This window comes from Veillonella parvula DSM 2008, assembly GCF_000024945.1.
Taxonomy (GTDB): Bacteria; Bacillota; Negativicutes; order Veillonellales; family Veillonellaceae; genus Veillonella; species Veillonella parvula.
In genome coordinates this window covers 1,447,572-1,505,242 of sequence record NC_013520.1, presented here as the reverse complement: position 1 = coordinate 1,505,242, position 57,671 = coordinate 1,447,572, and the positions used below count along the sequence as shown (strand labels likewise).

Sequence of the window (57,671 nt, the reverse complement as noted above, 5' to 3'; positions counted from 1 at the left end):
CTATATTTAGTACAACGAATTCCTCGTGATTGAAATTCATTTATCAGTAAGTCTATTGATTTATCAATGATTTCTTCATTAGTTATATATACCATCTTTTTGTAATAGACAGTACCATCAAACTCTATCCAACGACTTGTCTTGCCATTTAGTTTGCAAATTTGCATTCTGCCGGCCCAGCTGCCCATGCTACGGAATTGTTTTCCTTTAGAAAAACGTACCTCACGAATATCGCTTAATTTAAATGTTCTTCTTACTAAGCCAATGCCTATAGAGACTTGATCATTCTTAAAGTAAAGAAGTTTATAACGCTCTTCAGGAGGCATAGATCTAATTATAGATAAGTTATAAGTAGCAAAAGCTACAGCAATAGCTACTAATGTAAACATTAGGATTATTATATATTTTCCCATACTTTTAAGTCCTCTTTTTTTTATTATAATAAATATAAATAATATATGAAACAGCTATATTAACTCTAGTAATAGGAGAGAAACGAATGGAAATACATGCACGAACTACTAAATGGAGTAAGGGTGTAAAGGAAATGGATGTATTATCCCTACAAGAGAAGGAGATTGTATGTAATAAGGTAGCTAAACAATTATTTATTATTTGTACAACGATTGGTACATTAATTTTAATTGCTATTACCTTTGGTATGTTAGAATCGCCAGAGATTTTAGAGTATATGACTCATACCGCAGATTCAGTTAATCGAGGTTCTCGTAGTGCACATCTACAATCACCACATGCTAGTAGTGGTCTAACTAGTGTGTTTAGTATCTTACCTCTTTTGGCTGTTATGTTGATTCCCACCATTGCCGTGTTTTTCGGGATTAAAAAGTCTTTACTCAAGAGGGAAACAAGAAAATTATTAGAGAAGAAATTAGGCTCTACGCCTATTACTAATGATGTGCTGACATCAGTGTATTGGGCTTTATCTAATCAAGAATATATAAGTAATGATGCTTTCACCAAAGATATCATCGATTATATACCGGATAATAAAGATAATTGGAATCCGTATGGCATTGCTGTTAATACTCGTAAGGTATGTATCGTCTATGAAGCTTTCATTACAGGTACTGAACAGCTACGAAGTAATGAGCATATTGTTGATATAACTGATTTAGATGAAGAGAATCGCATTGATGGTGTATTTCAAACTGATATTAAAGTCGAGTTAAGCGCAGAGAATAGAAGATATTTTACTAGTGTAGAACTATTAAGAAAAATTCATAACCAACTTGCCAATAAAATAGTAGAAGGACAAGATTGTTTTGAAGGATTAGAATATGTAGAAACAGTAGATAGAATGCCAGTATATCGAGTTATAATTGGTGACTGATAGATTTATATTATTTCATGAATGAAACTTCATATTGGTTATATCTTACGTATGTATAATATTTTCAAAATTGCATGGTTATTTGTAATAAAAATGGAGAAGAATTTATGCTTTCAACGCTTATATGTATATTAATTGTATTCTTGTTTTACTTCTTTATTAAGCAATACAATTTACTGCAAAAGTTGACCGTAGAGATTAAAGCTGCACGTGCCAATGTTATTGTTGCTTACGAGAAAAAGGTGGCTATTGTAAATCAGTTTACAGGCCTTGTAAACGAGTATGGTGATTATGAGAAGCTAATCCAGTTGAATGTGTCTGATAACTTTATTGATATGGCTCGAGAAACATCTAAAGCGGTACAAAATATTACGGCATTAGCTAATCAGCTTCCCGATTTGAAAGCGAATACTCAATATGGTAAATTCTTAGAAGCTATTAGTGAAAATGAAGTATTTATCTCTAATAAGCGTGAAACGTATAACTTTCAAGTGAAAGAATATAATAGTGCGATTGCCCAAATTCCGATGGTATTTGTGGCATCTTTATTGGGCTTTAAACAAGCTCCATTCTTTGATTCAAATAATGAAGAGGCTTTGGCTGAATTTAGTGGTGCTGACCCTGAAGCGATTAAAGATCTTGCTATAAAAGGTACAGATAAATTGAAGGATACAACAAATAAAATTAGAGAATCCTTTGAAAAACGAGAATAAGAAGTGCAAGCCAATGTACAAAATAATCTAGAAATCCTCCATTCGAATGAGTGGAGGTTTTTTACATAGAGATAGATAACTACATGAGTTGAGTTGCTGATAAGATTTCGATATAGAGTTTTATATTTAATAATATCGAAATAACATAATAAATGTGATTTGGGTAACACATTTTGTTTTGAGAATGATGTACAATAAGGATAGCTATATGAAAATCTGAACATCCTAGCCGGAACACTAGGACATATAGGGGAGCGTTAAATTACATAGTGAATTTAACTAAGTGAAAATTATTTATATATGTATCTATAACTCATCCGTTTGAGGATGTAGCTATTTAGAGGGGATAATATGACAAATAAAATACAGGAGCTCACGGTCAACGAAACTTGGCGCGATGAGCAAGACGCATGGAACCATCGTTCCGAGTACTTTGTAGAAATGCACAATCGCGAGGATCGCAAGGCACAGGTCACTGATTTTTTAGCCTTCTTAAAGGATGAAAATTTATTACCTTCATCGAATGGTCGTACACTTGATGTAGGCTGTGGTGTTTGTGACTACGCACTTGGGTTAGCTCGGGAAGGCTATAAGGCGACTGGTATCGATTTATCTGATGGTATGATTCGTGGTGCTAAACAATTAGCAGAGTCAGAAGGTTTAGATCTTAGCTTATATATCGGACCTTGGTCTGATGAAACTCGTCGAGAACTAGGTTGGGATAAAAGCTTTGACTTGGCATACAGTATCTTCTGCCCAATTATGTTTGATGTAGAAAATATTCGCGCTATGCATGATGCAAGTAATGATAAATGCTTGTGGATTGCTTTCAGTGAACGGAGTGACGAAATGGTAGATATGCTATCTGAACATTTCTTTGGTCGTGATTCTTTTCCGTGGGATGGTAAGATGAAAGAGTGTTTAGATGCAATCTATGAGATGGGGTATAATGTGAAAGTAACTTATAAAACCGTTCCTGAAACAGAGGTTATGTCTCTTGAAAAGGCAGTTAATTATTTTACCATGCGACTTCATAATAATGGATGGGGAGACATGGAAGACATGAAAGAAGAGATTAGAAATCTCATTGAGCCACTAGCTATTGATGGAGAAATCCATAATAAGACTGTTGATAAGGTGGCTTGGGTTTCATGGTCTGTGAAATAGGAGAGAAACATGACAGTTGATGAGAAACGTAAGTTAGAACTAAAAACTATGTACCAGATTATTGGCATCTATTGTCATAATAAGCACCACACTCCTAAAGGACAACTCTGTGAGGAGTGTCAAAAAGTTTGGCAATATGCTGAACATCGTATAGATGTATGTCCTCATATGGAAAGCAAGACCTTCTGCAGCGTATGTAAAACGCATTGCTATGCGCCTACGTATCGTGAAAAAATACGTGAAATCATGCGCTATGGTGGACCTAGAATGTTATTTATATCACCAATTCAAGTTATTCGCCATATGTATTTAGAGTGGAAGGATAGAAAAAGGAGTCGTACTTCTTATGAAAACTGATATGATTGTAAAGACAGGAATGTTTGTAGCATTGACGGTTTTACTATCTTATATATTTGCTATTCATACTACATTTATACATATTACCTTTGGATTTTTATCAACCGCTATATTTGGTATTCTTTATGGGCCTATGGCAGCAGGTATAATGGCTGCTATTGCCTGTTTTATAGGTATGTCTTTATTTGGACAAGGAGTATTCTTTCCCGGCTTTATCATATCTGAATTTCTTGTAGGCTATGTGTATGGGTATTTTTTACACGGACGTAATGTTACATTTAAACAATTACTTTTACCGGAGACGATTGTTACTGTATGTATACATCTGATATTAAATACAATATGGCTCACAATATTTTATAACAAAGCAGTATCTGCTATATTTATTGGACGTCTTATTAAAAATATCATTTGTTTCCCTTTAGAAATTGCATTGATTTTAATTGTGTATAAAGCAGTCAGTAAGTTTATGGTACAAAAAAAGCCATAATCTTACAGTATACTAAAATGCACCCCTAACATTAGATTATATGTTAGGGGTGCATTATTATTTGTAAATATAGCGTTTTACGCGAGTGCTTTGTCCAATACAGTTTTGATTAAAGATTTTGTTTGGGCATAGCTTTCACCAGGTTGCGCCTCGTATTGTTTGTCGAGGTCGAACCATAAGTTCGGATAGTATTCATATGGGTGAGTTTTGAAGAGCTCATGAGCATCTTGATCTTCAACCCAGTTGATATGAATATCTGCGTATGCAGGATTTTCTGCAACGAGTTCATCGATAGCACGGAATGCATTAGCGCAATAAGGGCAACCGTTTAAATGGAAACCTAATATTTCTTTCATGATATTCAGTCCTTTCAAAATAGAATCTACATATATTTCTATAATTTGAGATTTTATACATATTCATGTACCACAACATATGGTACACTACTGAGTATAACATATCTATATAAGATATTCAATTTTTTAGATATATCAGATGTGAATATTGAGAATTCGATATGCATGCATTATATAAATAAGGAGATACCTATGATTTCAGGCGCACAGTATCTGGTAAAAGCCCTTCAAGAGGAGCAGGTAGAGTTTTTGTTTAACTATCCTGGGGCGGCTACTATTGATATCATGGATGAATTATATAAGCAAGATAAGGTAAAAGTGATTTTGCCGCGTCATGAGCAAGCATTGGCCCATGCGGCAGATGGATATGCTCGTAGTACCGGTAAAGTAGGGGTTTGTATGGTAACCTCTGGACCTGGTGCTACAAATCTTGTGACTGGTATTGCTACGGCTTATTCTGATAGTGTACCTCTCGTTTGTATTACAGGCCAAGTTGACTTGGGGCTCATGGGTAATGATGCATTCCAAGAAGTAGATACTGTTGGCATTGTACGCAATGTTTGTAAATATGCCGTTACTGTTCGCGACCGTAAAGATTTAGGGCGTATTTTGAAAGAGGCCTTTTACATTGCTCGCACAGGTCGTCCAGGACCTGTTGTAGTAGATATTCCTAAGAATATCCAAAAGGCTATGGGCTCTGATGAGTATCCTACAGAGGTTAATATTCGCGGTTACAAACCAAATACTACTGTTCACGTAGGTCAAGTTAAAAAGGCCTGCTCTATTATTAGTAAAGCTAAAAGGCCTCTATTCCTATTAGGTGGTGGGGTAAGTATTAGTGGTGCTAACGACCTTATGGTGGAGTTGGTTGAAAAAACAGGGATTCCTGTTGTTACAACATTGATGGGGAAAGGTGCTATTGATAGCCGTCATCCATTGTATCTTGGTAATGTAGGGATTCACGGTGGCTATGCGCCTAATGTAGCCATAACTGATTGTGACGTGATGATTTCTATTGGTACGCGCTTTAATGATCGTATTACTGGTAAACTAAGTACCTTTGCACAAAATTGTAAGATTATCCATATTGATGTAGATGCGGCGTCTATTTCTAAAAATATTAAGGTTGATATTCCAATCGTAGCAGATGCTAAATTGGCTATCGAAAAAATCTTAGAATATATTGAACCTCACGACCTTGGCGAATGGCCAAAACAATTACAGCAACTTAAGGCAGAGCGCCCTGTCACTCAAGCTGACGAAGAGGGTCTAACACCTCAAACTGTTATCGAGTACATCAATCATCACTATGAACGTCCTATCGTTACAACCGATGTGGGTCAAAATCAATTGTGGACTACTCAGTTCCTTGATGTGAAAGGTCAATATCAAATGTTGACGTCTGGTGGCTTAGGGACTATGGGTTATGGTTTTCCTGCTGCATTAGGTGCGCAAATGGGAAATCCAGATAAGCGTGTATTTGCCATCTGTGGTGATGGTGGCGTGCAAATGAATATCCAAGAGTTTGCCACTGCTATGCACTACCGCTTGCCTGTAACGCTTATTGTATTAAACAATGGATTCCTTGGTAATGTACGTCAATGGCAACAATTATTCTACGATAAACGTTACGCTTGTACGAACTTGATGATGGATGAAAGTGCCATTGTTACGCGAGACATAATCGACAATGATGAGTTTGAGTATGTACCGGATTTTGTGAAATTGGCAGAAGCTTATGGCGCTAAAGCCATGCGCATTACTAAAGTAGAAGACATAGAAAAAGGGTTCCAATTGGCTGATACTTTCAAAAATGGACCAACCTTACTTGAGTTCATTATTCCTACAGAACTCAATGTATTGCCAATGGTACCAGCAGGCAAATCCTTAAATGATATGTTGTTAAAGGATAAAAAATAGGAGGGGCTATGGAAGTACAAATGAAAAAACGCTGTATTTCAGCGTATGTAGAAAACCAAATCGGTGTACTAGCTAAGATTTCAGGCCTCTTCGCAGGCAAAAATTATAATCTTGATACATTGACTGTAGGGGAAACTGAAGATTCTACCATGTCTCGTATGACGATTGATCTTACTTGTGACGATTTGACATATGAACAAATCATTAAACAGCTTAATCGCAGTGTAGAGGTGATTAAGGTTATCGACTTTACGGACATGCCGATTACGAAAAAAGAATTACTATTTATCAAGGTCAATAGCTGTAAAGAAGCGGATAAACAAGAAATCTTCCGCATTGCCCAAACCTTTGATCTATTAGTTGTGGATTATAATCGTAAATCTGTACTAGTACAATGTGTAAAGACCGTATCTAAAAATAATGACATGATTGCCTTATTTAAAGATATGTTCGTCAATCGTATTGAAGTTGTACGAGGTGGTAGCGTAGCTATCGAAGCATTATCTACACCTGATAGATAAGGTGTGTACTCTAGCACTTTAAAAGCGATTTAGGTCTATTCAAATATATAATACATGTATTTGAATAGACCTATTTTTTGTGGCTTAAAGCGTGTACAACTTAATATGATATAATATGTATATCGAGCATTATTGATATAGAGACGTTAGTTGTATGCCAAAGTCTTTTTATATAGGAGGTACTATGAGCTTATTAGATGATATTTTAGCCCATAATCGAGAATATGTAGAAGATCAAAATACAGGTTATGTAGATACAGATACAAAGTGTAGTAAAATGCCTAGTCGTGAAATGGCAATTGTTACATGTATGGATACACGTCTTGTTAACTTCTTAGAAGATTCCATGGATATTGGGCGCGGTGAAGCGAAAATCGTAAAGACTGCAGGTAACTGTATTACAGGTCCCTTTGATGGCGTTGTACGTAGTTTACTTGTTTGTATTTATGAGCTAGGAGTTAACGAAATCTTTATCATTGGTCATCACGAATGTGGTATGGCAAAAACTACGGCAAAAGATCTAACAGAAAAAATGCTGGCTCGTGGTATTGCACCAGAAGCGATTCATATGGTCCGTAAAGAAATGGAACGCTGGGCTGATGGCTTTACACATCCTGCTGAAAATGTAGAGGATACAGTAGACGAATTACGTATGAATCCTTTGATTCCTAAAGATGTGCCTATTCACGGTCTTATCTTCCATCCTAGAACGGGTGAAATCGAAGTCATTGTTAATGGCTATACACAAATGAAACAATATTACGAAAAGAATTAGAATTATATGAACAAAAAAAGATTAATTATATCCGTGCTAGCCATTATTGCCTTGGTCTGTGTTACTATAGGTGGATATGTCCATAAGGATGCCATACAGAGTCGTATAGCTAGAACAGCGGCTGTGGTGAGTGGCCAAGAGATAAAGCCACTCCTCGATTCTGAAAGTCGTTATATTCGGCAAATTGTAGCTCAAGATAACAGCACGAGTCGTACTATTATGTGGCAATCAGATAGCAGTGAAGCTGATGCGGTAATAGAGTATCGTCTTGTTGGATCCGATACGACTCAAACGATAAGAGCTACAGACAAAGCTTTTACCGATGATGGTAGTACTACCTATATCCATGAGGGGACATTAACTGGTTTGGCGCCTAATACTAAATACGAATATCGAGTTGGTTATGGTAGTGATCGCCGTAGTGCTTGGTACTCCCTGGAAACGGCTGGCGCCAGTGTGTATGATGTTCTTATCTATCCAGACTCTCAGTCGGGGGATTATTCTCAGTGGGAACGAATTGTAAAAGATTCAGCAAAACGTAATCCGAATACAGCCTTGTATATTAGCATGGGCGATCTTGTAGATAATGGGGAGCAGGCATATCAATGGCGCACTTGGTTAAATTCGATTAAACCATTAAGTGCTAATGTACCGTTATCAACGACTTTAGGCAACCATGAGATGTATACATTAGATTGGAAAATGCGCGAGCCTTATGCGTATTTGAATTACTTCGGAGTACCACCTAATGGGAATGAAACCTTTAATCGACGTTATTATTCCTATGATTTTGGCGATGTACATTACGTTGTATTAGATACGATGTTATATGAAAGTAATCATGAGGACAATCATGATACACATCATCCTGATTTATACGATGTACAAGTTCAATGGCTACGCCAAGATTTAGTTGCAAATACTAAAAAGTGGACAGTAGTTCTCATGCATCGAGATCCATTCCGATATGCCTTTGATCGACCAGGTGCAAGTCGCGATGTAGGTTTTGATGATGAGGGCGTATTATTTATGCCTATCTTTGATGAGTTTAATGTAGACTTAGTTTTATCTGCTCATTTACATACATACCGCAACCGTGGCCATGTACGAAACTTTGATCGAGACCCATCTGGTCCACTATATATCCTTACAGGGATAGCTGGTGATGCACGACGTCCTAAGTGGAAGCAACATCCTCTAGATGTATATGTAGCGCCTCAGCCTGAAACGAATAATTATATGTCTATGACAGTGACACCGAATAAGCTGATTGTAAAATCATTTTTACCTGATGGTACTCAGCTCGACGAATCCGTCATTGAAAAATAAGAGAAAGACACCTTCTTTGGAAGGTGTCTTTTTTTGTCTATTTTTCTCTAATCAAAGGTAGCAAGAATCTATGAGTAAAATTGATTTACAATATAACAAATAAAAATACAGTGAATTTGTATAAATACTTGCTAATTATGGTAGGTAGTATTATAATACGTGTATAGATTATAAAAATACACAAAATATGTATAAAATATACATACAGTGTATAAAGGAGATAGAGTAATGAATGCATTACAAGATTTAATAAAAACTTATGCCTCCCAATATAAAGAACAAGTTGTGGAATGGCGCCGACATATTCATAGCCATCCAGAGTTATCTGGTGAAGAGAAACATACATCTTTATTTATTCAAAAGGTGCTTGGTGAACTAGGAATTCCCTTTGTAAACGATATTTCTGATTATGCTGTTATCGGTAAGATAGAAGGTGCTCATACAGGCCCTGTTATTGCATTGCGTGCCGATATGGATGCGTTACCCATACATGAAATAACAGGCGTGCCCTTTGCTTCACAAAATGAAGGTGTTATGCATGCCTGTGGTCATGATAGCCACATGGCAATTTTACTTGGTGCAGCGGCGATTCTACAATCTATTAAAAATCAATTACATGGGACCGTGAAACTCGTATTCCAACCTTCCGAAGAAGAAGCTTTATTCCCAGGGGCTCAAGGTATTGTCGATAGTGGCATCCTCGACGATGTGGATGAGATATATGGACTTCATGTGTGGCCTCAATTGCCAGTGGGAACTGTAGGTCTTAAAAAAGGTAATCTCATGGCTGCATCCGATCACTTCCTCGTACACATTAAAGGGAAAGCTACTCATGGTGCAGAACCTCATAATGGGGTAGACGCAATTGTAGCAGCCGCAAACTGGATTGTAAATGTGGAATCCATGGTGGCTCGCGAAACGAATCCCATGGAAAATCTCGTGTGCACAATTGGAGTGATTAATGGTGGTGATCGATACAATGTGGGCTGTGGTGATGTGTATCTTGAAGGTACTTGTCGTACCTATGAACCAGAGAAACGTGATTATATTGAGCGACGTTTGGGTGAAAGCTTACAGGCTCTCGATGTGATGTTTAAAACGGAAAGCACTTTGGATTATAAGCGTGGCCATGGTGCTACCATCAACAATCCAGAGGCCATCGATTATGCCACATCTATTGTAGAGAAATATCTTGGTAAAGAAGCTGTGGTCTATCCTGAATTTCCGTCTATGGCAGCAGAGGACTTCTCCGCATATCTTCATAAAATAAAAGGTGCTTTTCTTTGGTTAGGTACTGGGTTTGAAGGCAATCCGGCCTTACATAATGAGGCTTTCACCATCGATGAAAGTATCCTTGAACCAGGTATCACAATGATGGCTGCTATTGCCGCCGAATTTTTACAAGAAAAGTAGTTAAATAAGTAGTTTGAAATAAGAGGTTATCATGAAAAGTTTACAACATACATCATTTAAAACAATGCTTCAATACACACCGGACGAAATTAAATACTTCTTGGACTTAGCAGCAAAATTAAAAGCCGATAAAAAAGCGGGCAAAGAAATCAAAACATTAGTAGGTAAAAACTTTGCATTAATTTTTGAAAAAGACTCAACACGGACACGTTGCGCTTTTGAAGTAGGGGCTGCGGACCAAGGTGCTTTTACAACATATCTTGGCCCTACAGGTTCTCAAATGAATAAGAAAGAATCCTTAAAGGATACGGCTCGTGTCCTTGGTTCCATGTATGATGCTATCGAGTTTAGAGGCTTCGACCAAGAGGACGTAGATACATTGGCGGAATACTCTGGTGTGCCAGTTTGGAATGGGCTTACTGATATGGATCATCCTACACAAACATTAGCAAATTTCTTAACCATACAAGAAAATATCGATAAACCGTTGAATAAAATTTCCTTTGCTTATGTTGGACACGGTCAATCAAATATGTGCAATGCCTTGATGAGTGGTGCCGTTAAAATGGGGATGGATTTCAGACTGATTGGTCCTAAACAATACTGGCCAGCTGGTCCATTTTACGAAGAGTGCTTAAAAGTGGCTAAAGAAACGGGTGCTACTATTACTTGTACAGATGATGTAGCTGAAGGCATTAAAGGCTTAGATGTTATTTACACTGGTGTGTGGGTAACGATGGGTGATACTTACGATATGTGGGAGGAACGTATCAATACCTTTAAACCATTCCAAGTAAATGGAGAAATGATGGCATTAACTGGCAATCCGAACACGAAGTTCTGCCACTGTTTGCCAGCGTTCCACAACACAGAAACACAAGTAGGTAAAGATATTTATGAACGGTTTGGCATGAATGGCATTGAGGTGACCGAAGAGGTATTCGAAGGTCCAAACTCTTTAGCGTTCCAAGAAGCAGAAAATCGTCTCCACACGATTAAGGCAGTTATGGTTGCTACCTTTGGAGATTATCCATTGAAATAAATTCATCCTCCTAAATGGTGATGAATTGTATAGTTTGTTTCCTATTTATATTGGATAAAGGGCTATATAAATAGGTGTGAGTCACCAATAGGTGAGAAGTGAGGTTTATTATGACACCCCATAGAGTATTTATTGTTGGTCATGAAGGCACAACTGGTCTTAGAATTCATGAACGATTATCCGATCGAAAAGATATAGAACTTTTAGCGACTGCTGATGAGGATCGCAAAAATGTAGAGGCCATTAAAGTGGTTGCAAAAAAAGCGGATCTTGTATTTCTATGTTTACCTGATGTGGCATCTAAGGAAATTATGGCCGCTATTGGTGATTTTCCATGTAAGGTTATTGATACTTCTACAGCGTTTAGAACTACAGCTGGTTGGGCATATGGGTTCCCAGAACTTGGTGAAAGCTACAAAACAGCTATTGCAACTAAAAAACATATTGCAAATCCTGGCTGTCATGCGAGCGGTATGATTGCTTGTATAGCGCCTCTTGTAAAAGCAGGGCTCGTGCCAGTGGATTATCCTTTCACCATTACATCCTTAACAGGCTATAGCGGTGGTGGTAAAAAGATGATTGGCCAATATGAAAGCAATCCAAAAGACTATTTCCTTTATGCTCCTCGTCAATATGGGCTTGGTCAAGAACATAAACATTTACCTGAAGTACAACATGTATGTGGCATTATTGAAGCGCCAATTTTTATGCCAATCGTTGATGACTACTACTCTGGGATGGAGGTTACCGTAGGTATTCATAGTCGTTTATGTCATAAACCTGTTTGTATTGATAAGGTACAACAAACGTTAGAATACTTTTACAAAGATAGTACAATCGTTACAGTTGCACCATTTACTGAAAATAGCAATAGCGGTATGTTAAACGCTAATCAATTGAGCAATACGGACAGTATGAAAATCTATGTCACTGGTAACGATGAACGCATCATGGTTCACGCCATTTTCGATAATTTAGGTAAAGGTGCATCGGGTGCCGCCGTTCAATGTATGAATATTGCATTGGGTTTACCAGAGGATACTGGTTTAGTATTAGGTTAGAGAGGAATCTATGAAGAATGTAACAAATGCAATGCGGGCGCATATCTTAACGGCGGCCGTTCCATATATAAAACAATACACAGATCAGTACGTTGTCGTTAAATACGGCGGCAATGCCATGGTGGATGAAGAGTTAAAGAAATCTGTCATGAAGGATTTACTATTACTTCAATTAGTGGGGGTAAAAGTTGTGCTCGTTCATGGTGGTGGTCCAGCTATTAATAGCACCTTAGAGGCGATGCAAATTGAATCACATTTTGCTAATGGATTACGTGTTACCGATGAAGCAACGATGGATGTTGTACAAATGGTGCTAGCCGGCAAGGTGAATAAAGGGCTCGTGGCGGATCTAACGGATATTGGTGGCAAAGCTGTTGGCCTTTGTGGCGTAGATGGCAACATGATTCAAGTTCATAAACAAAACGAAGAACTTGGTTATGTAGGTTATATTGATACCATTGATACGAGTATTATCCATGACGTAATTAGCCGTGGCTATATTCCGGTTATTTCTTCTATCGGCATGGGAGCCGATGGCAAGACATATAATATTAATGCGGATACCGTAGCCGCGAAAATTGCAGGTGCCCTCAAGGCGGAAACCATGGTGGCTATGACCAATATTGATGGTGTACTGCGAGAGGTGCATGATCCAGATTCTTTAATTTCTAAAATTACGATGGCCGAGGCCGCTCAGTTAAAAGCGGATGGTGTCATTGTAGGCGGTATGATTCCAAAGGTAGATTGCTGCTTAGAGGCCATAGAAGCTGGGGCACAAAAGGTATTTATCATCAATGGTGAAATTCCACATGCCATTCTTATCGAGTTATTAACCGATGAAGGCCTTGGCACAATGTTTGTTGCTTAATATAGTAAACATAATACTGGTAATCATTTATTGGGTATCTTTTACATAGATAGACGACGGCATGACCGTACATTTGGAGGATATAATGAGTAATGCAATCGATTTTGAACAACAAGATAAAGAATATATAGTCAATACGTATGGTCGGTTCAACGTATGCTTTGAAAAAGGAAAAGGTTCTCTCTTGTGGGACGTAGATGGTAAAGAGTACATTGACCTTGGTTCTGGTATTGGCGTAACCGCTTTTGGCGTTGATGATGATGAGTGGACTGATGCTGTTACTAAGCAGTCTCATGCGTTGAATCATATTTCTAATTTATACTATTCCTTGCCACAAATTGAGCTAGCGAAACAGCTCTGTGTGAAAACGGGGATGAAAAAGGTGTTTTTCTCTAACTCTGGTGCGGAGTCTAACGAATGTGCGATTAAGGCAGCGCGTAAATATAGCCATGATAAATACGGCGAAGGTCGTCATGTAGTTGTTACCTTGGTCAATAGTTTCCACGGTCGTACTATTACCACCTTGTCTGCGACAGGACAAGATGTATTCCATCAACATTTCTTCCCATTTACGGAAGGCTTTATTCATACCCCAGCCAATGATATTGATGCGGCTTTGAAAGTCCTTGCTAATCCAGCTGTTTGTGCCATCATGATGGAACCTATCCAAGGTGAAGGTGGTGTTATGCCATTAGATAAGGAGTTTGTCCAAGCGGTAACAAAATATGCTCATGAACATGATCAACTGGTACTTATCGATGAGGTACAAACTGGTAATGGTCGGACTGGTAGTCTATATGCATACCAACAATTTGGCATCGAACCAGATGTGGTATCTACTGCAAAAGGCTTGGCGGGAGGTCTACCAATGGGGGCTACTTTGTTCAATGAAAAGATGCAGTACGTTTTAAATGCTGGTGCCCACGCTACTACCTTTGGGGGAAATCCAATCTGCGCGGCTGCAGGGAATACTATTATTAGCCGGTTAACTCCTGAATTTCTCGATTCTGTAAAAGTAAAAGGGGAATACGTAAAATCTACCTTAACTGGTAAACCAGGTGTCATTGGTGTTAGTGGTATGGGGCTCATGCTCGGTATTGAGACTACAGTAGATGCAAAAGTTGTCATTGCAAAATGTTTAGAAAAGGGCGTAGTATGCTTATCTGCTAAAAATAAGGTACGACTTTTACCAGCCCTTAATATTCCACAAGAACAATTAGAAAAGGCGATACGTATTTTGGCTGAAGTGATTGAAGAATTAGCTGCAAAATAAGAATTCGTCTAGCTTTCATAAATATTGTTTACTATAGTTATGTAACATTGAACTATGGAAATAAACCGATGATTATATAGACTTTAGTCCGTATTCGTGTTACCCTAGAAGAAACAGTCTATATTGGAGGAGTAAATATGAATACAGAATCCTTACGTAATGAAGTATTGGTTCCGGCGGTAGCAAAAACGTTGGACATTGCTGCAAAAGCAAAACCTACAAAAGAAGAAATTATCACAACGGCGAAAATCACTGCTGCTGTGACAGTTGCAACGGCTATTGTATCCTTAGCGGTACAAGCAGTATTGCGCAACCGATAAGAAACTAAGAAAACGACATGGCGTTGCCTGTCGTTTTCTTTTACATTTATCCTGTTATTCCCCTAAATAAGGGGCTTTTCTTGGTGCAAGTAGGTTGTGTATTTATAAATTCGTAGACTGTATAATCGTTATATATTAGCGATGCATATTGATATGCAATTGATATACTGATATTAGAGGAGGCGATACGATGCATAGTCGCGATTTAATAGAGCAATATAAAGGCTACGTTCAAGATTGGCGTAGATATTTTCATAAACATCCAGAGCTCAGCAATGAAGAGTTTGAAACGACAAAGACACTCGCTAAAGAATTAGGATCGATGGGCGTAGAGGTTCATGTAGATACAGAGCGTGGTATCGGCTTGATCGGTATCATCCATGGTGCTAAGCATGGAAAGGCTATCGCGTTGCGCGCCGACATCGATGCACTGCCTGTTCATGAACATAATACAGTGGACTATAAATCTGATGTAGAAGGTAAAATGCATGCTTGCGGTCATGATGGACATATGGCTATTTTATTAGGTGCGGCTAAGATGCTAATGTCTATGAAAGACCGTATTGAAGGCGATGTGTATTTAGCATTCCAACCTGCGGAAGAAACTGGCGCAGGGGCTCCGGATTTCATCAAGTTTGGTGACTGGTATGATAAGGTGGACGCTATCTTTGGTGGTCATGTGTGGATTGATTTGCCTGCCGGTCTCGTATCTGTTGAGGAAGGCCCTCGTATGGCTGCGAGTAGCCAGATTACTATTAACGTAAAAGGAAAACAAGGTCATGGTGCACAGCCACACCAAGCGGTCGATGCTATCGTGGTGGCTAGTGCCATCGTTATGAATTTGCAAACCGTAGTGTCTCGTAATGTTAGCGCGTTAGACTCTCTTGTACTAACTATTGGGAATATTCATTCTGGCTCTGAATGGAATGTTATCCCTGGTGAAGCTAAAATGGGGGGGACCATTCGATTCTTTGATCCGGGCCAAGAAGAGTATTATGTTGAATCCATACGCCGCGTAGTAGAACATACGGCTGAAGCCTATGGCGCGACTGCTACATTAGAATATGTAAAAAAAGTACCACCTACTATCAATGATCCTGAATCCAGTGAACTAGCAGAACGTGTTGTTATGGATACATTAGGTAAAGACAAGCTTTCTAAGATGCGTAAAGTAATGCCTGGAGAAGATTTTGCATGGTATTTACAAGATAAACCAGGATGCTTTGCTTTTATTGGTATTCAAAACCCTGAAGTAGAAGCTACCTTCGACCACCATAATAATAGATTTAATATGGATGACTCCGTACTATCTGCGGCATCAGCGGTGTATGCGGAATATGCCATTGCTTGGTTACAAGAAAATAAATAAATTTTAATCTGATAAACCCCTTTACATTTTTCGTAAAGGGGTTTATTATATTCCAATATTAAATCATATGTAATTAAAATGGTTTCCTGTTAAAGTATAAGTTTTAGTGCTTTGCGGATAAAAAGGGCCTTTCTTCGCCGGACGGTTCTAGAAGCCAGAAAGGATGTAATGAACAATCAAGTTTCTATTTCAACAGCAAATATTCGTGGTGCTTTTGGGGCATTTTTTATCCCCGGCATGTACACAGCTTTATGGGCTGGTTTTGTGCCATATTTAAAAGCAAAGCTTAGTATTGGTGAAGATGTATTAGGTTCCATGATTTTGTTGCTCGGTGTAGGTTCTTGTTTATCCATGGCTATAGCAGGTAAGCTTGTAGAAAGCTTTGGGTGTAAGAGAGTCGTTTTGTTAGCTAGCTTTATTGGTATGGTATCTCTTGCCATCGTTACTATGTGTCCTACTATTGCTACAACAACAGTAGCCCTGTTCTTTTTTGGTATTGGTGTAGGCCTTAGTGGTGCTTCTGCTAATTTACAAGCTATCCTAACAGAAAAGGTGAGCAAAAAACATTTAATGGGCGCCTATCACGGTGGCTGGAGCTTAGGTGGTTTTGCTGGTGCCGGTGTTTTGCTCGTGCTTTTAAAAATCTTATCGCTGCCTGTTAATCAAAGTATTTGGGGACTTCTCATCGTACTATTTATTGCGATGGTTGTAGTTAGCCAATTTATGTTGACCTTTGGTAGTGATCCAAATGCAAAGGTTACTAAAAAATCTAAAAGCCCATTGTCCTTTCATCCAATCGCTCTTATTTTTGGTTTATTGTCCTTTGTTTCTTACTTGGTAGAAGGTGCTGTAGGGGATTGGAGTGCATTATATTTATTTGAAGATAAAGGGATTGTTATCGAAGAGGCTGTCATGGGTGTAATGCTCTTTAATGGTACTATGTGTATAGGCCGTTTGCTTGGTAATAGATTAGGTAAACACTTAACATCAAAGCAAGTTGTTGTTGGTGGCTACTTATTTGGCTCTATTGCGATGGGGCTTATCGTGTTCTTGCCAGGTCATGCATCCATGTATACTTACTTATTATTGGGTATTTCATTAGCTATGATAGTACCAAACCTATTCTCTGCAATGGGGGAACAAAATGTCATTCCTATGACACAAGCGGTCGCAACATCCACAATGCTCGGTTATATGGGTATTTTGATGGGACCTGCCTTAATTGGTTTCATTGCGCACGGTACAAGTCTTACAGTAGCATTTATCGTATTGACTACATTGCTTGTTGTAAGTGCAGGTATTGGTAAATACGCATACCATTTAATGAGTAAAGACTGTGGACTTAGTGAAGAACAAATTTAATAGCCTATAATTAAGGAGCTACGATTCTCGTATCGTAGCTCCTTTTTCATATTTTTATATTTTATGTATTTCACGCATTAAAAAGCCACAGGTCTAGAACCTGTGGCTTTTAGAACTATCATTATATATTGATTAGATTAGCGATCGCCATTGAAGATGGAGTTTTTAACAAGTACATAGTCTACTTTGCGAATGGCTTGTAGAGTCGTACCGCCAGCGTAAGAAATAGCGGATTGTAAATCTTGTTCCATTTCAGTTAATGTATCGAAGATAGAACCTTTGGAATCGATGAAAATCTTTTTGCCTTCTACGTTTTTGCGTTCCCCTTTTTGGAACTCAGAAGCAGAACCAAAGTATTCTTTTACAGCTTTACCGTCAACGATTTTTTCTTCCCCTGGAGATTCTTCATGACCAGCAAATAGGGAGCCAATCATAACCATGGTAGCACCAAAGCGAATGGATTTTGCGATGTCGCCATGGTCACGAATACCGCCGTCAGCGATGATAGGTTTAGTAGCTGCTTTTGCGCACCAGCGAACAGCAGCTAATTGCCAGCCACCAGTACCGAAGCCAGTTTTTAACTTAGTGATACATACCTTACCAGGACCGATGCCTACTTTAGTCGCATCAGCACCAGCGTTTTCTAGTTCACGAACTGCTTCTGGAGTACCAACATTACCAGCGATAATGAAAGTCTCAGGCAAGTTCTTTTTAATGTATTGAATCATTTCGATGACTGCATTGGAATGACCATGTGCAATATCAATAGTGATATATTCTGGGGTTAAGTTTTCTTTCTTGAATTCATCAACTAAAGCAAATTCTTCAGCTTTTACGCCGATAGAAATAGAAGAATATAAGTTAAGGTCGTGCATACGTTTTACAAAGTCCATACGACGTTCTGGTTGGAAACGATGCATGATATAGAAATACCCTTCACGAGCTAATTTTTCAGCCAACTCTTCGTCGATAATAGTTTGCATATTAGCAGGTACTACTGGCAAGCGGAATGTGCGTTTACCTAATTTTATATGTGTATCACATTCGCTACGACTGGAGACAATACATTTGTTAGGAATCAATTGCACGTCTTCATAATCAAAGATGTTAGTTGTATTAATCATAGTTTCTATATCTCCTTCGAGTATTACATATTGAACCTGTACCATTATACAAGAGACTCATAAAATTTTCAATACGTTCCGAATATTTTGTTTGGTGTAAGGGATAAACTGTAGTACAATACAAGTAGATTGTATAAATAATATATTCATTTATAGATATATGGTAAAAGGAGGTTGATTAATGTGGAACAGTCTAAAACCCGTATGCTTGCTGAAGCTGGCGTAGCAATTGCCATTGCTCAAGTGTTGTCATTTATTACGATTTTTCATATGCCACAGGGGGGCTCTATTAAGGCGGCAGCTTTGGTACCACTCATGATTTACGCATATCGTTGGGGCGGAACACGAGGTATCTTCGTAGGTGTTGTATATGGTATATTACACTTTATTTTAGGCTTTAAATCATCTGTTCATTATTTAAGTATTGTATTAGACTACTTGGTTGCTTACGGTGCTATTGGCGTTTGTGGTTACTTTAAAGACTCTCTTTCTGGCCTTATCACTGGATCCATCGTAGGTATTGTATTGCGTTGGGGGGCATCTGTTACGAGCGGTGCTGTAGTCTTTGCTAGCTATGCTCCGCAAGGGCAGGATCCTTGGGTTTATTCCATGATTTATAATGCATCCTATATGGTGCCAGATGGCCTTTTAAATATTGCAGTTTTACTATTCATCTACCAAGGTGTTAAACGAGGTTTACAACGTCGTGGATAAATTAGGTTTAATTATTTTGGCTGGAGGACTCAGCACTAGAATGGGGCAACCTAAAGCTTTGTTGCCTTGGATTAATGGTGAAAGTCTTATATCTCATGCCCTTCGTAAGGGATTAGATGCAGATGTTCAAGATATTCTTATTTCCATCGGTGATGACGAGCAATTAGGACTTGCTATACAGACTCATATTATAGATACATTATCGAACGATGAGAAAAATAAGGTTTCTATTGTTCGGGATTCTGTTGGGCGATGCGGACCTTTAGGGGGGCTGTATAGTACTCTAGCTGTTGGTACTAGCTCTGCTTATGCAGTAATGGCAGTAGATATGCCATTCATGGAAATGGATTTGTATTATGATTGGCTCTATCAAGTAGAGCATAATGATTGGAATGCCATCGTCCCATATAGTGAAAGTGGTAAATCTGAGCCAATGGCCGGTATTTATAGACCACATATTGCATCCTTAATTCAATCTATTCTTGTTAGTGAAAATGTATCGTTGCATCATGCCCTCGATGTTATTGGTCATGTAGAATCTATTGATGCTACTGATTTTAGTTGGGAGCTAAGCAATATTAATCGATTTGAAGACTATCAATGGGCGCGAGCTTTAGCGGAAAATGAATTCCGCCGTGTACCTTTAATTAGTGTGGTCGCATCGAAACGTAAAACAGGTAAGACTACTGTTGTAACGCGCCTTGTGTCTGAGTTACAAAAAATCGGTTTATCCGTTGGTGTTGTCAAAAGCGATAAGCATGGCTTTCAGATGGATCATGAAGGAACAGATACAGATCTTGCTTATAAAGCTGGGGCTGATGCGGTTGCTATTGCAGGGCCTACTGAAACAGCGATTCGCATACGTACAAAAGAACAATCAAATCTGTATGAAATATCACAGTTTATGCCCGTAGATATAGTTATACTAGAATCACGGTCTCAAGGGATTGCCCCTATTATAGAGGTTACCCAAGAGGGACATACGGAAGAGCTTATCTCGGATTCCATGGACCGAGTGGCGACGATAGAAATTGGTAAGTTAGATCAAGACGTACCTGAATTGGTACGTCACATACAGGAAATGATGAGGAGTTTAAATGGCCGTCGTTACTGTTGAGAAGGCGCTCCAATTGTGGGATGAAGCCTTACAAACGCAAGTTCATAAAGTTGAAACAATAGATGTTAAGGCTGCGAAGGGGTACGTGTTAGCAGAGGACATTATTGCACCCACAGACGTACCTGCATTCCCAAAATCTGCTATGGATGGTTATGCCATCGCCTACGAAGAAGGTCGTAATGAATATATCGTTGACGGTATCATTGGTGCTGGTGTTGTATGGGAACATCCCGTAGACGTTGGTCATGCGGTGCGTATTATGACTGGTGCACCGGTACCAGATACATGTGATACTGTCATCATGCAAGAACAAGTGGTTGGCACTGGTGAACCACAAACTACAATTACGATTCAAGGCAAATATCATTGTGGTGATCATATTATTCCACAAGGTGAGGAGTGTGTTGCCGGCACCATCGTGATCCCACGTGGTACAGAGGTAACATCTACAGTACAAACCATTTTGACGGGGCTAGGTATGACGGAAATATCTGTTAATGCCATGCCTCGTGTATTAGTTCTTACCTCTGGCCATGAGGTTATTGAACCTGGTGAAAGTTTAACACCTGGTAAAATCTACAACTCTAATCGAGCTATGATCTGTGGGCTCTTGGAGGATTTAGGTTTTCATAAGATAACACATTATCATGTAAGTGATGCTCCGGAGGAGTTAGACTCTGAAATCAACCATGTGTTGAAGCTTAGTGAAGAAGCAGATGTTATTATCAGTTCTGGTGGTGTGTCGGTAGGCCTTTTCGATACGATGCCTCTTATTTATGAAAAACTAGGAGCAAAATCTATCTATGCCCGTATTCAAATGCGACCTGGTGCAGCATCTTATGGTGCGGTTACCCCAAAAGGTCAGATTATCTTTGGTTTGTCCGGTAATCCAGGGGCTGCCTTTAATGGGTGGCATTTAATCGTAGCACCTACCTTGAAGCGTTATAAAGGGTTGGCTAATTGGACGACTCCAGTGGTGGCTTGTGTAATGGATACAGAAATCTTCAAACGTAATGCCTTTGATCGTTATGTACAAGGAAAAGTCATATTTTGCGGTGGAGCGCCACGTTTTGTGGCTAATCGTCACTTTAATAGTAGTAGTATGTTAGGGCTATATACTGTGAATGCGTTGGCATGTATTCCACGAGGGATTCATGAAGTACATCCTGGTGATACATTTAATGTGTATCTATTAGGCTTGCTGCCTGCAGTTTAGACCGTATTGATTTTTAGATTCTTACTTTAAGGCTTTAGATTTTTTAGCGTTTTAGAGTTATAGATACAAATATATCTAGTTAAATAACTATAATATTTATAGTTAATCATAATATAAAAAGACGAGGTCTCTTAGGAGTCCTCGTCTTTGCGTTTATTCAAAACATTTCGTTTATCCAAAAATATTTTAAATTTTGTCACCAAAGATACTGAAATTTAATCTCAATTAAATTATAATAAAATTAAGGGAAGGATATTTTTTAGTTATATCAATTGGTTTTGATAAAACTGTTTAAATCTACTTTTTATTTACTTTTACTATTATATAGCTATTAAGGAGTGATTTCTATGAGTAAGACTTTCACAAAAAATATTCCAGTAAACGAAATTTTACATCTAGGTGAGCACCTAGAGTATAAAGAGGGACAAGTGATTAGTATTACAATTGCTCAAAATGAGCGACTCAGCATTACACTATTTGCGCTGCCTAAGGGGGAAGAAATCTCTACGCATGTAACAGTAGGCGATGCGATTGTGCAAATCCTCGATGGTGAGGCGCACATCGTTGTTGGTGATGTGGAACATACTGTGAAAGCTGGTGAAACCTTGATCATGCCGTCTGAAGTGCCTCATAGTTTGGATGCACGAGAAAGCTTCAAGATGCTGTTGACCGTAGTTAAATAAATATATCATAATAAATGCATCCCTTAGATCAATAAGGGGTGCATTTTATATGTATTCTTTACAAGCCAGAGCTACACCCAAAGAGCATCACGATGAAATTGTGAAATCTTTGGTATCTAATATTAATGAATTAGAACAAAGTGGATTATTTGAAAGTATTCAAGTATATAAACGGAATTTAGTACAAGTGTATAATTCCAAACAATGTACCGAACCAGTTGGCACTATTGTAGAGAACGTGTTATTTGGTACTTGGACACAGGATGAAACTGATTTGTTAAATGTAGGTAAAGCACAAGAACTGGTGTTAAGAGCGAAATTACCTTAGGGAGCAAAAGTGTAATGGACTATTTTGACTATTCATATAAACATAAATATATAGAGTTTAGCAGTAACATATATAGGGTTAGTACATATCATTACAACTGGCATGCAGAAACAGAAGTTTTTATCTTATTAAAAGGTAACGTTGAGATGAGTTGTAATGGTGCGGTTTTTACATTAGAACCTCTTGATGTTGTGATTATCTCTCCTCAAGTGGGGCACGCAACATTAGCTCTTGAAGAGGATACTATTGCTTTTGTTATTCATGTAGGTAATGAATTTTACCAACAGTATGACCCGGATTTTGGCATGTACCAGTTTGTTTTGCGTTCAGATGATAGTACGCGTCATAACGAATTCTTTACAACCTTACGCCATCATGCTGCTATGACGATGTTGTTGATGACTAAAGGTGAAAGCCCAGTACATCGAATGTGGATAGAACATCATTACTTAGCTTTAGCCGGTGATATATTTAGAGAGTTTGATCCGATTAAAAAGGTTCACGAAAATGCTAGACCTGGCAATATAAAACCAGCATCTTTTGATAAAATGATTGCCTATATTGATGAGCATTATGAGCAGAAAATAGAGTTAGAAGATATTGCTAAAATTGGAGGCTATAATATTGCCTATACATCGCAGTTTTTTAAACGGCAAATGGGGATTTCATTTGTTGAGTATGTATTGAGGTTAAGAATCCGTGACGCTACTGTTCGCTTAGCTAGTACGGATGAGGCTGTCGCAAGAATTGCAAGCGATTGTGGATTTGCAGATGTGAAAGCCTTTAATGTGGCTTTTAAAAAACACTTTAATATGACCCCCACAGAATATCGTAAGCAAGTCAAAAGCATTGGGCGTAAAACCATCTTACAAGATTGGAAAGAAATTATTTCTGTAGATAATCAAGATGTTCTTGATGTATTGCATTCATTCTTGTCGTATGAAGATGATTCTCGAGCTAAGAGTGAATTGGAATTTATGAGCAAAAAATTGGAATCTTTGAAAGAAAAGTTAGCTGATGTAGTAAAGGATTTATAAAGGTATTTTGTTATATCTCTATGGCAACTAGATTCTTATAGTAACTAATTCTTATAGTAGCTATATTCTTGTGATAAGAGTTTGGTAAGCAAATTATTTTGATGAATTTATGACACATATAGAAAGATTAGAATTGGGTAAATTTCTATATCAAGAAACCCTATAAAGTTATTGAAAAAGCACTACTGTTGATAAGTAGTGCTTTTTTATATGTGTTTTCTGGGTGAATTTATATATTAATACATTCAAAAAATACAGTAAATCAAGAGAAATCTATACTTTTCCGTTGATTTTACTATAAAAACTACCTTTTAATTTGGATAGTTATATTCACTAAACTGAGTAGAATATATCTCATCAGGAGTAAAAAAATTAGTAAGTTATAATTTTGGAGGATATATGAATCAAGTAAAATTTATGGAAAACGTAGGTAAAGTTGCAACTGTTACTGCTGTAGCTATGTATGTATCTTATTTCCCACAAATCATGCATAACCTTGCACACCCAGGTACTGGTGATTGGATTCAACCACTTGTAGCTGCAATCAACTGTACATTATGGGTAGCGTATGGTTTGTTTAAAGAACATAGAGATATTCCAGTAGCATTAGCCAATGCACCAGGTATCTTCTTTGGTTTAGCAGCGGCTATTACAGCGGTTATGTAATTTTAAGAATAGATATATAATGCTATAGAAGCATAAAACTATAATTTATTAATATATAAAATAAGATTACTGTTGACCGTTATTAATTATATATATCATAATGAATGCATCCCTTTGATTAATAAGGGGTGCATTTTTTATGTAAATAATTGAGAGGTATTTGTTTGATTTTATGAGGGGTGTTACGTTGTTATGGATTACTTTCACTATACCTATAAACACAATCATATAGATTTCAATAGTGATATATATAAGGTTAGTACATATCATTACAACTGGCACAGTGGCGTTGAAGTCTTGATCTTGTTAAAGGGCAGAATCGACATGAGTTGTAATAGTGAGGTTTTTACAATGGAATCTCTTGATACCATTATTATTTCCCCTCAAGTAGGTCATGCTACGTTGGCCTTAGAGGAGGATACAACAGCTCTTGTTATTCATGTAAGTAAGGAGTTTTTCCAATACTTTGATCCTAACTTCGGCATGTACCAATTTGTATTGCGCTCAGATAAAACTAATAGGGATAATGAATTCTTTACGTCCTTACGTTATCTTGCGGCACAAATGATGTTGTTAATGGTGAATAGTGAAAGCCCTGATCGTCAATTATGGTTGGAGAGTCACTTTTTAGCCATGACGAGTGATATATATCGTGAAATTGATGCGGTTAAGACTATCCCTATACATACAAAGCCTGCTGATATGACTGTAGCTACCTTTGATAAAATGATTGCCTATATTGATGAAAACTATAAGCAGAAGATAGAGTTAGAAGATATTGCTAAAATAGGCGGTTATAATGTGAACTATACATCTCAATTTTTTAAACGCCAATTAGGGGTTTCCTTTTTAGAGTATTTGTTGCGGTTGAGATTACGAGAGGCTACAGTTCGTTTAGCTAACTCTGAAGATGGAGTAGCACATATTGCGAGTAGTTGTGGCTTTGCAGATATTAAAGCCTTTAATGTGGCCTTCAAGAAACATTTCCATACAACACCATCTGAATATAGAAAGCAAGCAAAAGAGATGGGGCGTAAGACAAAATTACATGATTGGAAGGAAATTATTTCTACTCAGGAAGAAGATATTATAGACATTTTACAAACTTACTTACCATATCAAGATGTCTCTATCGATAAGAATAGATTAGATGAGGCTAATCAAAAGTTACAGGATGTTAGAGACCAACTTGAGATGGTTGTAAAAAGATTACAATCATAATTTTCATTCTTATAATAACTTGTAATTAGCTATAATTTCATGATTTTGAAAATTAAATTAGGTGGATATACAATCATTAGGTATAGGTGATTTTGTATATTTGTTAATCCTATTAAAATATATGGTGAAAGAGCACTACGTTCTGATGATAGTGCCCTTTTTTTTATAATCATATAGGTGAAATTGTATATTTTTAATGGGTTAAAAGAAAATAATTAAGGAAATTTTGTATGTGTTTGACAGACTTTCACCAATAAAAATCAACTTGTAAATTGGATAGTTATATACTGAAAAAAGAGTAGAATAGAATCATCGAAAGGAGCTAAGGTTCCGAAACAGAAATAATCACGTCTTAAATATTGAAGTCTTTTTGGAGGTTTGCGATGAGTACGAAGGAACAACAAGTACAAGAAATGACAAATAAGATAGCTAATTTCATTTCTTATATGGCAAAGGTATTGCCTGATGATGTACAAGAAAAAATTCATGAATTGGCACAGGATGAAAAAAATCCTATGGCCAAATCTATTTATGAAACAATGCAACATAATATGGATTTAGCAGCTCAGCTTAATCGTCCTTCTTGTCAAGATACTGGTGTATTACAATTTTGGGTAAAGGTTGGATCTAATTATCCCTTACTAGGAGAATTAGAAGATATTCTAAGAGAAGCAACTTATAAGGCTACACAAGAGGCTCCATTACGATTGAACTGTGTAGAAACTTTTGATGAGTTTAATACTGGTAAAAATATTGGCCTCACTGCACCTTATATTCACTGGGATATCATTCCTGGTTGCGATGATGTAGAAATCTTCCCTTATATGGCTGGTGGCGGGTGTTCCTTGCCAGGGTCAGGTAAAACATTGATGCCAGGCGAAGGCTATGAAGGTGTTGCTAAGTTTGTTCTTGATTTGATGACAAGCTATGGATTGAATGCGTGTCCTCCACTATTGGTAGGTGTAGGGATTGCTACAACTATTGATACCGCTGCTGGATTATCTAAAAAAGCATTAATGCGCCCTGTATCTTCAAAAGCACCTAATGAAAAAGCGGCTTATATGGAACAATTGTTAGAAGATGGAATTAATAAGATTGGTATTGGACCTCAAGGTATGGGTGGGGATAAAACTGTTTTAGGTGTGAACATTGAACATGGTACACGTCATCCATCTGTTATTTCTTGTGCTGTTAGTGTAGGTTGTTGGAATCATCGTCGCGGCGATCTCGTATTTGACAAGGATGGTAATTGCACAGTTAAATCTCATAAAGGAGTGACATTATAATGGCTAAGAAAATATTAACTACACCTATTCAACAATCTGATTTAGCAGGCATTAAGCCAGGCGATGTGATTTATTTGACTGGGCATATTACAACCTGTCGTGATATAGGGCATCGTCGTGTGGTAGAAGAAGGTAAAACGTTACCGGTTGATGTTAAAGATGGGGCTATACTTCATGCAGGTCCAATTATTCGTACTATAAGCGATAATGAATTTGAAGTTGTATCTGTAGGACCTACTACATCTATGAGGATGGAAAAATACGAATATGAATTTGTTAAAAAGACAGGTGTACGTCTCATTGTAGGTAAAGGTGGCATGGGTCCTGAAACAGCACGTGCCTGCAAAGACTTTGGTGCACTACACTGTGTGTTCCCTGCAGGTAATGCGGTTCTTGCTGCTACAGAAGTCGAAAAAGTAGAATCTGCTAATTGGCGTGAATTAGGTATGTGTGAGACTTTGTGGACTTTTAAGGTTAAAGAATTTGGTCCGCTTATCGTATCCATTGATGCAGACGGTAATAACTACTTTGAAAATAAAAAAGTAGAATACAATGCGAAGAAAGAAGAAGTGTTAGAAGAGATTTATAAACACGTAGGTTTCATCAAATAATAAGATAAGAATAGCGATTTCTTTATATTATGAATAACTTTATAACTTGTAAATATATCTATATGAGAAATAATTATTAATAATATTGTTTTGTGATTTACAGCGTATCTTCATATAGATATACTATAAGAGTATGACTACCATGAAAGGAATTCTCATGGATTATAGTATTGCTATTACACTGGGATTTCTTGTATTTGCAATCGTAATGTTTGCATTGGAGAAAATTCCATTGTCTATTACGGCTATGATTGTGGCCGTTGGATTACATCTTTCTGGTGTATTAACTGCAACGGAAGCTTTTAAAGGTTTCGTTGACTCTAATGTTATTTTGTTTATCGCTATGTTTATTATCGGCGCTGCTTTCTTTGAAACAGGTGTAGCTGTTGATGTTGGTAACGTTGTTAATAAATTTGCTAAAAATGAAACTATCCTTATTATTGCTATTATGATGCTTACAGGTATTATGTCCGGCTTCTTATCTAATACAGGTACTGCAGCGGTTATGATTCCTGTTGTTATTGGTATTTGTAAAAAGGGTGGTTTTAACCAAACTAAATTCTTAATGCCAATCGTATTTGCCGCTGCTATGGGGGGAAATATTTCTATGATTGGCTCTCCTGGTAATATGATTGCAAATTCTAATTTGCAAGAAGCTGGCCTTGGATCCTTTAGTTTCTTTGCTTATGGTGAAGTAGGTTTACCTATGCTTATCGTAGGTACTTTATTCTATGCATTCATTGGTAAAAGATTCTTACCTGAGGTTCCAACACGTGAACCTGATCCAAATTATCAAAAAAATGCTGATTTCAGTCATGTTCCAGTTTGGAAAAAATGGGTAGCTGGTTTGGTATTGGTGTTGACTATCGCTGCTATGATTTTTGAAAAACAAATTGGTGTATCCTTAGCGGTTAGTGCCTGGGTAGGTGCACTTGTTATCGTAGCGACAGGAGTTATTACCGAAAACGAAGCAGTTAAGTCTATCGATATGAAGACAATTCTACTATTTGTAGGTTCCTTAGCTCTTGGTACAGCAATGGTAAAATCTGGGGCAGGTGCATATATTGCAAATCTTATTGTTGATGCTTTGGGGGATACACCTAATCCATTGGCATTATTAGCGGTACTTTTCTTCCTATCAGTATTTATGACAAACTTTATGTCCAATACAGCAGATGTTGCATTGCTAGCTCCAATCGGATTGTCTTTAGCATCTCAATTAGGTTTTGATCCTAAGGCGATTCTTGTTGCAATCGTAATTTCTAGCTCTCTTGCGTATGGTACACCTATAGGGATGCCTGCGAATACTATGGTATATAATGTAGCTGGTTATAGTTTTAAGGACTATGTGAAAGCCGGCGTACCGTTAATTGTAGTATCTGCAATTGTATCTTTAGTATTGTTACCGATTTTGTTCCCGTTTAACCCGTAATTATATAAAGGTTAGTCATACAAAACCGTCACCATAGGTGGCGGTTTTATTTTTGTACTATTGGGAGAGAATATTTTAGTAATAAGTTAATATAATGTATAGATAGGTAAGAATTGATTAGACATAAGGGCTACTTTCATATATAATAGATTACTGTAGTTGTACAAATATACATCTACAGTAGACATTGAATGTGGTTTCATAGTTGTTATATAGTTTTGAGCTGGCCATGGTGCCGAGGAGGCTTTATGTTAAGCGATATTGAGATTGCCCAACAGAATACAATGGAGAAGATTCAGGTTATTGCCGATAAATGTGGTTTAACACCTGATGATATTGAACAATATGGTCATTATAAAGCGAAAATTTCCTTTGATGCCATTCGCCGTTTAGAATCTAAGCCAGATGGTAAATTGGTGTTAGTCACAGCAATCACGCCAACACCAGCCGGGGAAGGTAAGTCTACAACGAGCATTGGTCTCGTACAGGGGCTACAAAAAATCGGTAAAAATGCAATTGCTACATTACGTGAGCCATCCTTAGGACCTGTTTTTGGGATTAAAGGTGGTGCAGCAGGTGGTGGTTATGCTCAAGTTGTACCTATGGATGACATCAACCTTCACTTTACAGGTGATATGCATGCTATTACAGCGGCTAACAATTTATTATCCGCTATGATCGATAACCATATCCATCAAGGTAATGAATTGCAAATCGATTTGCGTCAACTATCTTGGACACGTGTTCTAGATATGAATGATCGTGCTCTTCGCAATGTGACAGTTGCACTTGGTGGCAAAGTATGTGGATTCCCTCGGGAAGATCATTTTATGATTACCGTTGCTTCTGAAATCATGGCTATTCTTTGCTTAGCTAAGGATTTAGAAGATTTGAAAGAACGGTTTGGTCGCATCGTTATCGGTTGTAACTTAGCAGGTGATCCTGTTTATGTTCATCAACTTGGTTGCCAAGGGGCAATGGCGCTTCTCATGAAAGATGCTATCAAGCCAAATCTCGTACAAACATTGGAACATACACCAGCCATTGTTCACGGTGGTCCCTTTGCAAATATCGCTCATGGTTGTAACTCCATTGTAGCTACAAAACTAGGACTTAAGCTTGGTGATATCGTAGTTACGGAAGCGGGCTTTGGCGCTGACTTGGGTGCTGAAAAGTTCCTTGATATTAAATGCCGATACGGCGATATTTTCCCTGATGCAATCGTTATCGTAGCTACATTACGAGCTCTTAAAATGCATGGTGGTGTACCAAAACAAGAGTTGAATACAGAAAATGTTGAAGCTGTAACTAAAGGTTTCAGCAACTTACAAAAAGCAATTGAAAACATGCGTTATTTCAATGTGCCTGTATTAGTGGCAATCAATAAATTTGCTAGCGATACAGATGCAGAAATTGCTGAGTTGACTCGCCTATGTGATGAGTTTGGCGTGCCTGTAGAGCTTAATGAATGTTGGGAAAAGGGTGGCGAAGGCGGCACTGATATGGCAAAAAAAGTCGTAGAGTTACTTGAAGGTCCTAAGCCAACACCTAAATTCGTATATGATTTGGAAGATAGTTTAGAGGATAAAGTTAATAAAATCGTTAAAACTATTTATGGTGGCGATGGAGTTATCTTTACGGACAAAGCCAAAAAGCAAATTAAACAATTAGCAGATTGGGGACTGGATCGTTTGCCTGTATGTATGGCGAAAACGCAATATTCCTTATCTGATAATCCAGCATTATTAGGGGCTCCAACAGGATTCACTATTACTGTATCCGATATTCGTGTTGCCAATGGGGCAGGCTTTATTGTATGTCGTACAGGTGATGTAATGGTAATGCCAGGCCTTCCTAAACGTCCTGCTGCTCTTAATATGGATATTGAAGCAGACGGCACAATTAAAGGCTTATTTTAATAGATATTGTTTATAGTAGAACGTTTCTTAACTGGAGATTTATAGTGTCTGCTATAATTAGTTATATTTTTTATTGTGTTCAATATTTGTAGATTTTTATAGTAATTACAAAGCGATAACAAGACATATCTTGTTATCGCTTTTACATGAGGTCTTGTTATGAAATTGGTGGAACAACGAGTGATAGATTTTGTGGCTGCTACTGCATCTAAAGAGCCAACGCCAGGTGGTGGTGCTATTGCGGCATTGACTGCTGCGACGGGAGCGGCTTTAGCAGAAATGGTAGCAAACCTTACATTTGGTAAAAAAGGTTATGAAGCGGTTCAGAACGAAATGGAGGAGCTTCAAGCTAAAGCAGAAGCGATTCGCGAGCGCATGCTCGAATTATCTCAAGCTGATGCAGATGTATTTAATATCTTTATGAACGTCTTAGGATTGCCAAAGAATACAGATGAAGAAAAGGCTGCGCGTACAGCTGCTATTCAACAAGCTTACAAAGATGCTGCTATGGTACCTTTTGAAATTGGAGAATTAGCGAATCAAATATTTGATTTAGCAGAACTAGCCTCTCGTAAGGGGAATCAAAACCTTATTACAGATGGTATTATTGCGGCTATTAATGCGCGTGCTGCGGTGAAATCGGCCTTTTTGAATGTGCGTATTAATTTATCTGGCATTAAAGATGAAAGTTTTGTAGCAGAACTAATATCTAAGATGCATGTCATTGAAAAAGATCTTGATGTTAAAGAGTCGGCTATCATAGGGTTATATAAATGATAAAACATTATAATATAAATCGAATAATATAACCGAGCGAATCATAAAAGTTCGGGAAATAATAAAAAGAGAACCTATTAATATAATATATATAATAGGTTCTCTTTTTTCTATTGTTATAATCCGAACGATAGTGTAAAATAAACGGGTGATATTTCGAGATTTTATGTAGGAGACATTATGACAGATCAAAAACAAATGAATACGGTCGATAGCATGCTGCCCATACCACAGCTCTTTGCCTTTGGTTTACAGCATGTACTTGCCATGTATGCTGGAGCTGTTGCGGTACCGATTATTGTGGCACAGGCGATGAATTTACCGGTGGAGGACTTGATTCGCCTTATTACAGCAGACTTGTTTACCTGCGGCATTGCGACCTTAATTCAAACATTAGGCTTCGGTAATATAGGTGGGCGTATCCCTATGATCCAAGGTGTTACCTTTGCATCTGTCGGACCTATGACTATGATTGGGGCACAGCATGGTATGACTGCCATTTACGGTGCCATTATTGTAGCAGGTCTATTTACTTTTATAGTAGCTCCATTCTTTAGTCGTCTAATTCGACTGTTCCCCCCTGTTGTAACGGGAACCATAATTACTCTTATTGGGATTAACTTAATGCCAGTTGCCATTAATTGGATGGGGGGCGGTGTAGGAAATCCAGAATTTGGAAGCTATACAAACATAGGACTTGGGTTTCTTACGTTCTTAATTGTTGTATTTGTATACAAGTTTGCTAAAGGTTTCTTAAGTAATCTTTCTGTATTAATCGGTTTGATCGCAGGCACAGCAATTGCCTTTGCAATGGGGGTTGCTAATTTTGATGAAGTTGGTCGATCTCAATGGGTTGCTTTCATTGAACCATTCTATTTTGGTTTGCCAACCTTTGACTGGGCTTCTGTATTATCTATGATTATCGTCATGCTCGTTGTCATGGTAGAGACGACAGGTGATAGTATTGCTATTGGTGAAATTGTGGATAAGCCAATAGGTCGAAAAGAATTAGCCTCTGTTATTCGTGCCGATGGTATCTCTACTTTAATAGGGGGAATTCTTAATAGTTTCCCATATACAGCCTTTGCTCAAAATGTAGGACTTATTGCGGTTACAGGTGTTAAAAGTCGCTTTGTAGTAGCTGCATCTGGAGTAATCTTAATTTTGTTAGGTTTATTCCCTAAGTTAGCCGCTATTGTTGCTAGTATACCAAATGCAGTACTCGGTGGTGCTGGCATTGCTATGTTTGGCATGATTGTTGCTAGCGGTATTCGCTCTCTTGGTAAGGTTAGTTTTGATGGTAATCATAACTTAATGCTTGTTGCTATTAGCATTGGAGTGGCTATGATTCCCATTGCGGCACCAAACTTTTATGCTAATTTCCCTGATTGGGCACAAATTATTTTAAAATCTGGCATTACTTTTGGTAGTATTACGGCAATCTTGCTTAACTTATTACTCAATGGTGTTAATCATGGCGATGAAATTCAAGAAATGGGTCGTCGCTAAATAATACATACGAGAACTCTGTTCCTATAGAATAGAGTTCTTTTTAGTGATTAAATTCACAGGGAAAATGTATGAATACTATGCTATAATATATAGATAATTGTAGAACTATTTTGTGATACTTTCATAAATAGGAATACTAGTCTGTATTTACAATTAAGTGTTTATAAAAAGTTATGTATATGGAATGTTCCCATAAGAAGGGAAGGGGCACGTGGCAGACGGAAAGATTATTGCTATCTCCATTAGTGAGAAAAAAGGGCAAAAAAAACATAATATTGAATCCGCCAATCTCATTGTAGATCATGGGATGGAAGGCGATGCACATGCAGGCAATTGGCACCGCCAAATCAGCTTGCTTGGCATTACGAGTATTGAACATATGCGGGCACAAGGGGCAGATGTAAAACCTGGTGATTTTGCTGAAAACATTACAGTAGAAGGTATGGTTCTTTATGAATTAGCTGTAGGGACTCACTTACAAGTAGGGGCTGATGTTATTCTTGAAATTACTCAAATTGGCAAGGAATGCCATCATGGTTGCGAAATCATGAAACAAGTTGGTTCTTGCATTATGCCTACACAAGGTATCTTTGGTAAGGTTCTTAAAAACGGTACGATTCGCGTAGGTGATAAAGTATCTATTATTAAATAATTTTGAATTGGTAAACGAGGTGTGTTATGAAAGACGCATGGGGCCGTACAATTGAATATGTACGTCTGTCGCTGACAGATGCGTGTAATTTTTGTTGTCCCTACTGTCGACCTGCAGAAATTACGCCTCAAAGTCAAACACAACTATTGTCTGTTGATGAGTGGATGAAAATATTAGGAGCTTTCCATCATATTGGTGTGAAAGCAGTACGCCTTACAGGTGGTGAGCCATTACTCTATCCTCATATTGAAGAGCTACTAAGTCGTATCAAAGAATCAGGTTGGTTTGAAGATATTTCTATGACTACCAATGGAAGTCTATTAGCCTCTCGAGCGCAACGGTTGAAAAAACTTGGCTTAAATCGTGTAAATATCAGTTTGGACTCTCTTGAAAGTGAAGCCTTTGCTACCTGTGTAGGTAAAGATGGTCAACTTGAGTCTGTGCTAGATGGCATACGTAGTGCTATTAATGCTAACTTTAAATCCGTTAAGATTAATACCGTTTTATCCCGTTATTGGTCTGATGATGAAGTTAAGGCTTTGTTGCAGTATGTAGAGAAATGGCCTGTTGTATGGCGGTTCATTGAATACATGCCGTTTCAAGGTGACGCATTTCATGGCCCTACCTTTGATGAATGGAAGGCTCAATTAGAACGCGTTAGTGGTGGATCTCTCACAGAGGTTCATTCTATTTATGGCTTTGGACCAGCTACATATTTGGCACTACCTAGTGGTAAGGCCGTAGGCTTTATTTTTTCTATGTCTCATAGTTATTGTGATACATGCAATCGTGTGCGCCTTACATCTGATGGTCAAATGCGATTGTGCTTGTTGCGAGATGATGAGGCTGACCTTGTATCGCTCGTACGCAATGGTGCCTCAGAAGAGGGTTTAGCTAAGCATATTGAACGTGCTTTGCAACGAAAACAAGAACGACATGATGGTATAGGCATGGAGCAACCAGAACGACCAATGTGGCGAATCGGAGGGTAGTATGGGATTTTTTGATTTTTTAAAACCAAGATCAAAGGAAAATATTGAATCATGCTGGCCTGGAGGCAAGATGCTTCAAGTCCATATAGAATACGATACACAAGAGTCTGTTTTTACCTATTTTGGTCGTTATGGTTTACAGTTTAGCGTTCCTAAGTCTAATTTAACGAATGTTATTGTTAAAGAAGTAAGCCGCACTCATAGTGTGCTCCAACTATATAGTGGTGAAGATTGCGTCGGAACTAGTGATTTGCTCCCTACTGAGGCCTGTAATACTATGAAAGATTGGGTATTACAATATTAATAATATGAATGTTGATATTTTATAGGAGTGTAATAAATTTTCTTTACATTCCTATAAAATAAGCATATAATTATTCATGTCATGGACCACTAGCTCAGCTGGCAGAGCACCTGACTCTTAATCAGGGTGTCCAGGGTTCGAACCCCTGGTGGTCCACCAGAGTAAAGAACTCACATTTGGTGTGAGTTCTTTTTTTGTGTAAATATTTTTCTTTTAGCTTTTTACATATCTTTTTAGCCTTTATATAGTTATTTACATGGTTAAAATACGTTGTGGATTAATCCTATTTTTCTCAAACGAGTAGTCATTGATTCAATTAAGTTTATAAACTTTAACATTAATAGAATATAGTATTGATACAATATAATATATTTTATAGACAGTAAAACTATAATAGCTTATGATGGTTTTATAATAGTTTTTCTCATTAGGAGGTACCAAATGGCAGTAGATGTTTCTAGAACACAAGATGTGTATAAAGATGCTGGCCAAAGTGTCAACTTCACCACTTTGTTATTAAACCGTAAAGATCATGAGGCAGAGCTTGAAGTGATTCAAGATATGGCAGATCGTATTCAAGCCATTAAACGTTCTGTTAGTATTCGTGCTAATGGGGAAGGTTTGGGCATTGCTTTTGGCTTTAGCCGTAAGGCATGGGATTATTTGTTCCCTAATGCACCGGTACCAAAAGAGTTAGAAGACTTCCAAGGCATAAAAGGTGATAAACAAGATGTACCAGCTGTAGCAGCTGACTTATTTTTGCATGTCCGCTCTAATGATGAATCTGTTACGTATACTGTAGTAGATCAAATTATGGAGTTCTTACGCCCTATTACATCTGTTGTAGATGAAACCCATGGCTTCCACTACGAACAAGGTCGTGCGATTATTGATTTCGTTGATGGTACGGAAAACCCTGTTGGCCAAGAGGCTGTAGAGTGGGGCGTTATTGGAGATGAAGATCCTGAATTTACTAATGGCTCTTATGCATTTGCACAGAAATATGAACATGATCTTGATGCATGGCGTGCACTTCCTACAGAAATGCAAGAAAAATTCATTGGTCGTCGCAAATTTAGTGATATCGAATTGGAGGATGATGAAAAAGATCCGGCAGCTCACAATGTAGTGGCTCAAGATAATCGTGATGATGAAGAACACAAAATCGTTCGTATGAATGTTCCATTTGCCCAACCAGGACATGGCGTACGTGGTACATATTTCATCGGTTATGCTCGTTACTGGGATGTAACTAAAACAATGCTTACCAATATGTTTACGCAAAACGATAAATTGCTTGATTACTCCAAACCTATTACTGGCATGTTATTCTTCATCCCATCTCTTGATACATTGGATGCTATTGCGGAAGGTGAACTATAACCGAATTCTGATTAATATTGGAAAGCTGTATATTCACTTAATTAGTTAGTAATATTTGGTTTTATTTACTAGATTAAAAATTTATTATATAATTCTATAGAAAGCGCCCCAAGTGGGCGCTTTTATGCTATAATAAATCTATTAAACTCGTAAAAATCCATTGTAGTTATGAATGAGGTATTCCATGAATTATACTAGCACCCGAGGTACCGTTGCGGTAAATGAAACATATGCATTGTTGCACGGCTTAGCAGAGGATGGTGGCCTATATGTACCATCTTTATTTCCTACAAACTGCTTAACTTACAATGATGTGAAAGATAAAAACTACCAAGAAGTAGCAGCCGTTGTTTTAGCAAAGTTGTTTCCATGCTTTTCCGAAGCTCATTTAAATGAAATGATTAATTCTGCTTACTGCGATGCTAATTTCAGCACCCGCGATATTGCACCATTACACTCTTTATTGGAAAAGGTTTCCGTATTGGAACTATTCCATGGCCGCACACAAGCTTTCAAAGATATGGCCTTGTCCTTATTCCCATATTTGTTAGTGGCAGCTAAAGAGGCGGAAGGTGAGAAAAAAGAGGTTCTTATCTTAACGGCTACCTCTGGTGATACTGGTAAAGCGGCTCTTGAAGGCTTCAAGGATGTACCGGGAACTCATATTCAAGTATTCTATCCAACTGATGGCGTTAGTCCTATGCAAGCGGAACAAATGCAAAAACAAGAAGGGGAGAATGTTAATGTTACGGCTATTCATGGTAACTTTGACGATGCTCAGCAATTCTTGAAGCGCCTCTTTGTTGATAAAGCGACTGCTGAAGAGGTTGCTGAAAAAGGGGTTATGTTCTCCAGTGCGAATTCTATCAATATTGGTCGTTTAGCTCCACAAGTAGTTTACTATGTAAATGCCTATGCTGAACTGGTTGCACAAGGTGCAATCCATGAAGACGAAGCTTTCAACGTTGTAGTTCCAACAGGTAACTTCGGTAATATCTTGGCTGCTTACTATGCTAAAAAAATGGGGATTCCTATCGGCAAATTGATTTGTGCATCTAATCAAAATAACGTACTTACTGACTTCTTTGAAAACGGTACCTACGATATGAACCGCCCATTCTATACGACGATTTCTCCATCTATGGATATTCTTGAATCCTCTAACTTTGAACGATTCTTATATTATATTTCTGGTGAAGATAGCGAACGTACAGTAGGATGGATGAAAGATCTTAAAACAACAGGCAAATTAACTGTTAATGAAGAAGAGTTCAAACGTGTTAAGACTGATTTTGCTGGTGCCTATGTAGATGATGAAGAAACGAAAGCAATCATTGAACAAGTATACAATTCTTACGGTTATGTAATGGATCCTCACACGGCAGTTGCTATGGGGGCGTATATGAAGGAGTTGGAGAAGCATCCTGAAGATGGCGCTCGTCATACAGTGATTGCATCTACAGCACATCCATTTAAATTTCCTACACCAATCTGTGAGGCATTGGATATCAAGGTGGGCGAGACTCCTTATGAAAGCTTAGATAATATCTCTGCTGTAACGGGTGTTGCCTTCCCTAAACAATTGGAAGCCTTACAATCCAAACCATTGCGCTTTACAAAAGCAATCGACAAAGAGAATATGAAACAAGAAATCTTAGATTTTGTAGATACATTCTCTAAATAATACAATGCCGCCTTTCCTTAGAAGGGCGGCATATCTATATGTTTTTTATTGAGTAATCATTTTTTATTGATTAACCAATTAAATTCATTTTCTCATTAAATTAACATTCATCATATATGATATGGAATTTTGTTAGTATGTATTGATGTATTCATTATTTATAGAAATATGGGTTTATAATTATATAGAGAAATATAATTATAGGAGGGGCTATGGCTAAAAAGGGCCTTATATATGCATTGTTATCCGCACTTTTATTTAGTACGATGAATGTATTTGTAAAACTGTTAGGGACAAATATTCCACCTGGGGAGATCGCTTTTGCCCGTGGGTTCTTTGGGACTGTTGCGGTGCTCATTATTATGTATGTGAAGGGCATCCGTTTTTCAAAAGAGGATCGGGGGCTCCTCGTCATGCGTGGCTTATACGGCGGTTTTGGTATGGTATGTAATTTCATAGCATTGGTACACATAAAATTATCTGATGCAACAATTCTATTTCAGACGACAGGAATATTTGTTTTTATCTTTAGTGCTCTGTTTCTGAAGGAATCGATACCTAAAGGGGCTGGCAAATGGCTTGGAGTCATTTTGATTGCTGTCTTAGTAATGGTAAATCCTTTTAGTTATGAATCATTTTCTTGGTATGCATTGGTAGCAATTTTAGGTGCTGCTCTAGCTGCGGCGGCCTATACGACGATACGAACTATTAGTAAACGCGGAAAACATAGTAATTTTGAAATCATGGCCTATTTCATGATTACTGGCATGATTGCGGGCCTCGTCACTACTGATAAGCTCGTTATGCCTCAAGGTACAGATTGGCTCATTATCTTCGCTATCGGTGGTATTAGTGTAGTGGCTCAGTTTTTCTTGACTGGCGCCTTTGTTACGACCAATGCTGTAGTGGCTCAATTCTTGCAATACGTTGGCGTATTTATTAGTTCCTTCTATGGGTTCTTGATCTTTGGTGAAAGCTTATCCATAGCAACAGTAGGAGCTGGTATTGCTATGTTTATATCCTCTGTCATGTTGGCGCGTCTTAAAGAACAGAGTGGTCCATTAAGAGAGGGCAAGGTTATAGAGGATAAAATTAAATAAATGTCGAATATATACAGTATCAGACTGTATATGACAGTGGGGGTGCTGATTACATTCGTGATTGGCACCTTTTTACATAAAAGATAAAATACAGGGGTATTAGTTAGTGATTTATTGTAATGAAATATACTAGAGCTTTTTCATTTTGAAAGTAGCTACAGACGGAGGAGCTATGTATATAAAATGGATGCATATTGAAAACTATAGGAACTTAGCGGATGTAACGTTGAGCTTTCACAATGATATTAATTATTTTGTCGGTGAGAATTCGGTAGGTAAGTCTAATTTTCTAGATCTCTTAGAAATTATCATGGAGTGTCATGGGTTCATTGAAAGTGATTTCACGGATGTAAACAAGCCTATCCGCATTGATTTTGAAATATCTTTGGGTGAGTTAAATTATAAAAGTATGTATACTGCTGATGAAGGCCCCACCTACCGTTTACGACTTGAACAAGTTGTACAAGAGGTATATCCACGATTATACAGAGTCACTGATGCAGGGATTGAACCTATGCCGTTATCTATGATTCGTCATGCCTTATATGTGTGTCATCGCGATACATCAGAGCAAGAGCTATTTTCTATACCCTCTGCTGTATATGTTGAATTAGGACATCTCTTACAAGCTTATGTATCTCGATTAGAAATGGCGACTGATGATTTGCAGCGTGAAATTGTCAGTTTACGCAAGGATTTAGATCCCTATTGTATGCTCAATATTCAACACCTTATAGAGGTGTTGTCTACATCTTCTGCTATAGAACGCAAGTATTCTGCTGATAATGTGCGTTTAATAATGGCTGTAGCTCTTAAAATTTTAGCTCAAATTTATATGAAGGTGAGTAGTGCGACTACAAATCTAGAAGCTTTACTTGTATATGATGGAAAAGGTCGCAAGTTTTTACCAATCTTTATCAGTGTGGATGAGCCAGAGTTACATTTAAGCCCTTATTTGCAACGCGCTGTGCTCAATTATTACCGCCAAATTGCAACTAATGAAAATGAAGAGTTTTTAGCATTGCTGCGAGATATTTTTAAAATAGATGGATTATTAGGACAGCTCTTTGTGGTTACTCACAGTACGGATGCACTAGTTGACGATTATCGTCATATTATTCGGCTTTATCGGGATGAAAATAATATGGTCTGTGCAGCGTGTGGAGTTACTTTCAATTTCCCTAAAGAGGTAGAGAAACACTTGATTATGCATTTTCCTGAGGCAAAAGAGGCTCTATACGCTCGGTGTATTATCATCGTAGAAGGAGAGACTGAGTACGGTAGCTTTACAGGCTTTGGTAAAAAATTAGGCGTGGACTTTGACTATTTTGGAATCTGTCTTATCAATGCTCGGGGCGAGTCCTCTATCAGTAAATTGCAAAAATTGTTTAATAGATTCTCTATTCCTACAGTAGCGCTCTATGATCGCGATGTAGAGGGAAAATATGCAAAAGCACATAGCAATATATTTTACACACAGGAAATTTGTTTTGAAATGGATTTTGTATCATATTTGCTTGCGATGCACAAGCGTTCCATAATGGATGCCATCATCAAGGACATTATTGATGACGCTCGTCCGATGGTAACAAAGGATATGGCGCGGCGTGGTTATGCTAAATTAGGTATTACTAAAAGCCAAATTGTACAACGATGTTTACCAAATATTTCGGATCGTAAGTTGGATGATTTACATATCTATTACTTCTCTTGGTTCTTTGCTAATAAAGGAGTAATTGTAGGGCGACGTATTAGTCAATTTTTAGATGCTTCTATGATACCACCTGCATTTATTGCAGTAATAGAGCGTGCTAAACTTCTTTCGCTAGGCTTAGGTTAATGGAGTAATACATTACTACTTCTAATTAATAGAGTCTGACCAAAGTTTGGTTAGACTCTATTTTTTCGAAGGTAATATAGCATTTTAGAGTGTAGGCATAGGAAATATGGTGTAAAAAATACGTATAATAAGTGATTTATTACAATAATAGATAGAATTATGAAAAACTATATTAACTAAATTTTATAAACTACATCGAAATTTCTTGACATCTTTTTATCTTTATTTTATGATTAGTACTGTTATTAATGCATTCTCAATTAAACGTATCTAGGAGTATGAAAATGAAAGACTTTTTAAATGACTTTAAAGCATTTGCTTTCAAAGGCAATATGATGGACCTAGCTATTGGTATGATTATTGGTGCTGCTTTCACAGCATTGGTTAATTCTGTTGTAAACAACCTATTCATGCCTGTTCTCAGTGTATTCACAGGTGGTATTGATTTTAGTAATTTGTACTTGCCATTGAGTACAGGTTCTAAAGATGCATTCATGGCTGGTGCTGATATTGCTACAGCTCGTGCAGCTGGATCTGTATTGCCATATGGTACATTTATTACTGATTTGATTCAATTCTTGATTTTGGCATTTGTTGTATTCTTGATGGTTCGTGGTTTGGCTAAAATGATGAAATCTGCGAAAGAAGAGGAAGTTGCAGAAGCACCTGCAACGAAAGAATGTCAATTCTGTAAATCTGAAATCAATATCAATGCAGTTAAATGCCCTAACTGTACTGCAGATTTGAACTAGTTCAAATTTAAATTATACATAAAAGGAGTGAGGTTTTGACCTTACTCCTTTTTGTTGTATTACGTTAGCTTTCTAGTATAAAATATAATTATAATATATAGAATTTTTTAGGGAGGGACATACATGGAAAAGAAACCTCTAGTAGTAGTAAATGGACTGGTTCGCAAAGATGCGATTGCATATTTAAAAGAGCATGTAGATGTGCGCCAATGGACTGAAAAAACAGTGATGCCTCGTGAGGTACTGAAGGAATGGCTCATTGATGCGGATGGTTTGTGGTGTGTACGACCTTTAGATGTAGATGGTGATCTTGTAAAGAATGCGCCAAATTTAAAGGTTATAGCACAAGCGGCCGTAGGTTATGATAATGTAAATATTGATGAACTAACAGCGGCAGGTATTCCTTATGGCAATACGCCAGGTGTTCTCAATGAAACGGTAGCAGAACTTGCATTTACGTTGATTGCCACGGCTAGTCGTCGTATTATAGAAAATGCTAACTTTGTAAAAGACGGTCGTTGGGCTCAAAGACCTTCTAATATTAAAGGTTTTGATTTAAGTCGTCGCACTCTTGGTATCATTGGCATGGGGGCTATCGGCGTATCCATTTCTCGACGTGCCCGTGCGTTTGGTATGACTGTTGTGTATCATAATCGTAATCAACGTTTGGATGATAAGATTCATAAGACTACTTATATGGAGTTAGATGATTTATTAGCCATTAGTGATGTAGTATGCGTTATGGCTCCATTGACAGATGAAACATATCATATGTGTGACGAGGCATTCTTCAAGAAAATGAAGAATACCGCTTTATTTGTTAATGTTGGTCGTGGACCTATAGTAGATACAAAGGCACTTATCAATGCCCTTAAAACGGATGAAATTGATTATGCAGCCCTTGATGTAACGGATCCAGAACCATTACCAGCGGATCATCCATTATTAGATGTAGAAAATTGCCTCATTGTACCACATATTGGTTCTTATACAGATCGAACTCGTTTAGATATGTCTATTTTGACAGCAGACAATATTATTGCTGGCGTTCATAAGAAACCTTTAAAAACATGTGTGAATGAAGAAGTAAATTATAAGAAACCTCAAATGGATGTAGAGTCTGCACTAGAAGAGCTTAAAAAGGCTGGCGTTGATTTAACTGATTTCGACTAAAAGTGGAAGACATTAAAAGATATGCGGTTTTATACAAAATATGGTAAAATAAAAGAATATTTTTCCTATGGAGGTAAGAACGTTGGAACATAAAGACATTGAAAAAGATGTAGCTCCTGAAGAAGTTGTATCTGTTAACTTTATTGAAGCTATTATCAACAAAGATAACGAAACTGGCAAATACGGTGGCCGTGTATTGACTCGCTTTCCACCAGAACCAAATGGTTACTTGCATATTGGACATGCTAAATCTATTTGCCTCAACTTTGGTATTGGTAAACAATACAATGGCTTAACAAATCTTCGCTTTGATGATACAAATCCTGTAAAAGAAGATGTCGAATATGTAAACTCCATCATGGAAGACGTTAAATGGCTTGGATTTGATTGGAATGAACAACCACGCTATGCATCTGATTATTTTGACAAAATGTATGAGTATGCTAAGAAATTAATCACCCTTGGCAAGGCTTATGTAGATGATCAAACTGCAGATGAAATTAAACAAAATCGCGGCGATTTCTCTACTCCTGGTGTCAATAGTCCATACCGTGATCGTAGTGTAGAAGAAAACTTGGCACTCTTCGAAGAAATGAAGGCTGGCAAGTATAAAGATGGGGAAAAGGTATTGCGTGCAAAAATCGACATGGCGCATCCTAATATCGTAATGCGTGATCCTGTTATTTATCGTATTGTAAATACAGAGCATCATAATACGGGTAATGAGTGGAAAATTTACCCTATGTATGATTTTGCCCATCCTATCGAAGATGCTATTGAACGCATTACGCATTCTATTTGTACATTGGAATTTGAAGTTCACCGGCCATTATATGATTGGGTGTTAGAGGAATGGGATGATACTGAAATTCCTCAACAAATTGAGTTTGCTCGCTTGAATGTAACTAAAATGGTTATGTCCAAACGTAAATTGCGTGCTCTTGTTGAGGCAGGCCTTGTAGCTGGTTGGGATGATCCTCGTATGCCTACTATTTCTGGTTTGCGCCGTCGTGGTTATACACCGGAATCTATTCGTGATTTCTGTGATCGCATTGGTGTAGCGAAGGCGGATAGCGTTGTTGATATTGCTTTGCTTGAGTTCTGTATCCGTGAAGATTTGAAACTCAAAGCTACACGCCCTATGGTAGTTATTGATCCTGTGAAAGTTGTTATTACGAACTATCCAGAAGGTCAAACTGAACTTTGCACAGTTGAAAACAATCCAGAAAATGAAGAGTTGGGTAACCGTGAAGTTGTATTCGGTCGTGAAATCTACATTGAACGCAATGACTTTATGGAAGAGCCAGTTAAGAAATTCTTCCGCTTGGCACCAGGTAAAGAAGTACGCTTAAAAGGTGCATACTTCATTACATGTACTGATGTTATTAAAGATGAAAATGGCAATATTACAGAAATACACTGTACATATGATCCAGAAACTAAGAGCGGTAGCGGTTGTACTCGTAAGGTAAAAGGGACATTGCACTGGGTTGAAGCATCTACTGCAGTAGATATTGAATCTCGCTTATATGATTATTTACTTAAAGAAGATTCGGATGGTAAAGACTTCTTGGGCGATTTCAACCATGACTCCTTACAAGTATTCCATAGTAAAGGGGAAGCATGTCTTGCTAATACTGTACCAGGAGACCATTTCCAATTCTTGCGTCAAGGTTACTTTGTAACTGATAAAGATAGCACACCAAATTATATCGTAATGAACCGTATTGTTGGTTTACGCGATAGCTGGGCTAAGGCACAAAAGAAATAATATAACGCTTATTTTATATTACTATAATGTTAAAGAACCGCTCCTTGGTGGGCGGTTCTTTAACACTGGGTTATTACTATAAATACTTTAATGACAATAGATGTCTAGAATAGCCTAAGCCATTGTTTGGCTTTAATCTCTAGATGTTGTATTGTTAGCTTATTATATTAAAGCTTTGATGAGGAAAAATATGAAGAAATTAGTATTACTTGCTACGGCAGCGGCTGTGTTGGCATCTGTGCCAGCTACTGGTTCTGCAGCAAATATCAAGTCCATTTTAAATAGAAGTCAAACTGTAACATATCAAGGTGTTAAATTGCCTGAAGGTGTTACTATGTATCAAAACAACCCTAAAGCATTATTTGCAGGGGAAGGGAAAAAAGACGTTAAATCTGTACTTCTTGAAGCAGGTGTATCTTCTGCAGATGTATATACATTAAATATTAAAACAGAAAACGAAATGCGATATGCTGTTTATGCTAATGTTGTATTAGGTAAACAATTATCTGGTCGTATGAGTGAAGCAAAACATATGAATACAGATTCTTCCTCAATTGGTGCATTGGTTGCTGCTATTAACAAGGGTGAGAGCCCTGCGCTTGGTACTTTTACGGTAATAAATCCATTAGTAAAACAAGGCAATGCCTATGAAGGTACATTGAAATATAAAAGTGTAGCTAATAATAATTCTTATAATGAGATATTACATATTAGTATTTCTGAAGATAAATATACAGGACCAAATGCTCATTTAATCGCTGTTGATGAAGCTAATGATAGTGTTGTATTCCCTAAAGTTAAAGGTTTATTACATACCAAATAATAAATAATTATTGAAAATATATATCAATTATTCTTGACAATTTTTCTCATCAAGAGTACTATGAGCCTATAGGAATTATTCTCATTAGAGGTAATTCTAACGATGTGCAACAGGCAGGTACTATTATGATGAATTCAATTGACCATATCATTGGATATCATTGTGCACCGGCAATTCGAGGTATTAAGCTATCGAACTTGGTTTCTATTCCACGGGACATGAATGAACAAATCCAATTTGTATTGATAGAGTATAATAAAGCGTTCAATGAAAAAGGATTGTTCTTCTTTGAATTATGTCGTTGTAAAGCGCGAAGACTATTATTGGTATTCCGTGAGAAGCAATTAAGAGACTATGTACGCCAACCTGCGGTGATGTTATTTTTGAAAGCCTACGGTTATCATGATCAAATGAGCATTATGGAGATGCTTGAACATCTTAGATATCGTATGGAAGTAAGCATTGAGTTTCCACATGAAATCGGCATTTTTTTAGGTTACCCATTAAAGGATGTGAAATGTTTTATTTCTTATCGTGGTGGAGGATACCGAATGTGCGGAGAGTGGAAGGTTTACCATGATGTGGTAAATGCGCAACGCTCTTTCTTGTGTTACAAAGCATGTCGTGAATTTTGTCAAACTCAATTGATGTTGGGAAAAACATTTAGTTCATTGGTCGCAAGAACGGCCTAGGAGGTACAAGATGATTGGTGTAATTTTTTGGTCCGGTACAGGCAATACAGAACGCATGGCTTATGAAGTAGCTGAAGGTATTAAAGCTGCAGGTCAAGAAGTTGAAGTAAAATCCGTTTCTGAAGTATCTGTTGATGAAGCAGCAGCTTATGAAAAATTAGCTCTTGGCTGTGCTGATATGGGTGCAGAACAATTAGAAGAAGGCGAATTTGAACCATTCTACACTGAACTAGAAGGCAAGTTGAGTGGTAAAAAAATAGCGATCTTTGGCTCCTATGGTTGGGGTGGCACTTGGTTGGAAGACTGGGGCACTCGAATTAAAGATGCTGGTGGCGAATTAGTAGCTGATGGCGTAGCAATCTTGGGCGAACCTGATGATGATGGTAATGCACAATGCCAAGAATTAGGTAAAACATTAGCAAATGCTTAATTTGATTTCAACTACTAAATAAATACTAATAGTTAATAATAAAAAGGCTGTAATGACGATAATTCGTTATTACAGCCTTTTTTTCATGTACTTATGATTGATATGATAAAGCAAAGGTCATTAAAAATTTTAATATCGTTAAGTAAATGTGATGAAAATCATAATATTTATTTATCTTTATCTCTATTTGTGTATATAAGAGTATAATTATAAATAACTTTAATGCATAATTATATTGCATTTTTGTACACATAGTCCTATAATTTAGTTAAAGAACCTAACAAAAATTTAGGTTGATACAAAAATAGTTAGGGTTAATTTTATATTAGCTATTAATCGGGCTGGCGTAATTTAAATTGGAAAGGTTAATTAATGACATTGGAAGAGGGGTTATTTCAATGAGTACATTAGAGCGAATAAAAGTCATAGCCCATGGATTAGCGGCGCAATTTGGCCCATCCTGTGAAGTATTGATTCATGATTTAAAAGGGGATATCAATTCGTCTCTTGTATATATTGAGAATGGAACTATAACTAATCGACATGTTGGTGATGGTCCATCGCATGTGGTTTTAGATGTGCTGAGTCATGACGATGGTAGCGAGGGTAGATTTGGTTATCTCACAAAAACTAAAGATGGCCGAATATTAAAATCTTCTACCATGTATATTCGTGATGATACAGGTCGTATAGCATACTTGTTGGGGATTAACCAAGATATAACAGAGTTTGTTTTGATGCATCGACTTTTGGATAGTCTGGTCAATACAGGTCAGGAAGATGCAGGATCTGTTGAAAAAATTACGACAAGTGTATCGGAGCTATTAGATGATTTATTACTAGATATAGAACGTATAGTTGGTAAACCAGGACCATTGATGAATAAGGTGGAACGCTTAAAAGCTATAACCTACTTAAACGAAAAAGGGGCTTTTCTTATCTCGAAGTCTTCTGAGAAGATAGCAGAGTATTTTAATATTTCTAAGTTTACTCTTTATAGTGATTTAAATACTATAAAGGAAGAATCCTAGGAGGCAAATATGGAACGAATTCAGTGGAAGCGTAATACGATGGCACCATCAAGTGACAAGTTTTTGTCCGTTATGGATGTTAGAGAGGTTAAGAAAGCTAAAGCGTTTCATGAAAGTTTTCCACAATATAGCATTACTCCACTTGTATCGCTTAAGAATTTAGCGTCTTATATCGGTGTTGATGCACTCTTTGTAAAAGATGAATCTTACCGATTTGGCCTTAATGCATTTAAGGTATTAGGCGGTTCCTATGCGATGGCAAAATATGTGGCGCAACAAACTGGTAAAGCTGTTGAGGATGTACCATATGATGTATTAACATCTGCAAAATTAAAAGAAGAGTTTGGTCAAGCTACATTCTTTACTGCAACTGATGGTAACCACGGTCGCGGTGTAGCATGGGCAGCCAATAAATTAGGTCAAAAATCTGTAGTATTTATGCCAAAGGGCTCTACAGAATACCGCAGAAAACAAATCGAAAATGAAGGCGCTACCGTAACAATCGAAGACTTCAATTACGATGAGTGTGTACGCTTAGCAACTAAAAAGTCTAAAGAAGTTCCTAACGGTGTTGTAGTTCAAGATACTGCATGGGAAGGTTATGAAGAAATTCCAAACTGGATTATGCAAGGCTATGGCACAATGGCTATGGAAACAGCAAATCAATTAGAAGCTGATAATTGTAAAGTTCCTACACATGTATTTGTACAAGCTGGTGTAGGTTCCCTTGCCGGTTCTGTAGTGGGTTACTTCACTAATCTATACAGCAATGTGGCTAAAAAACCTAAATTAGTGGTTGTAGAAGCGGCAGCAGCAGCTTGTTTATACAAAGGAGCTGTAGCTGATGATGGTAAACCTCGTATCGTAGAAGGTGATTTAGAAACAATCATGGCAGGTTTAGCTTGTGGTGAACCGAACACGGTTTCTTGGGATATTTTAAGAAATCATGCAGATGTATTCGTTTCTGCGCCTGACTGGGTAGCACGTTTAGGCATGCGCGTTGGTGGTGCACCAATTAAAGGCGATACTCCAATTACTACTGGTGAGTCTGGTGCAGTTCCATTAGGTCTTGTAATGGCAATTATGACGATGCCGGAATATGAAGACTTACGGAAAGAGTTAGAATTAGATGCGTCTTCAAAGGTACTCTGTTTCTCCACTGAAGGTGATACGGATCCTGAAAGATATAAAAATATTATGTGGTATGGTGAAGATCGTTAGGAGGCATTAATTATGGATTTACAAGCAATTAAACAAGCAGCGGCAACTTATGGCCCAGCGATGACAAAATTTTTACGTGAGATCGTAGCATTTCCAGGTGAAAGTGCTGAAGAAAAAGATCATGTAAAACGTATAGAACAAGAAATGAAAGACCTAGGATTTGATGAAGTTGAAGTAGATCCTATGGGGAATATTCTCGGATATATGGGTACAGGGAAAACTCTCATTGCCTTTGATGGACATATTGATACAGTTGGTATTGGCAATCGTGACAATTGGGATTTTGATCCATATGATGGTTTCGAAGATGAAACTAAAATTGGTGGCCGTGGCGTATCTGACCAATTGGGTGGTATTGTATCCGCTGTATACGGCGCTAAAATTATGAAAGACTTAGGACTTCTAAGTGATAAATATCGTGTACTTGTTGTAGGTACAGTTCAAGAGGAAGATTGCGATGGTCTTTGCTGGGAATACATGATTAAAGAACGCAATATCCGTCCTGAATTCGTGGTATCCACTGAGCCAACTGATGGCGGTATCTACCGCGGTCAACGTGGTCGCATGGAAATCCGCGTAGACGTACAAGGCGTATCTTGCCATGGTTCTGCTCCTGAACGCGGTGATAACGCAATTTATAAAATGGCAGATATACTTCAAGACATCCGTGAATTAAATGCTAACTCTGCTGATGAAAGCACAAAAATTAAGGGCCTTGTTAAAATGCTTGACCCTAAATTTAACCCTGACCATTACGAAGAAGCTCGCTTCTTAGGTCGCGGTACAGTAACTACTTCCCAAATTTTCTATACTTCTCCAAGCCGTTGTGCAGTAGCTGACTCCTGTGCTATTTCCTTGGATCGTCGTATGACGGCTGGTGAAACTTGGCAAAGTTGCTTGGCAGAAATCGAAGCGTTACCACATGTTAAAGAATATGGTGCGAAAGTATCCATGTATGAATATGCTCGTCCATCTTGGACTGGTTTAACCTATCCAATCGAATGCTACTTCCCAACATGGGTAATTCCTAAAGATCATAAAGTAACAGAAGCTTTGGAAGAAGCATACACTAGCTTATATGGAAACGAACGTATTGGTGCAGAAGATACAGTTGAAATGCGTAAAGCTCGCCCATTAACTGATAAATGGACATTCTCTACAAATGGTGTATCTATCATGGGCCGTAATGGCATTCCATGCATTGGCTTCGGTCCTGGTGCAGAAGCACAAGCACATGCACCTAACGAAATTACATGGAAACAAGATCTTGTAACATGTGCTGCTGTATATGCATTATTACCATCCGTATATTGCAAAAATTAATATCACATACATTGAATTAGATTTAATATAAACGGAATAACTGGAAAATAGTTGATATTTAGAATTTCATATAGTGCCTCACTATTTGATGAGGCATCGTATAAAGTTAGATCCTAAGTAGCCCTTTAGGGAATTGAAAGAGAGGACTTACAGATGACAGACTTCAATAAAAGTATTGAAACTTTACAAAAATTAGACGTTAGTAAAATGTACGGTGAAGATTTCTTCTTAACTTGGGAAAAATCTGATGATGAATTGCAAGGTGTATGGGCAGTAGCTGATGCATTACGTGCTCTTAGAGAACGCAATATCTCTACTAAAGTATTTGACAGCGGTCTTGGCATTTCTTTATTCCGTGATAACTCTACAAGAACACGCTTCTCCTTTGCTTCCGCTTGTAATTTGCTAGGTCTTGAAGTTCAAGATTTAGACGAAGGCAAATCTCAAATCGCTCACGGTGAAACAGTTCGTGAAACAGCTAATATGATTTCCTTTATGGCAGATGTTATCGGTATTCGTGATGATATGTATATCGGTAAAGGCAATGCTTATATGCATCAAGTTTCCGATGCAGTTAAAGAAGGTCATGAAGATGGTGTATTAGAGCAACGCCCAACACTTGTAAATCTACAATGTGATATCGACCATCCTACACAAATCATGGCTGATACAGCTCATATCATCAAAGAATTTGGCGGTGTAGAAAATCTTAAAGGTAAAAAGATTGCTATGACGTGGGCGTATTCTCCATCCTATGGTAAACCTTTATCCGTACCTCAAGGTGCTATTGGTTTATTCACTCGTCTCGGTATGGAAGTTGTATTAGCCCATCCAGAAGGGTATGAAGTAATGCCGGAAGTTGAAGAAATCGCTAAGAAACAAGCTGAAGCTAGTGGCGGTTCATTCCGTAGAACTAACGACATGAAAGATGCTTTCAAAGATGCAGACATCGTATATCCTAAGAGCTGGGCTCCATTCGGTGCAATGGAAAAACGTACAAAACTGTATGGTGAAAATGATCATGAAGGTATTAAAGCCTTAGAAAAAGTGCTTCTTGAAGAAAATGGTAAACATAAAGATTGGGCATGTACGGAAGAGATGATGAGTCTCACAAAGGACGGCAAAGCTCTTTACTTACATTGCTTACCAGCAGATATTACAGGTGTAAGTTGTGAAGAAGGCGAAGTAGATGCAACAGTATTTGATCGCTACCGCATACCTCTTTATAAGGAAGCAAGCTACAAACCATATGTTATTGCAGCTATGATTTTCCTTAGCAAATTTAAAAATCCTGTAGAAACCTTAAAAGAATTAGAACGGAAGGGAACCGAACGAGTTCAACCGTAAAGTAAAGTTTAGGGGCCATCCGTATTGATGGCTCCTTTTATTCTTAATAGTTTGTTATGAGGCATAACATGAAAAAGAGAGTTGTAGTAGCACTAGGGGGGAATGCATTAGGCAATTCCTTACCAGAACAGAAAATTGCAGTAAAAAGTACAGCTAAAACAATCATTGATTTAGTAGAAGCTGATTGTGACGTAGTGGTAACACATGGTAATGGACCTCAAATTGGTATGATCAACAATGCGATGGCTGCATTAACTCGTGAAGTAGAAGGTCAACCAAACACTCCATTATCTGTATGTGTAGCAATGAGCCAAGCTTATATTGGTTATGACTTACAAAATGCTCTTCACGAAGAGCTCTTAAATCGTGGTATTAAAGATTTGCCAACAATGACTATGGTTACACAAGTACTTGTTGATCAAAATGACCCAGCTTTTCAAAATCCTACAAAACCAATTGGTCATTTTATGACTCAGGAAGAAGCTGAATACGCAGAAAAGAATTACGATTATGTGGTAAAAGAAGATGCGGGTCGTGGTTATCGTCGTGTGGTGGCATCTCCAGCACCAAAAGAAATCATTGAACTAGAAGCAATTAAAGGTTTAGTAGGTAAACAATTAATTGTTGCTTGTGGCGGGGGAGGTATCCCAGTAACTAAAGAAGGCAATGAACTTCATGGTGCAGCTGCTGTTATCGATAAAGACTGGACTAGTAGTTTATTGGCCCAAGAAATTGATGCTGATGTTCTCGTTATTTTAACAGCTGTTGAAAAGGTTGCCATTAACTTTGGTAAAGAAAATGAAAAATGGCTTGATGAAATAACCGTTACACAAGCTAAAGAATATGTATCAGCTGGTGAGTTTGCAGAAGGCTCGATGAAACCAAAGGTAGAAGCCGCTATAGCATTTGCAGAATCCAAAAAAGGCCGTGTCTCAATTATCACATTATTAGAGAAATCTAAAGATGGTATAGCAGGAAAAACAGGCACACGTATCGTATTATAATAATATATAAGTTTATAAGTATGCATTTCAACGAATCGTTGAGGAGGTGCCCACATGATTATATTAGGAAAAGGTACTGTTATTACTCGCGACGCTGATAGACCTATCATTTATGATGGTGCTGTTGCTATCGACGGGACTCAAATTGTTGATATTGGTAAATATGATGAATTATGCAAAGCTTATGCAAACGCAGAAATTATTGATGCTCATGGTGGCTTGATTATGCCAGGTTTCATTAATGCACATCATCATATTTACTCCGCTCTTGCACGAGGCTTATCGTTGCCAGGTCCAGCACCGACTAACTTCGGTGAAATCTTGGAAGGACTTTGGTTCTACTTAGATAATAAATTGACCGCTCCAGATGTAAAAGCAAGTGCATTACTTACGTATTTAGGCTGTATCGAAAATGGTGTAACTACTATTTTTGACCATCATGCAAGTTATGGTGAAGTTCCTAACAGCTTATCCATCATTGCAGATGTAGCTAAACAATTCGGCGTTCGCTCATGTTTATGCTATGAAGTATCCGACCGCAATGGCGTAGACCAAATGAAAGCCGCTGTTGCAGAAAACGTACGTTTTGGTAAAGAAGCAAAACAAGATCCATCCAGACTGGTGGCGATGATGGGCTTGCATGCATCTTTCACATTGAGCACGGAAACATTAGATTATGTGAAAGCTCATAATGAGGATCAGTTGGGATATCATGTTCATGTTGCAGAAGGTCCTGAAGATGTGGCAGATAGTAAAGAAAAGTATGGCATGACACCTGTTAGACGTCTCGTAGAGGCAGGTATTTTAGGCCCTAAGAGTATCGCTGGTCACTGTGTACACGTAACTGACGAAGATGTGGCATTATTGAAAAAATCTCAAGCTAAGGTCGTACATAACCCAGAAAGTAACATGGGTAATGCAGTAGGCACGACAGATATCTTGAAACTATTAGATGCAGGAATCACTGTTGGTCTTGGTACAGATGGTTATACAAATGATATGCTCGAATCTTATAAAGTAGCGAATTGTCTTGTGAAACATGAGCAACATAAACCATATGTAGGCTGGGGAGAAGTACCTTATATGCTATTTGAAAACAATCGCAAAATGGCTAATGAATTCTTCGATACTACGATAGGCATCCTTAAAAAAGGTGCCGCAGCTGACGTAATTGTTCTTGATTACGCAGCACCAACACCACTTGATGAAAACAACATCAATGGTCACTTACTATTCGGTGCTAATGGTATGTATGTGGTAACAACTATTAGTGATGGTGTACCACGCATGATTGATCGTAAATTACAAGGCATTGATAAAGCTGAAGTAATGGACGAAGTTTTAGCAACATCTAAAGGTTTATGGAAACGACTAAACCCATAACGCAAGCGCTTTAAAGGAGTGTGACATTATGAGTGACATTATGTATCCGGTAAGTTTCGGAAATTTGATGAACCACATTATGACTGAGTACAAGATGTACAATCGCATTTACAATGTAAATAAAATTCATCGTACGAATCATGATCAACGCTTATCTATCTTTGGTAAATCCATTGAAAATCCTGTAGGTCCAGCAGCTGGCCCTAATACACAGTTGGCACAAAATATTGTGGCATCTTATGTAGCTGGTGCTCGTTGCATTGAATTAAAAACTGTACAAATCATGTACGGTGAAGAACTAGGTATTCCTAGACCTTGTATCTACTCTGTAGATGAAGCATATAATGTAGAATGGTCTTCTGAATATAGCTGTGATGAAGCTGCTGATGAATACATTAAAGCTTGGTTCGCATTAAAATTAATCTCTAAAGAATTAGGATTAGGCGATCCAGATGGATTCTTATTTATCATGAGTGTTGGCTACAACTTGGCTGGTATCAAGAGCCCTATGGTTGATAAATTCATCAACACAATGCGCAGTGCATCTCAATCTCCAATGTGGGATATTTGCAAACAATGGTGCCTTGACCACGTAGATGAATTTGAACATATCGATGCTGATTTCATCAACTCCATTGGTGATGAACTTTGTCAAGCAATCACATTGTCCACAATGCACGGTTGCCCAGCAGAAGAAATCGAATCCATTTGTTCTTACCTTATCAGTGAAAAAGGTCTTCACCTATACTTAAAATGCAACCCTACATTGTTAGGGCCAAAACGCATTAGAGAATTATTGGATAACGCTGGCTTTGAATACATTGACTTTGAAGATCATCAATTTGAAGTTGACCTTCAATTCGATAAAGCTGTTCCAATGTTAGAACGTCTTATCGCTCTTGGTGAAAAACACAACAAGATCTTTGGCGTTAAATTGACAAATACATTCCCGGTACAAATTCACAACAATGAATTGCCAGGCGAGCAAATGTACATGTCTGGTAAATCCTTGTTACCTGTAACAATTGGTGTAGCTGAGCTTTTAAGTGCTCAATTCGGCGAACGTTTACCAATGTCTTATAGCGGCGGTGCTGTAAAACAAAACATCAAAGCTATCTTTGATTGTGGTATCTGGCCTGTAACAGTATGTACAATTCTTCTGCAAGGCGAAGGTTACAATACTTTCAAAGGTTTAGCAGACGAAGTAGAATCTACTGATTACAAAGCTGCTTTAAAAGTTCATAAAGAACTTATCGCTGAACTTGCTAAAGATATCGCTGAGAACAAAATTTTCAAGAAGAGCGATGTTATGAAGAAAAAACGTGAAGCAATGCCATCCTTCCCTGGTACACGTAGCTCTGATTACCACTGCCGCGTAGTTTGTGGCGCTTGTGTTCGCGTATGTCCTAATAGATGTAATGAAGTCGTTACTGTAAATGATGCTAAATTGATCGTCCATGTTGATCAAAGCTGTAATGAGTGTGGTAACTGTGCATGTCATTGCGTAGAACCTTGTCAACCATACAAGGATCGCATTACATTCTTCCACAATGCTGAAGCTTTAGCAGATAGTACAAATGATGGTTTCTACATCAAAGGCACTAGCTGTGGTTATCGCTTTAAAGGTGAAGAAGCCGTATGTGACATTGATGCATTACCTGAAGAATTGAAAGGAGTTGTACATGCCTTCTGTAAAGAGCATGTGTACTATGTATCATGATTATCATACAACAAGGGGACTTGGTCTTAAATGATCGAATCCTTACCGGAGATTTACTTATCGATGGCGACAAAATTGTCGCCATTGATGAACACGTTCCTGTTCCAGAAGGGGCTAAAGTAATTGATGCAAAAGGTTGCTATGTGTTCCCAGGATTTATAGATCCTCATACGCACTTCCAAATGACCAATGCTTTAGCATCGACTGCGGATGATTTTGATAGTGGCACAAAGGCTGCTATCCTTGGTGGGACTACTTCAATCATCAACTTTGCTTCTCCCGAGGATGGATCCCTTTGTAAAGGCTTAGAGGTTCATAAGGAGCGTGCTACAGGGCATTGCTCCTGTGACTACAAATTTCATATGGAGCTTGTAGAAATGAATGATACGGTGGCCAGTGAAATACCGAAAGTGGTTAAAGCTGGTGTATCATCCTTTAAGGTATATTTAGCTTATGGGTTCCGTTTAACGGACCGAGAAATTTATGACGCTATTGAAGCTATAAAACCAACAGGCGCACTTGTAGGGGCTCACTGTGAAAATGGGGACCTCATCGATGCACTCGTAGCTGATAAGCGTAAGTGCGGGGACTTAGATATAAGTAATCACCCACTTACAAGACCTGCTATGATTGAATCGGAATCGATTAAACGATTTAGTACAATCGGCGCTTCTCTAGATTATCCAGTACATGTTGTGCATGTAAGCTCTAAGGAAGGGGTAGAAGAAATCCTTCGAGAACGTGCACTAGGGCATGCAGTGACTTGTGAAACATGTCCACAGTATTTGGTACTTGATGAATCAAGATATAGTTTACCTGATTATGAAGGGGCTAAATACGTGATGAGTCCACCTCTTAGAACTGAAGTAGATCAAATGACATTGAAGAACGCTTTAGTAAATGGTACTTTCCAAACTATTGGCTCCGACCATTGTAGCTTCAATTTTGAAGGACAAAAATTAAAAAGTCGTCATGACTTTACTCGTATTCCTGGTGGCATTCCAGGTGCGGAGGAACGGGGCATCGTTGCTTATGATGTATTGGTAAACCAATGCAATATGAGTGCCGTAGATTTTATGAAATTAGTAAGTGAAAACCCAGCAAAACTATATGGCATGTATCCTAAGAAGGGTACATTAGCTGTAGGTAGTGATGGAGATATTACAATCGTAGATAAGAATGTAAAACACATTCTTTCAATAGAGTCTGCCCATACAAAGGCTGACTATATACCGTATGAGGGACTATCTGTAACCGGTATGGTTCGTGATGTAATCCTCAGAGGTCACCATGTGGTACAAGATGGATCCTTAATAGAATCATATCTTGGTGAATGTATTCCTTAATGAAAGGAGGACTATATATGTACCGCTTTCAAGTGAATGGCACCTATTATGAGGCTCAAGAGGATCAGCGCTTAATTGATTTCTTAAGAGCTGATTTGAAGCTGACAGGCACCAAAGAAGGTTGTAGTGCTGGTGCTTGTGGTACGTGTACAGTAATTATAGACGGGAAAAAGGCAAAAGCTTGTGTTAGTAAATTATCCCAATTAGATGGCAAATCAATTGTAACGATTGAGGGATTAACTGATAGGGAAAAAGCTGTATACACCTATGCTTTTGGTGAATGTGGAGCGGTGCAATGTGGCTTCTGTATACCAGGTATGATTATTAGTGCAAAGGCCCTAATTGATGAAAATAATGACCCTACATCTGA

Annotated in this window: 56 protein-coding genes and 1 tRNA gene (2 of these 57 cut by a window edge); 54 read left to right on the top strand and 3 right to left on the bottom strand. The window is 37.9% G+C overall.

What is annotated here, in order from left to right; all coding sequences use genetic code 11:
* Nucleotides 1-413: the 5' portion of a hypothetical protein gene (locus tag VPAR_RS06660; protein WP_012864659.1), read on the bottom strand. 7 nt of this gene lie to the left of the window's left edge; the window shows 413 of its 420 coding nt (coding positions 1-413); its start codon is at nt 411-413; the stop codon falls past the left edge of the window.
* A gap of 86 nt (nt 414-499) precedes the next feature.
* Here VPAR_RS06660 and VPAR_RS06655 point away from each other — a divergent pair, with 86 nt between their 5' ends.
* From VPAR_RS06655 to VPAR_RS06635, 5 genes are all read left to right on the top strand, one after another.
* Nucleotides 500-1,351, top strand: coding sequence for a hypothetical protein (locus tag VPAR_RS06655; protein WP_012864658.1), 852 nt, complete (start codon nt 500-502; stop codon nt 1,349-1,351).
* A gap of 107 nt (nt 1,352-1,458) precedes the next feature.
* Complete coding sequence (locus tag VPAR_RS06650) at nt 1,459-2,064, top strand: LemA family protein (protein WP_012864657.1); 606 nt, start codon at nt 1,459-1,461, stop codon at nt 2,062-2,064.
* A gap of 351 nt (nt 2,065-2,415) precedes the next feature.
* Nucleotides 2,416-3,231: a class I SAM-dependent methyltransferase gene (locus tag VPAR_RS06645; protein WP_012864656.1), complete on the top strand. Its 816-nt coding sequence runs from the start codon at nt 2,416-2,418 to the stop codon at nt 3,229-3,231.
* Between the two features lie 9 nt (nt 3,232-3,240).
* Nucleotides 3,241-3,588: a nitrous oxide-stimulated promoter family protein gene (locus tag VPAR_RS06640; protein ID WP_004696632.1), complete on the top strand. Its 348-nt coding sequence runs from the start codon at nt 3,241-3,243 to the stop codon at nt 3,586-3,588.
* Nucleotides 3,578-4,078 (top strand): folate family ECF transporter S component, encoded by a 501-nt coding sequence (locus VPAR_RS06635; protein WP_004696629.1) that lies wholly within the window; start codon nt 3,578-3,580, stop codon nt 4,076-4,078. The genes VPAR_RS06640 and VPAR_RS06635 overlap by 11 nt, the downstream gene beginning before the upstream one ends.
* A gap of 77 nt (nt 4,079-4,155) precedes the next feature.
* On the opposite strand, the gene VPAR_RS06630 is transcribed toward VPAR_RS06635, so the two are convergent.
* A complete protein-coding gene (locus VPAR_RS06630; RefSeq protein ID WP_004696628.1) occupies nt 4,156-4,434 on the bottom strand; it encodes a hypothetical protein in 279 nt (92 codons plus the stop codon).
* Nucleotides 4,435-4,626: 192 nt separating this feature from the next.
* Here VPAR_RS06630 and ilvB point away from each other — a divergent pair, with 192 nt between their 5' ends.
* The 12 genes from ilvB (at nt 4,627) to VPAR_RS06570 (ending at nt 17,687) form a co-directional block, all read left to right on the top strand.
* Nucleotides 4,627-6,354, top strand: a complete 1,728-nt coding sequence (gene ilvB, locus VPAR_RS06625; RefSeq protein ID WP_012864655.1) for a biosynthetic-type acetolactate synthase large subunit — start codon at nt 4,627-4,629, stop codon at nt 6,352-6,354.
* Nucleotides 6,355-6,362: 8 nt separating this feature from the next.
* Nucleotides 6,363-6,875, top strand: coding sequence for an acetolactate synthase small subunit (gene ilvN, locus VPAR_RS06620; RefSeq protein ID WP_012864654.1), 513 nt, complete (start codon nt 6,363-6,365; stop codon nt 6,873-6,875).
* A gap of 184 nt (nt 6,876-7,059) precedes the next feature.
* Nucleotides 7,060-7,650, top strand: coding sequence for a beta-class carbonic anhydrase (locus tag VPAR_RS06615; protein ID WP_012864653.1), 591 nt, complete (start codon nt 7,060-7,062; stop codon nt 7,648-7,650).
* Between the two features lie 6 nt (nt 7,651-7,656).
* Nucleotides 7,657-8,979, top strand: coding sequence for a purple acid phosphatase family protein (locus VPAR_RS06610; protein WP_012864652.1), 1,323 nt, complete (start codon nt 7,657-7,659; stop codon nt 8,977-8,979).
* A 228-nt stretch (nt 8,980-9,207) separates the two neighbouring features.
* A complete protein-coding gene (locus tag VPAR_RS06605; RefSeq protein ID WP_012864651.1) occupies nt 9,208-10,392 on the top strand; it encodes a M20 metallopeptidase family protein in 1,185 nt (394 codons plus the stop codon).
* A 31-nt stretch (nt 10,393-10,423) separates the two neighbouring features.
* A complete protein-coding gene (argF, locus tag VPAR_RS06600) occupies nt 10,424-11,434 on the top strand; it encodes an ornithine carbamoyltransferase (protein WP_012864650.1) in 1,011 nt (336 codons plus the stop codon).
* 110 nt (nt 11,435-11,544) lie between these two features.
* Entirely contained in the window at nt 11,545-12,495 is a 951-nt protein-coding gene (argC, locus tag VPAR_RS06595) for an N-acetyl-gamma-glutamyl-phosphate reductase (protein ID WP_012864649.1), read from the top strand.
* A gap of 10 nt (nt 12,496-12,505) precedes the next feature.
* A complete protein-coding gene (argB, locus tag VPAR_RS06590) occupies nt 12,506-13,363 on the top strand; it encodes an acetylglutamate kinase (protein ID WP_012864648.1) in 858 nt (285 codons plus the stop codon).
* Between the two features lie 85 nt (nt 13,364-13,448).
* Complete coding sequence (locus VPAR_RS06585; RefSeq protein ID WP_012864647.1) at nt 13,449-14,636, top strand: aspartate aminotransferase family protein; 1,188 nt, start codon at nt 13,449-13,451, stop codon at nt 14,634-14,636.
* 137 nt (nt 14,637-14,773) lie between these two features.
* Nucleotides 14,774-14,956: a hypothetical protein gene (locus VPAR_RS06580; protein ID WP_012864646.1), complete on the top strand. Its 183-nt coding sequence runs from the start codon at nt 14,774-14,776 to the stop codon at nt 14,954-14,956.
* Between the two features lie 190 nt (nt 14,957-15,146).
* Nucleotides 15,147-16,325 (top strand): M20 metallopeptidase family protein, encoded by a 1,179-nt coding sequence (locus tag VPAR_RS06575; protein WP_012864645.1) that lies wholly within the window; start codon nt 15,147-15,149, stop codon nt 16,323-16,325.
* A gap of 168 nt (nt 16,326-16,493) precedes the next feature.
* On the top strand, nt 16,494-17,687 hold the full coding sequence (locus VPAR_RS06570; protein WP_012864644.1) for an MFS transporter: 1,194 nt from the start codon (nt 16,494-16,496) through the stop codon (nt 17,685-17,687).
* 137 nt (nt 17,688-17,824) lie between these two features.
* Here the strand turns inward: VPAR_RS06570 and VPAR_RS06565 are convergent, their stop codons facing one another.
* The gene (locus VPAR_RS06565; RefSeq protein ID WP_012864643.1) at nt 17,825-18,811 is read right to left on the bottom strand and encodes a GMP reductase; all 987 of its coding nucleotides are present in this window, start codon (nt 18,809-18,811) and stop codon (nt 17,825-17,827) included.
* Nucleotides 18,812-18,994: 183 nt separating this feature from the next.
* Here VPAR_RS06565 and thiT point away from each other — a divergent pair, with 183 nt between their 5' ends.
* The 37 genes from thiT to xdh all read left to right on the top strand — a co-directional run.
* On the top strand, nt 18,995-19,525 hold the full coding sequence (gene thiT / locus VPAR_RS06560) for an energy-coupled thiamine transporter ThiT (protein ID WP_012864642.1): 531 nt from the start codon (nt 18,995-18,997) through the stop codon (nt 19,523-19,525).
* Nucleotides 19,518-20,642: a molybdopterin-guanine dinucleotide biosynthesis protein B gene (mobB, locus tag VPAR_RS06555; RefSeq protein ID WP_012864641.1), complete on the top strand. Its 1,125-nt coding sequence runs from the start codon at nt 19,518-19,520 to the stop codon at nt 20,640-20,642. The genes thiT and mobB overlap by 8 nt, the downstream gene beginning before the upstream one ends.
* Nucleotides 20,623-21,858: a molybdopterin molybdotransferase MoeA gene (locus VPAR_RS06550; protein WP_012864640.1), complete on the top strand. Its 1,236-nt coding sequence runs from the start codon at nt 20,623-20,625 to the stop codon at nt 21,856-21,858. Before mobB ends, VPAR_RS06550 begins: the two co-directional genes overlap by 20 nt.
* Nucleotides 21,859-22,205: 347 nt before the next feature.
* The gene (locus VPAR_RS06545) at nt 22,206-22,541 is read left to right on the top strand and encodes a cupin domain-containing protein (RefSeq protein WP_008714361.1); all 336 of its coding nucleotides are present in this window, start codon (nt 22,206-22,208) and stop codon (nt 22,539-22,541) included.
* 49 nt (nt 22,542-22,590) lie between these two features.
* Nucleotides 22,591-22,869 (top strand): zeta toxin family protein, encoded by a 279-nt coding sequence (locus VPAR_RS06540; RefSeq protein WP_042466802.1) that lies wholly within the window; start codon nt 22,591-22,593, stop codon nt 22,867-22,869.
* Nucleotides 22,870-22,883: 14 nt separating this feature from the next.
* Complete coding sequence (locus VPAR_RS06535) at nt 22,884-23,906, top strand: AraC family transcriptional regulator (protein WP_012864639.1); 1,023 nt, start codon at nt 22,884-22,886, stop codon at nt 23,904-23,906.
* A 399-nt stretch (nt 23,907-24,305) separates the two neighbouring features.
* Entirely contained in the window at nt 24,306-24,572 is a 267-nt protein-coding gene (locus VPAR_RS06530; RefSeq protein WP_004698672.1) for a SemiSWEET family transporter, read from the top strand.
* 192 nt (nt 24,573-24,764) lie between these two features.
* The gene (locus tag VPAR_RS06525) at nt 24,765-25,793 is read left to right on the top strand and encodes a helix-turn-helix domain-containing protein (RefSeq protein ID WP_042466801.1); all 1,029 of its coding nucleotides are present in this window, start codon (nt 24,765-24,767) and stop codon (nt 25,791-25,793) included.
* Between the two features lie 383 nt (nt 25,794-26,176).
* Nucleotides 26,177-27,079 (top strand): L(+)-tartrate dehydratase subunit alpha, encoded by a 903-nt coding sequence (gene ttdA / locus VPAR_RS06520; RefSeq protein ID WP_012864637.1) that lies wholly within the window; start codon nt 26,177-26,179, stop codon nt 27,077-27,079.
* Complete coding sequence (ttdB, locus tag VPAR_RS06515; RefSeq protein ID WP_012864636.1) at nt 27,079-27,690, top strand: L(+)-tartrate dehydratase subunit beta; 612 nt, start codon at nt 27,079-27,081, stop codon at nt 27,688-27,690. The genes ttdA and ttdB overlap by 1 nt, the downstream gene beginning before the upstream one ends.
* Nucleotides 27,691-27,847: 157 nt before the next feature.
* Nucleotides 27,848-29,122: an SLC13 family permease gene (locus VPAR_RS06510; protein WP_012864635.1), complete on the top strand. Its 1,275-nt coding sequence runs from the start codon at nt 27,848-27,850 to the stop codon at nt 29,120-29,122.
* A 248-nt stretch (nt 29,123-29,370) separates the two neighbouring features.
* Entirely contained in the window at nt 29,371-31,041 is a 1,671-nt protein-coding gene (locus VPAR_RS06505; RefSeq protein WP_012864634.1) for a formate--tetrahydrofolate ligase, read from the top strand.
* A 159-nt stretch (nt 31,042-31,200) separates the two neighbouring features.
* A complete protein-coding gene (locus VPAR_RS06500; RefSeq protein WP_012864633.1) occupies nt 31,201-31,818 on the top strand; it encodes a cyclodeaminase/cyclohydrolase family protein in 618 nt (205 codons plus the stop codon).
* 180 nt (nt 31,819-31,998) lie between these two features.
* Entirely contained in the window at nt 31,999-33,327 is a 1,329-nt protein-coding gene (locus VPAR_RS06495) for a nucleobase:cation symporter-2 family protein (protein WP_012864632.1), read from the top strand.
* A gap of 214 nt (nt 33,328-33,541) precedes the next feature.
* A complete protein-coding gene (locus tag VPAR_RS06490; protein WP_012864631.1) occupies nt 33,542-33,982 on the top strand; it encodes an MOSC domain-containing protein in 441 nt (146 codons plus the stop codon).
* Between the two features lie 26 nt (nt 33,983-34,008).
* Nucleotides 34,009-34,974 carry a GTP 3',8-cyclase MoaA gene (gene moaA, locus VPAR_RS06485; RefSeq protein ID WP_012864630.1) on the top strand — a complete coding sequence of 322 codons (966 nt, stop codon included), beginning with the start codon at nt 34,009-34,011 and terminating at the stop codon, nt 34,972-34,974.
* A 1-nt stretch (nt 34,975) separates the two neighbouring features.
* Nucleotides 34,976-35,278, top strand: a complete 303-nt coding sequence (locus VPAR_RS06480) for a hypothetical protein (protein WP_012864629.1) — start codon at nt 34,976-34,978, stop codon at nt 35,276-35,278.
* Nucleotides 35,279-35,361: 83 nt separating this feature from the next.
* Nucleotides 35,362-35,437, top strand: a tRNA-Lys gene (locus tag VPAR_RS06475).
* A gap of 282 nt (nt 35,438-35,719) precedes the next feature.
* Entirely contained in the window at nt 35,720-36,661 is a 942-nt protein-coding gene (locus VPAR_RS06470; protein ID WP_008601474.1) for a Dyp-type peroxidase, read from the top strand.
* A 184-nt stretch (nt 36,662-36,845) separates the two neighbouring features.
* On the top strand, nt 36,846-38,345 hold the full coding sequence (thrC, locus tag VPAR_RS06465) for a threonine synthase (protein WP_012864628.1): 1,500 nt from the start codon (nt 36,846-36,848) through the stop codon (nt 38,343-38,345).
* 212 nt (nt 38,346-38,557) lie between these two features.
* Entirely contained in the window at nt 38,558-39,445 is an 888-nt protein-coding gene (locus VPAR_RS06460; protein WP_008601469.1) for a DMT family transporter, read from the top strand.
* A gap of 172 nt (nt 39,446-39,617) precedes the next feature.
* Complete coding sequence (locus VPAR_RS06455) at nt 39,618-41,285, top strand: ATP-dependent nuclease (RefSeq protein ID WP_012864627.1); 1,668 nt, start codon at nt 39,618-39,620, stop codon at nt 41,283-41,285.
* A gap of 284 nt (nt 41,286-41,569) precedes the next feature.
* Nucleotides 41,570-42,037: a large conductance mechanosensitive channel protein MscL gene (mscL, locus tag VPAR_RS06450; protein ID WP_012864626.1), complete on the top strand. Its 468-nt coding sequence runs from the start codon at nt 41,570-41,572 to the stop codon at nt 42,035-42,037.
* Nucleotides 42,038-42,160: 123 nt separating this feature from the next.
* Nucleotides 42,161-43,210 carry a 2-hydroxyacid dehydrogenase gene (locus VPAR_RS06445; RefSeq protein WP_012864625.1) on the top strand — a complete coding sequence of 350 codons (1,050 nt, stop codon included), beginning with the start codon at nt 42,161-42,163 and terminating at the stop codon, nt 43,208-43,210.
* Nucleotides 43,211-43,292: 82 nt separating this feature from the next.
* Nucleotides 43,293-44,981, top strand: a complete 1,689-nt coding sequence (locus tag VPAR_RS06440) for a glutamine--tRNA ligase/YqeY domain fusion protein (RefSeq protein ID WP_012864624.1) — start codon at nt 43,293-43,295, stop codon at nt 44,979-44,981.
* A 190-nt stretch (nt 44,982-45,171) separates the two neighbouring features.
* Nucleotides 45,172-45,804 carry a hypothetical protein gene (locus VPAR_RS06435; RefSeq protein WP_012864623.1) on the top strand — a complete coding sequence of 211 codons (633 nt, stop codon included), beginning with the start codon at nt 45,172-45,174 and terminating at the stop codon, nt 45,802-45,804.
* A gap of 104 nt (nt 45,805-45,908) precedes the next feature.
* Complete coding sequence (locus VPAR_RS06430; protein WP_008601461.1) at nt 45,909-46,496, top strand: DUF3793 family protein; 588 nt, start codon at nt 45,909-45,911, stop codon at nt 46,494-46,496.
* A 10-nt stretch (nt 46,497-46,506) separates the two neighbouring features.
* Nucleotides 46,507-46,926: a flavodoxin gene (locus tag VPAR_RS06425; RefSeq protein WP_004696544.1), complete on the top strand. Its 420-nt coding sequence runs from the start codon at nt 46,507-46,509 to the stop codon at nt 46,924-46,926.
* A gap of 398 nt (nt 46,927-47,324) precedes the next feature.
* On the top strand, nt 47,325-47,957 hold the full coding sequence (locus VPAR_RS06420) for a helix-turn-helix transcriptional regulator (protein ID WP_012864622.1): 633 nt from the start codon (nt 47,325-47,327) through the stop codon (nt 47,955-47,957).
* A gap of 9 nt (nt 47,958-47,966) precedes the next feature.
* Nucleotides 47,967-49,178, top strand: a complete 1,212-nt coding sequence (dpaL, locus tag VPAR_RS09620; protein WP_012864621.1) for a diaminopropionate ammonia-lyase — start codon at nt 47,967-47,969, stop codon at nt 49,176-49,178.
* Between the two features lie 12 nt (nt 49,179-49,190).
* Nucleotides 49,191-50,501 carry a YgeY family selenium metabolism-linked hydrolase gene (locus VPAR_RS09615; RefSeq protein ID WP_012864620.1) on the top strand — a complete coding sequence of 437 codons (1,311 nt, stop codon included), beginning with the start codon at nt 49,191-49,193 and terminating at the stop codon, nt 50,499-50,501.
* A gap of 153 nt (nt 50,502-50,654) precedes the next feature.
* Entirely contained in the window at nt 50,655-51,848 is a 1,194-nt protein-coding gene (gene ygeW / locus VPAR_RS06405) for a knotted carbamoyltransferase YgeW (RefSeq protein ID WP_004696537.1), read from the top strand.
* Nucleotides 51,849-51,916: 68 nt separating this feature from the next.
* Complete coding sequence (gene arcC / locus VPAR_RS06400) at nt 51,917-52,852, top strand: carbamate kinase (RefSeq protein WP_004696535.1); 936 nt, start codon at nt 51,917-51,919, stop codon at nt 52,850-52,852.
* A 54-nt stretch (nt 52,853-52,906) separates the two neighbouring features.
* Nucleotides 52,907-54,235 (top strand): putative aminohydrolase SsnA, encoded by a 1,329-nt coding sequence (ssnA, locus tag VPAR_RS06395; RefSeq protein WP_012864619.1) that lies wholly within the window; start codon nt 52,907-52,909, stop codon nt 54,233-54,235.
* Between the two features lie 28 nt (nt 54,236-54,263).
* Nucleotides 54,264-55,955: a selenate reductase gene (locus tag VPAR_RS06390; protein WP_012864618.1), complete on the top strand. Its 1,692-nt coding sequence runs from the start codon at nt 54,264-54,266 to the stop codon at nt 55,953-55,955.
* Nucleotides 55,952-57,301: a dihydropyrimidinase gene (gene hydA, locus VPAR_RS06385; RefSeq protein ID WP_012864617.1), complete on the top strand. Its 1,350-nt coding sequence runs from the start codon at nt 55,952-55,954 to the stop codon at nt 57,299-57,301. Before VPAR_RS06390 ends, hydA begins: the two co-directional genes overlap by 4 nt.
* A gap of 17 nt (nt 57,302-57,318) precedes the next feature.
* Nucleotides 57,319-57,671, top strand: the start of a protein-coding gene (gene xdh / locus VPAR_RS06380) for a selenium-dependent xanthine dehydrogenase (protein ID WP_012864616.1). Its footprint extends 2,197 nt past the window's final position; 353 of the gene's 2,550 nt are visible here — the first part of the coding sequence; it begins with the start codon at nt 57,319-57,321; the stop codon falls past the right edge of the window.

Coding starts and splice junctions, on each gene's coding strand:
- VPAR_RS06655 (WP_012864658.1), top strand. CDS start 500: ATGGAAATACATGCACGAACTACTAAATGGAGTAAGGGTGTAAAGGAA.
- VPAR_RS06650 (WP_012864657.1), top strand. CDS start 1,459: ATGCTTTCAACGCTTATATGTATATTAATTGTATTCTTGTTTTACTTC.
- VPAR_RS06645 (WP_012864656.1), top strand. CDS start 2,416: ATGACAAATAAAATACAGGAGCTCACGGTCAACGAAACTTGGCGCGAT.
- VPAR_RS06640 (WP_004696632.1), top strand. CDS start 3,241: ATGACAGTTGATGAGAAACGTAAGTTAGAACTAAAAACTATGTACCAG.
- VPAR_RS06635 (WP_004696629.1), top strand. CDS start 3,578: ATGAAAACTGATATGATTGTAAAGACAGGAATGTTTGTAGCATTGACG.
- VPAR_RS06630 (WP_004696628.1), bottom strand. CDS start 4,434: ATGAAAGAAATATTAGGTTTCCATTTAAACGGTTGCCCTTATTGCGCT.
- ilvB (WP_012864655.1), top strand. CDS start 4,627: ATGATTTCAGGCGCACAGTATCTGGTAAAAGCCCTTCAAGAGGAGCAG.
- ilvN (WP_012864654.1), top strand. CDS start 6,363: ATGGAAGTACAAATGAAAAAACGCTGTATTTCAGCGTATGTAGAAAAC.
- VPAR_RS06615 (WP_012864653.1), top strand. CDS start 7,060: ATGAGCTTATTAGATGATATTTTAGCCCATAATCGAGAATATGTAGAA.
- VPAR_RS06610 (WP_012864652.1), top strand. CDS start 7,657: ATGAACAAAAAAAGATTAATTATATCCGTGCTAGCCATTATTGCCTTG.
- VPAR_RS06605 (WP_012864651.1), top strand. CDS start 9,208: ATGAATGCATTACAAGATTTAATAAAAACTTATGCCTCCCAATATAAA.
- argF (WP_012864650.1), top strand. CDS start 10,424: ATGAAAAGTTTACAACATACATCATTTAAAACAATGCTTCAATACACA.
- argC (WP_012864649.1), top strand. CDS start 11,545: ATGACACCCCATAGAGTATTTATTGTTGGTCATGAAGGCACAACTGGT.
- argB (WP_012864648.1), top strand. CDS start 12,506: ATGAAGAATGTAACAAATGCAATGCGGGCGCATATCTTAACGGCGGCC.
- VPAR_RS06585 (WP_012864647.1), top strand. CDS start 13,449: ATGAGTAATGCAATCGATTTTGAACAACAAGATAAAGAATATATAGTC.
- VPAR_RS06580 (WP_012864646.1), top strand. CDS start 14,774: ATGAATACAGAATCCTTACGTAATGAAGTATTGGTTCCGGCGGTAGCA.
- VPAR_RS06575 (WP_012864645.1), top strand. CDS start 15,147: ATGCATAGTCGCGATTTAATAGAGCAATATAAAGGCTACGTTCAAGAT.
- VPAR_RS06570 (WP_012864644.1), top strand. CDS start 16,494: ATGAACAATCAAGTTTCTATTTCAACAGCAAATATTCGTGGTGCTTTT.
- VPAR_RS06565 (WP_012864643.1), bottom strand. CDS start 18,811: ATGATTAATACAACTAACATCTTTGATTATGAAGACGTGCAATTGATT.
- VPAR_RS06550 (WP_012864640.1), top strand. CDS start 20,623: ATGGCCGTCGTTACTGTTGAGAAGGCGCTCCAATTGTGGGATGAAGCC.
- VPAR_RS06545 (WP_008714361.1), top strand. CDS start 22,206: ATGAGTAAGACTTTCACAAAAAATATTCCAGTAAACGAAATTTTACAT.
- VPAR_RS06540 (WP_042466802.1), top strand. CDS start 22,591: ATGTATTCTTTACAAGCCAGAGCTACACCCAAAGAGCATCACGATGAA.
- VPAR_RS06535 (WP_012864639.1), top strand. CDS start 22,884: ATGGACTATTTTGACTATTCATATAAACATAAATATATAGAGTTTAGC.
- VPAR_RS06530 (WP_004698672.1), top strand. CDS start 24,306: ATGAATCAAGTAAAATTTATGGAAAACGTAGGTAAAGTTGCAACTGTT.
- VPAR_RS06525 (WP_042466801.1), top strand. CDS start 24,765: ATGGATTACTTTCACTATACCTATAAACACAATCATATAGATTTCAAT.
- ttdA (WP_012864637.1), top strand. CDS start 26,177: ATGAGTACGAAGGAACAACAAGTACAAGAAATGACAAATAAGATAGCT.
- ttdB (WP_012864636.1), top strand. CDS start 27,079: ATGGCTAAGAAAATATTAACTACACCTATTCAACAATCTGATTTAGCA.
- VPAR_RS06510 (WP_012864635.1), top strand. CDS start 27,848: ATGGATTATAGTATTGCTATTACACTGGGATTTCTTGTATTTGCAATC.
- VPAR_RS06505 (WP_012864634.1), top strand. CDS start 29,371: ATGTTAAGCGATATTGAGATTGCCCAACAGAATACAATGGAGAAGATT.
- VPAR_RS06500 (WP_012864633.1), top strand. CDS start 31,201: ATGAAATTGGTGGAACAACGAGTGATAGATTTTGTGGCTGCTACTGCA.
- VPAR_RS06495 (WP_012864632.1), top strand. CDS start 31,999: ATGACAGATCAAAAACAAATGAATACGGTCGATAGCATGCTGCCCATA.
- moaA (WP_012864630.1), top strand. CDS start 34,009: ATGAAAGACGCATGGGGCCGTACAATTGAATATGTACGTCTGTCGCTG.
- VPAR_RS06480 (WP_012864629.1), top strand. CDS start 34,976: ATGGGATTTTTTGATTTTTTAAAACCAAGATCAAAGGAAAATATTGAA.
- VPAR_RS06470 (WP_008601474.1), top strand. CDS start 35,720: ATGGCAGTAGATGTTTCTAGAACACAAGATGTGTATAAAGATGCTGGC.
- thrC (WP_012864628.1), top strand. CDS start 36,846: ATGAATTATACTAGCACCCGAGGTACCGTTGCGGTAAATGAAACATAT.
- VPAR_RS06460 (WP_008601469.1), top strand. CDS start 38,558: ATGGCTAAAAAGGGCCTTATATATGCATTGTTATCCGCACTTTTATTT.
- VPAR_RS06455 (WP_012864627.1), top strand. CDS start 39,618: ATGTATATAAAATGGATGCATATTGAAAACTATAGGAACTTAGCGGAT.
- mscL (WP_012864626.1), top strand. CDS start 41,570: ATGAAAGACTTTTTAAATGACTTTAAAGCATTTGCTTTCAAAGGCAAT.
- VPAR_RS06445 (WP_012864625.1), top strand. CDS start 42,161: ATGGAAAAGAAACCTCTAGTAGTAGTAAATGGACTGGTTCGCAAAGAT.
- VPAR_RS06435 (WP_012864623.1), top strand. CDS start 45,172: ATGAAGAAATTAGTATTACTTGCTACGGCAGCGGCTGTGTTGGCATCT.
- VPAR_RS06425 (WP_004696544.1), top strand. CDS start 46,507: ATGATTGGTGTAATTTTTTGGTCCGGTACAGGCAATACAGAACGCATG.
- VPAR_RS06420 (WP_012864622.1), top strand. CDS start 47,325: ATGAGTACATTAGAGCGAATAAAAGTCATAGCCCATGGATTAGCGGCG.
- dpaL (WP_012864621.1), top strand. CDS start 47,967: ATGGAACGAATTCAGTGGAAGCGTAATACGATGGCACCATCAAGTGAC.
- VPAR_RS09615 (WP_012864620.1), top strand. CDS start 49,191: ATGGATTTACAAGCAATTAAACAAGCAGCGGCAACTTATGGCCCAGCG.
- ygeW (WP_004696537.1), top strand. CDS start 50,655: ATGACAGACTTCAATAAAAGTATTGAAACTTTACAAAAATTAGACGTT.
- arcC (WP_004696535.1), top strand. CDS start 51,917: ATGAAAAAGAGAGTTGTAGTAGCACTAGGGGGGAATGCATTAGGCAAT.
- ssnA (WP_012864619.1), top strand. CDS start 52,907: ATGATTATATTAGGAAAAGGTACTGTTATTACTCGCGACGCTGATAGA.
- VPAR_RS06390 (WP_012864618.1), top strand. CDS start 54,264: ATGAGTGACATTATGTATCCGGTAAGTTTCGGAAATTTGATGAACCAC.
- hydA (WP_012864617.1), top strand. CDS start 55,952: ATGATTATCATACAACAAGGGGACTTGGTCTTAAATGATCGAATCCTT.